The sequence below is a fragment of the Sphingomonas sp. CFBP9019 genome, from assembly GCF_034045155.1.
GTDB lineage: Bacteria > Pseudomonadota > Alphaproteobacteria > Sphingomonadales > Sphingomonadaceae > Sphingomonas > Sphingomonas aerolata.
Genome location: NZ_JAXCWK010000006.1, coordinates 57,672 through 115,130, shown reverse-complemented (window position 1 = coordinate 115,130; position 57,459 = coordinate 57,672). Strand labels below are relative to the sequence as shown.

49 protein-coding genes (2 of these 49 running past the window's edge) are annotated in these 57,459 nt (G+C 68.5%); 28 read left to right on the top strand and 21 right to left on the bottom strand.

Annotation, left to right across the window (positions count from 1 at the left end):
* A protein-coding gene (locus SOM18_RS17785; RefSeq protein ID WP_037532987.1) for a VIT1/CCC1 transporter family protein crosses the window boundary here: on the top strand, positions 1–514 show its 3' portion. The gene continues 179 nt to the left of window position 1, outside the view; only the last 514 of its 693 coding nucleotides appear in the window; the start codon falls outside the window, past its left edge; its stop codon occupies positions 512–514.
* Positions 515–709: 195 nt separating this feature from the next.
* Positions 710–1,708 (top strand): ribosome small subunit-dependent GTPase A, encoded by a 999-nt coding sequence (gene rsgA / locus SOM18_RS17780; protein ID WP_031439192.1) that lies wholly within the window; start codon positions 710–712, stop codon positions 1,706–1,708.
* On the opposite strand, the gene SOM18_RS17775 is transcribed toward rsgA, so the two are convergent.
* Positions 1,705–4,053, bottom strand: a complete 2,349-nt coding sequence (locus tag SOM18_RS17775; protein ID WP_152555358.1) for a GH92 family glycosyl hydrolase — start codon at positions 4,051–4,053, stop codon at positions 1,705–1,707. The two genes, rsgA and SOM18_RS17775, sit on opposite strands and share 4 nt — an antisense overlap.
* Before the next feature lie 409 nt (positions 4,054–4,462).
* Here SOM18_RS17775 and SOM18_RS17770 point away from each other — a divergent pair, with 409 nt between their 5' ends.
* The 5 genes from SOM18_RS17770 to SOM18_RS17750 are packed head-to-tail and all read left to right on the top strand — an operon-like array spanning position 4,463 to position 14,879.
* Positions 4,463–7,546 (top strand): TonB-dependent receptor, encoded by a 3,084-nt coding sequence (locus SOM18_RS17770; RefSeq protein WP_081874071.1) that lies wholly within the window; start codon positions 4,463–4,465, stop codon positions 7,544–7,546.
* 29 nt (positions 7,547–7,575) lie between these two features.
* Entirely contained in the window at positions 7,576–8,718 is a 1,143-nt protein-coding gene (locus SOM18_RS17765; RefSeq protein WP_235188256.1) for a glycoside hydrolase family 43 protein, read from the top strand.
* On the top strand, positions 8,715–11,072 hold the full coding sequence (locus SOM18_RS17760) for a GH92 family glycosyl hydrolase (RefSeq protein ID WP_052380800.1): 2,358 nt from the start codon (positions 8,715–8,717) through the stop codon (positions 11,070–11,072). Before SOM18_RS17765 ends, SOM18_RS17760 begins: the two co-directional genes overlap by 4 nt.
* Positions 11,069–12,514, top strand: coding sequence for a glycoside hydrolase family 125 protein (locus SOM18_RS17755; RefSeq protein ID WP_320482103.1), 1,446 nt, complete (start codon positions 11,069–11,071; stop codon positions 12,512–12,514). The genes SOM18_RS17760 and SOM18_RS17755 overlap by 4 nt, the downstream gene beginning before the upstream one ends.
* Positions 12,515–12,536: 22 nt before the next feature.
* On the top strand, positions 12,537–14,879 hold the full coding sequence (locus SOM18_RS17750; protein ID WP_320482102.1) for a GH92 family glycosyl hydrolase: 2,343 nt from the start codon (positions 12,537–12,539) through the stop codon (positions 14,877–14,879).
* 47 nt (positions 14,880–14,926) lie between these two features.
* On the opposite strand, the gene SOM18_RS17745 is transcribed toward SOM18_RS17750, so the two are convergent.
* Together SOM18_RS17745 and SOM18_RS17740 are read right to left on the bottom strand one after the other, a co-directional pair.
* Positions 14,927–15,718, bottom strand: a complete 792-nt coding sequence (locus SOM18_RS17745) for a DUF2189 domain-containing protein (RefSeq protein ID WP_107934391.1) — start codon at positions 15,716–15,718, stop codon at positions 14,927–14,929.
* A gap of 37 nt (positions 15,719–15,755) precedes the next feature.
* On the bottom strand, positions 15,756–16,250 hold the full coding sequence (locus tag SOM18_RS17740) for a TspO/MBR family protein (RefSeq protein ID WP_031440462.1): 495 nt from the start codon (positions 16,248–16,250) through the stop codon (positions 15,756–15,758).
* Positions 16,251–16,297: 47 nt separating this feature from the next.
* On the opposite strand from SOM18_RS17740, the gene SOM18_RS17735 reads away from it, so the two are divergent.
* Genes SOM18_RS17735 through SOM18_RS17720 form a run of 4 tightly spaced genes read left to right on the top strand, consistent with a single transcriptional unit; the run spans position 16,298 to position 20,050 of the window.
* The gene (locus tag SOM18_RS17735; RefSeq protein ID WP_320482101.1) at positions 16,298–17,263 is read left to right on the top strand and encodes an ATP-binding protein; all 966 of its coding nucleotides are present in this window, start codon (positions 16,298–16,300) and stop codon (positions 17,261–17,263) included.
* A complete protein-coding gene (locus SOM18_RS17730; protein WP_320482100.1) occupies positions 17,260–18,960 on the top strand; it encodes a magnesium chelatase subunit D in 1,701 nt (566 codons plus the stop codon). The genes SOM18_RS17735 and SOM18_RS17730 overlap by 4 nt, the downstream gene beginning before the upstream one ends.
* Positions 18,957–19,856 (top strand): alpha/beta fold hydrolase BchO, encoded by a 900-nt coding sequence (bchO, locus tag SOM18_RS17725; RefSeq protein ID WP_320482099.1) that lies wholly within the window; start codon positions 18,957–18,959, stop codon positions 19,854–19,856. Before SOM18_RS17730 ends, bchO begins: the two co-directional genes overlap by 4 nt.
* Positions 19,853–20,050, top strand: a complete 198-nt coding sequence (locus SOM18_RS17720) for a hypothetical protein (RefSeq protein WP_031440631.1) — start codon at positions 19,853–19,855, stop codon at positions 20,048–20,050. Before bchO ends, SOM18_RS17720 begins: the two co-directional genes overlap by 4 nt.
* Here SOM18_RS17720 and SOM18_RS17715 read toward each other — a convergent pair.
* The gene (locus tag SOM18_RS17715; protein WP_031440630.1) at positions 19,997–20,707 is read right to left on the bottom strand and encodes a hydratase; all 711 of its coding nucleotides are present in this window, start codon (positions 20,705–20,707) and stop codon (positions 19,997–19,999) included. The genes SOM18_RS17720 and SOM18_RS17715 overlap by 54 nt on opposite strands.
* A 122-nt stretch (positions 20,708–20,829) precedes the next feature.
* Positions 20,830–22,404 carry a 1-hydroxycarotenoid 3,4-desaturase CrtD gene (gene crtD, locus SOM18_RS17710; RefSeq protein WP_320482097.1) on the bottom strand — a complete coding sequence of 525 codons (1,575 nt, stop codon included), beginning with the start codon at positions 22,402–22,404 and terminating at the stop codon, positions 20,830–20,832.
* Between the two features lie 51 nt (positions 22,405–22,455).
* Here crtD and SOM18_RS17705 point away from each other — a divergent pair, with 51 nt between their 5' ends.
* The 11 genes from SOM18_RS17705 to SOM18_RS17655 all read left to right on the top strand — a co-directional run bounded on the left by SOM18_RS17705 (position 22,456) and on the right by SOM18_RS17655 (position 33,615).
* Positions 22,456–23,580 carry a methyltransferase gene (locus SOM18_RS17705; protein WP_320482096.1) on the top strand — a complete coding sequence of 375 codons (1,125 nt, stop codon included), beginning with the start codon at positions 22,456–22,458 and terminating at the stop codon, positions 23,578–23,580.
* A gap of 87 nt (positions 23,581–23,667) precedes the next feature.
* Complete coding sequence (gene bchC, locus SOM18_RS17700) at positions 23,668–24,594, top strand: chlorophyll synthesis pathway protein BchC (RefSeq protein WP_031439809.1); 927 nt, start codon at positions 23,668–23,670, stop codon at positions 24,592–24,594.
* Positions 24,591–25,574, top strand: a complete 984-nt coding sequence (locus SOM18_RS17695) for a chlorophyllide a reductase iron protein subunit X (RefSeq protein ID WP_031439810.1) — start codon at positions 24,591–24,593, stop codon at positions 25,572–25,574. The genes bchC and SOM18_RS17695 overlap by 4 nt, the downstream gene beginning before the upstream one ends.
* Positions 25,575–25,683: 109 nt before the next feature.
* Positions 25,684–27,210 (top strand): chlorophyllide a reductase subunit Y, encoded by a 1,527-nt coding sequence (gene bchY, locus SOM18_RS17690; protein ID WP_414712139.1) that lies wholly within the window; start codon positions 25,684–25,686, stop codon positions 27,208–27,210.
* The gene (gene bchZ / locus SOM18_RS17685) at positions 27,207–28,652 is read left to right on the top strand and encodes a chlorophyllide a reductase subunit Z (protein WP_031439812.1); all 1,446 of its coding nucleotides are present in this window, start codon (positions 27,207–27,209) and stop codon (positions 28,650–28,652) included. The genes bchY and bchZ overlap by 4 nt, the downstream gene beginning before the upstream one ends.
* 136 nt (positions 28,653–28,788) lie before the next feature.
* Positions 28,789–28,953, top strand: coding sequence for a light-harvesting antenna LH1, beta subunit (gene pufB / locus SOM18_RS17680; protein WP_081874172.1), 165 nt, complete (start codon positions 28,789–28,791; stop codon positions 28,951–28,953).
* Positions 28,954–28,994: 41 nt separating this feature from the next.
* Positions 28,995–29,165, top strand: coding sequence for a light-harvesting antenna LH1, alpha subunit (gene pufA / locus SOM18_RS17675; protein ID WP_081874173.1), 171 nt, complete (start codon positions 28,995–28,997; stop codon positions 29,163–29,165).
* A gap of 153 nt (positions 29,166–29,318) precedes the next feature.
* Positions 29,319–30,143 carry a photosynthetic reaction center subunit L gene (gene pufL, locus SOM18_RS17670; RefSeq protein WP_031439813.1) on the top strand — a complete coding sequence of 275 codons (825 nt, stop codon included), beginning with the start codon at positions 29,319–29,321 and terminating at the stop codon, positions 30,141–30,143.
* Positions 30,144–30,156: 13 nt separating this feature from the next.
* A complete protein-coding gene (pufM, locus tag SOM18_RS17665) occupies positions 30,157–31,131 on the top strand; it encodes a photosynthetic reaction center subunit M (protein ID WP_031439814.1) in 975 nt (324 codons plus the stop codon).
* Entirely contained in the window at positions 31,128–32,246 is a 1,119-nt protein-coding gene (pufC, locus tag SOM18_RS17660; protein WP_042466651.1) for a photosynthetic reaction center cytochrome PufC, read from the top strand. The genes pufM and pufC overlap by 4 nt, the downstream gene beginning before the upstream one ends.
* Before the next feature lie 58 nt (positions 32,247–32,304).
* A complete protein-coding gene (locus SOM18_RS17655; RefSeq protein WP_042466652.1) occupies positions 32,305–33,615 on the top strand; it encodes a DUF3422 family protein in 1,311 nt (436 codons plus the stop codon).
* Between the two features lie 57 nt (positions 33,616–33,672).
* Here SOM18_RS17655 and hemA read toward each other — a convergent pair whose 3' ends face one another.
* From hemA to bchF, 14 genes are read right to left on the bottom strand one after another with little or no spacing between them, the layout of a single operon-like run.
* Entirely contained in the window at positions 33,673–34,893 is a 1,221-nt protein-coding gene (hemA, locus tag SOM18_RS17650; RefSeq protein WP_031439817.1) for a 5-aminolevulinate synthase, read from the bottom strand.
* Positions 34,883–35,653: a putative photosynthetic complex assembly protein PuhE gene (puhE, locus tag SOM18_RS17645; protein WP_235188303.1), complete on the bottom strand. Its 771-nt coding sequence runs from the start codon at positions 35,651–35,653 to the stop codon at positions 34,883–34,885. The genes hemA and puhE overlap by 11 nt, the downstream gene beginning before the upstream one ends.
* A 29-nt stretch (positions 35,654–35,682) precedes the next feature.
* Complete coding sequence (acsF, locus tag SOM18_RS17640) at positions 35,683–36,786, bottom strand: magnesium-protoporphyrin IX monomethyl ester (oxidative) cyclase (protein ID WP_031439819.1); 1,104 nt, start codon at positions 36,784–36,786, stop codon at positions 35,683–35,685.
* The gene (locus SOM18_RS17635; RefSeq protein ID WP_031439820.1) at positions 36,783–37,079 is read right to left on the bottom strand and encodes a hypothetical protein; all 297 of its coding nucleotides are present in this window, start codon (positions 37,077–37,079) and stop codon (positions 36,783–36,785) included. Before SOM18_RS17635 ends, acsF begins: the two co-directional genes overlap by 4 nt.
* Positions 37,076–37,558, bottom strand: coding sequence for a photosynthetic complex assembly protein PuhC (gene puhC, locus SOM18_RS17630; protein ID WP_031439821.1), 483 nt, complete (start codon positions 37,556–37,558; stop codon positions 37,076–37,078). Before puhC ends, SOM18_RS17635 begins: the two co-directional genes overlap by 4 nt.
* Positions 37,555–38,211 (bottom strand): photosynthetic complex putative assembly protein PuhB, encoded by a 657-nt coding sequence (puhB, locus tag SOM18_RS17625; protein ID WP_320482094.1) that lies wholly within the window; start codon positions 38,209–38,211, stop codon positions 37,555–37,557. Before puhB ends, puhC begins: the two co-directional genes overlap by 4 nt.
* Positions 38,208–38,975 carry a photosynthetic reaction center subunit H gene (puhA, locus tag SOM18_RS17620; RefSeq protein ID WP_031439823.1) on the bottom strand — a complete coding sequence of 256 codons (768 nt, stop codon included), beginning with the start codon at positions 38,973–38,975 and terminating at the stop codon, positions 38,208–38,210. The genes puhB and puhA overlap by 4 nt, the downstream gene beginning before the upstream one ends.
* Positions 38,976–38,985: 10 nt before the next feature.
* Complete coding sequence (locus SOM18_RS17615; RefSeq protein WP_031439824.1) at positions 38,986–40,446, bottom strand: BCD family MFS transporter; 1,461 nt, start codon at positions 40,444–40,446, stop codon at positions 38,986–38,988.
* On the bottom strand, positions 40,443–41,141 hold the full coding sequence (gene bchM, locus SOM18_RS17610) for a magnesium protoporphyrin IX methyltransferase (protein ID WP_320482093.1): 699 nt from the start codon (positions 41,139–41,141) through the stop codon (positions 40,443–40,445). The genes SOM18_RS17615 and bchM overlap by 4 nt, the downstream gene beginning before the upstream one ends.
* Positions 41,141–42,043, bottom strand: a complete 903-nt coding sequence (gene bchL / locus SOM18_RS17605; protein ID WP_031439826.1) for a ferredoxin:protochlorophyllide reductase (ATP-dependent) iron-sulfur ATP-binding protein — start codon at positions 42,041–42,043, stop codon at positions 41,141–41,143. The genes bchM and bchL overlap by 1 nt, the downstream gene beginning before the upstream one ends.
* 10 nt (positions 42,044–42,053) lie before the next feature.
* A complete protein-coding gene (locus SOM18_RS17600; protein WP_320482092.1) occupies positions 42,054–45,602 on the bottom strand; it encodes a magnesium chelatase subunit H in 3,549 nt (1,182 codons plus the stop codon).
* Positions 45,592–47,145 (bottom strand): ferredoxin:protochlorophyllide reductase (ATP-dependent) subunit B, encoded by a 1,554-nt coding sequence (gene bchB, locus SOM18_RS17595; RefSeq protein ID WP_031439828.1) that lies wholly within the window; start codon positions 47,143–47,145, stop codon positions 45,592–45,594. The genes SOM18_RS17600 and bchB overlap by 11 nt, the downstream gene beginning before the upstream one ends.
* Positions 47,145–48,461 (bottom strand): ferredoxin:protochlorophyllide reductase (ATP-dependent) subunit N, encoded by a 1,317-nt coding sequence (locus tag SOM18_RS17590; RefSeq protein ID WP_320482091.1) that lies wholly within the window; start codon positions 48,459–48,461, stop codon positions 47,145–47,147. Before SOM18_RS17590 ends, bchB begins: the two co-directional genes overlap by 1 nt.
* Positions 48,458–48,997, bottom strand: a complete 540-nt coding sequence (gene bchF / locus SOM18_RS17585; protein ID WP_042466658.1) for a 2-vinyl bacteriochlorophyllide hydratase — start codon at positions 48,995–48,997, stop codon at positions 48,458–48,460. The genes SOM18_RS17590 and bchF overlap by 4 nt, the downstream gene beginning before the upstream one ends.
* A 490-nt stretch (positions 48,998–49,487) precedes the next feature.
* On the opposite strand from bchF, the gene SOM18_RS17580 reads away from it, so the two are divergent.
* From SOM18_RS17580 to SOM18_RS17555, 6 genes are all read left to right on the top strand, one after another.
* Positions 49,488–50,126, top strand: coding sequence for a cobalamin B12-binding domain-containing protein (locus tag SOM18_RS17580; protein ID WP_320482090.1), 639 nt, complete (start codon positions 49,488–49,490; stop codon positions 50,124–50,126).
* A gap of 30 nt (positions 50,127–50,156) precedes the next feature.
* A complete protein-coding gene (gene ppsR / locus SOM18_RS17575; protein WP_031439831.1) occupies positions 50,157–51,587 on the top strand; it encodes a transcriptional regulator PpsR in 1,431 nt (476 codons plus the stop codon).
* A gap of 72 nt (positions 51,588–51,659) precedes the next feature.
* Entirely contained in the window at positions 51,660–52,568 is a 909-nt protein-coding gene (gene chlG / locus SOM18_RS17570) for a chlorophyll synthase ChlG (protein ID WP_320482089.1), read from the top strand.
* Entirely contained in the window at positions 52,565–55,111 is a 2,547-nt protein-coding gene (locus SOM18_RS17565) for a geranylgeranyl diphosphate reductase (RefSeq protein ID WP_320482088.1), read from the top strand. The genes chlG and SOM18_RS17565 overlap by 4 nt, the downstream gene beginning before the upstream one ends.
* Before the next feature lie 6 nt (positions 55,112–55,117).
* Complete coding sequence (locus SOM18_RS17560) at positions 55,118–55,600, top strand: TspO/MBR family protein (RefSeq protein ID WP_031439272.1); 483 nt, start codon at positions 55,118–55,120, stop codon at positions 55,598–55,600.
* A gap of 89 nt (positions 55,601–55,689) precedes the next feature.
* Positions 55,690–55,845, top strand: coding sequence for a hypothetical protein (locus tag SOM18_RS17555; RefSeq protein WP_200874006.1), 156 nt, complete (start codon positions 55,690–55,692; stop codon positions 55,843–55,845).
* A gap of 159 nt (positions 55,846–56,004) precedes the next feature.
* On the opposite strand, the gene SOM18_RS17550 is transcribed toward SOM18_RS17555, so the two are convergent.
* Entirely contained in the window at positions 56,005–56,565 is a 561-nt protein-coding gene (locus SOM18_RS17550; RefSeq protein WP_320482087.1) for a cytochrome c family protein, read from the bottom strand.
* 245 nt (positions 56,566–56,810) lie between these two features.
* A protein-coding gene (locus SOM18_RS17545) for an MFS transporter (RefSeq protein ID WP_160172593.1) crosses the window boundary here: on the bottom strand, positions 56,811–57,459 show its 3' end. The gene runs 701 nt beyond the window's last position; only the last 649 of its 1,350 coding nucleotides appear in the window; its start codon lies beyond the right edge, outside the window; it ends in the stop codon at positions 56,811–56,813.

The following is a 57,459-nucleotide window of genomic DNA, read 5'->3' as shown; positions in this document are numbered from 1 at the left end:
GTCGATGGCCGCGGGCGAATATGTGTCGGTCAGTTCGCAGGCTGACAGCGAGGCTGCCGATCTGGCGCGCGAGCATGGCGAACTCGCCAGCGACTGGGCGCATGAGCATTACGAGCTCGCGCAGATCTACGTGGCGCGCGGTCTCGATGCGACGATCGCGAGCGAGGTCGCGCGGCAATTGATGGCGCATGATGCGCTCGGCGCGCATGCCCGTGACGAACTTGGCATCTCCGAAATCGTCATGGCCCGCCCGCTCCAGGCGGCATTCGCGTCCGCTGTCAGCTTCGTCGTCGGCGCGATACCGCCGCTGCTGGTGGCCATCCTGACGCCTGCGCCACACCGGCTGCTAGCGGTGACGGCAGCGACTCTGGTCTTCCTCGCGCTGCTGGGCATCGTCGGGGCGCGAACAGGCGGCGCAAGCCCGTGGCGCCCGGCGCTTCGCGTCCTGTTCTGGGGTGCGGCGGCGATGGCCGCGACGGCCGCGATCGGGCATCTCGTGGGTCGCGCGGTTTGATACCTGGCCCCAATCCGGGTGCGGATTTCCGCGGCTCGCGTGAAAGTGCGCGCGGCGGCTTTGACGAAAGGGCGCCAATAGCGGCGTTTTTGATCGTGGGTGCGACTGGTAACCGCCTCCTATCGGCGTATACGACCGGATCGTAGACGGAAGGGCCGGCGATCGGCCCGCAAGGAAAGATGCTGCTGCACCCTTATGGATTCTGCTGATCAGACCCTGGAACAGCTTGGCTGGGACGCACATTTCGAGAGCCAGATCTCGGCCGCCGAAGCCGCCTATTGTCATCCCGCCAGGGTCATGGCCGTCCACCGCGGCCAGATCGCCGTGACAGGGGCGGGCTGGGCCGGCGACCTGTCGCCCTATATCGCCGGTGCCACGCCGTCGGACGATCACCCGACCGTGGGCGACTGGCTGCTGACCAGCGCGGACAGGGCGCAGGCGCTGCGTGTGCTCGGTCGAAAGAACCTGTTCAAGCGCCGTGCGCCGGGTGATCCGCGCGGTGAGCAGATGATCGCCGCGAATGTCGACACGGTCTTCCTCGTCGCGTCGTGCAACCAGGATTTCAGCGTCGCGCGGCTGGAGCGCTATCTGGTGCTGGCACGCGAGGTCGGGGTCGATGCGGTCGTGATCCTCACCAAGATCGACCTGACGGACACGCCGGAGACCTATGTGGACGCGGTTCGCGCGATCGAGCCCGGGCTGATCGTCGAGACCGTCGACGGCCGCGAACCTGACGCTGTGGCGCGGCTCGCCGCCTGGTGCGGTATCGGCAAGACCGTCGCCTTTCTGGGGTCGTCGGGCGTCGGCAAGTCCACGCTCGTCAATACGTTGCGCGGATCCGCCAGTATCGCCACCCAGGCGATCCGCGAACATGACGGGACGGGGCGGCATACGACCACGGTGCGCCAGATGCACCGGCTCGACCAGGGCGGCTGGCTGCTCGATTTGCCGGGCATGCGCGAATTACAATTGTCCGACGCGGCCGCGGGCATCGCTGAAGTGTTCGACGACTTTACCCTCGCCGCGCAGGATTGCCGGTTTTCGAACTGCGCGCATGGCGGAGAGCCGGGCTGTGCGGTGCGCGCGGCGATCGACGCAGGCATTTTGACGCCCGAACGCTTTGCGCGCTGGCGTGCGCTGGAAGCGGGCGAGACCGCCGCCACCGCACGCACGTCCCGACGGCGCCCCCGCTAGCGCCGCGTCGGGGGGCTCGAAGCCGCGGTCGAGGTCGAGAACGGGCGTGACGATGCGCTCTTCCCCCATTGCCGGTTCGGCCGGGCGCTCATCACGAACCGCAAGTCGCCGCCCTGCCGGATCTCGTCGTCGCGAAGATAAGTGCGGGTGAGGGGCCGGCCGTTCAGGGTGACGGACTGGACGTAGCGATTGGCGGTCGAGAGGTTGTCCGTGCTGATCACGAACTGCTTGCCGCCGGGCAACATCAGTGTCGCCTTTGGCAGGAAGGGGCGGCCGATGACATACTCGTTCGCGCCCGGTGCGACCGGGTAGAAGCCTAGCGCGGTGAACACGAGCCAGGCGGACATCTGTCCGAGATCGTCGTTGCCGCTCAATCCCGCCGGCGTGTCGGCATATTGGCTGGCGACGATCTGCCCCAGCCGCTCCTGCGTCCGCCAGGGCGCCCCGGCATAGCTGTAGAGATAGGCGACGTGATGGCTCGGCTCGTTGCCGTGGATATACTGGCCGATCAGCCCGGCAATATCCTCGGCGTGGCTGTAGTCGATCTTCGACAGGTCGAAATCGAACATCGCGTCGAGCTTCCGGATCGTCCTGGCGTCACCGCCCAGTAGCCGGAAGAGCCCCGCCTGATCCTGCGGTACGAACCAGCTATATTGCCACGCATTGCCCTCCGTATAGTCGGAGCCGTAGTTGATCGCGGTCGGGTCGAAGGGGGTGCGGAACTGGCCGTCGGTCTTGCGCGCGCGGAGCCAGCCCGACGACGCGTCGAAGCTGTTGCGCCAGTTGCCTGCCCGCTTTTCGAAGCGCGCGGCGATGTCCGACCGGCCGAGTTTCCGCGCCATCCGCGCGATGGTCCAGTCGTCATAGGCATATTCGACGGTCTTGGAGGCGGCTTCGGGTTCCTTGTCGATCGGCACATAGCCCCGCGCGATATACTCGCCGAGCCCCCCGTAGCTGGCATGGTCGGCGCTCGCGACCATCGCGTCCAGCGCCGCATTGGCATCGAAGCCGCCAATGCCCTTCATATAGGCATCGGCGATGACGGGAACGGCGTGATAGCCGATCATCGTCCACGTCTCGCGCCCGGCGAACTGCCAGACCGGGAGGATGCCGTCGGGGCTGTGCGACTGGCTGGCGAGCAGCGAGCGGACGATGTCGGTGTTCGTCCTCTCCGGCTGGATCAGCGTGAGCAGCGGGTGTTCCGCGCGGAACGTGTCCCAGAGCGAGAAGGTCGATCGGACCGTGAAATCGGTCGCCTGGTGGATCTGGTCGTCGGGCCCGCGATAGCGGCCGTCGCGGTCGCTCCAGATGCTGGGCGCGAGCAGGCTGTGGTAGAGGGCGGTGGCGAAGATGCGGCGCATCGGTGCCTCGGCCTCGAACGTGACGGCGCCGAGCGCGGTGTCCCAGGCAGCCTGCGTCTGCGCACGGATATCGTCGAAGCCGCCCGCTTCACCGTCGAGATTGGCGAGCGCGCCGGCTTCGTCGACGCCTGAGATCCCGACCTTCACCTCGAGCGGTTTCGTCAGGACGCCGAAATCGAGACGCGCCTCGAGCGCCTGGCCGAGCTTTTCCGCGAGCGCATCGCTGTCGCGGCCCGGCCCCTGGAAACCCTTATAGGGAATGGCGGTCTCGCGGTTGACGAGTGCGTGGCCCGTCAGGGGGGCGGAGAAGCGCATCGCGAAAAAGAGTTTGCGCCCGGGTGCCCATCCGCGGGTTTCGCGAAAGCCGGTCAGGACGCCGTCGTCGCGCAGGTGCAGCCCCGACCACAGGATCTTGCCGGGATAATTGTAGAGTGACGATCGGAGGTCGAGAACGAGATGCGCGGCCTTGCCCGCGGGAAAGCTGTAGCGGTGCACGCCGACCCTGGTGCCGGCCGTCATTTCGGCGCGGATGCCGCGATCGGCGAGCGTGACGGCGTAATAGCCGGGCTTCGCGGTTTCGGTGGCGTGCGAGAAGCGCGAGCGATAGCCGGGGGCGGCGGGGGTTCCCGGGTCCATCGGCACGTCGTCGCCGGCGACCGGCATCACCAGCACGTCGCCGAGATCCGAATGGCCGGCGCCGGAGAAATGGGTGTGGCTGAAGCCGACGATCGTCGGGTCGTCGTAGCGATAGCCCGCGGCGTGCGGATAGCAGTCGCGGAGGACGCAGGAGGTGTCGGTGTCCGGCGAGAGCTGCACCATGCCGAACGGCGCGACGGCGCCGGGGAAGGTATGCCCCTCGCCACCGGTGCCGATCAGCGGATCGACCGAGTCGCTCGGTCGCGGCGCGGTCTGGGCGAGGGCGGGGGCGGGGCACACGGCGAGCAGGGCGAGCGCCGATCCGGCGAGGCAGAGACGCTTGAGCATTGGCATGGCGGTCACCCGGTCTGGGAGGGGAAGGGGCTCCGGAGTCTGGGGCCGGAGCGGCAAGGCCGGGTGCTGATACCGGCCGAGTTGAAGACGACAGCATTCAGTTTGCGGCGCGATTTGGCAAGACGGCGCGCCGCCGACGAACCGCCCGGCAGGATTAGTGCCGGTTCGGCCAAGTTCCGAGCCGCGGCGAATGTTGCGAATGTTGAGACCGAAACGGCATAAATCTGCTCCGCATAATCCATTTGACAATTTACTTTTATAATTGGCAAATAGGCAAGCAAAGACGACGTACCGTGACGATCCGATGAACCGGACGTCCCACCCGAATACGGGGGCAGGCACGCGATCGGCAGGGAGACGTGAGGGGGCAAGGACGTCCCGCACGCCGAAAAGGGGAAGTCTGATGAGCGCAACCAAGACAATATATGCCGTTCCGTCGCATCGCCGCCGCGCGCTGCGGTTTCTGCTCGCGGGCGCAAGCCTGAGCGCGGCACTGGCCGGGACGGCGCGTGCGCAGGAGGCGGCGCCGCCATTGCCCGCAGCCGCCACGACACCGCAGACCGGCGACACGACCGGAACGCCCGACGCGGCAACGCCCGCATCGACGGCGACCGCGCCCTCGGGCCAGACGGCGGACACCGCGTCGGCCGTTGCGGGTGAGCAGGATATCGTCGTCACCGGCTATCGCCGCTCGATCGAGAAGAGCCTGAACCAGAAGCGCGAAGCCAACGCGTTCGTCGACGTCATCACCGCCGAGGATATCGGCAAGTTCCCCGACAAGAACGTCGCCGACGCGCTGCAGCGCGTGCCGGGCGTGGTCATCACGCGCGACGGCGGCGAAGGCGCGCGGGTCAGCATCCGCGGGCTCCAGTCCGACCTGACGCTGACGCTGCTCAACGGCAACTTCCTGGCCGGCGCGGACAGCGGCGATCCACAGCGGTCGTTCAACTATGTCCTGCTGCCATCGAGCTTCATCGCCAGCACCGAGGTCTACAAGTCGCCCGAGGCACGGCTGGAAGAAGGCGGTGTCGGCGGCACGATCATCCTCAACACGCGCAAGCCGTTCGACGTCCCGGCCTGGTCGGGCTTCGTCTCGACCGAGGGCACCTATTCGGACACCACCGAGAAGTTCGAGCCGCAGCTCGGCGGCCAGCTGTCGTGGAAGAACGAGGACGAGACGTTCGGCCTGCTCGTCGGCGGCGTGTGGCAGAAGCGGACCAACCGCGAACTGCGCAGCAGCTCGGAAAGCTGGCTGTGGTGGAGCGACCGAGACGCGCAGGGCAATGTCCTGACGCCCGCGACCGACGTCAACGGCAAGCCCTTCGCCAATGACGACGCGATCTCCTATTGGCCGGGGCAGGGCACGACCGCGCGCGACGGCACGCATTATTCGGGCTATTGGGCGCCGCAGTCGGTCAATGCGCAGGTGTTCGACCAGGAACGCGAACGCTATGGCATCCAGGCGACCGCGCAGTTCCGTCCGTTCGAGAACGTCACGGTCACCTCGAACTATTTCCGCTTCGGCTATAGCAGCGACTATACTGCCAATAATTTGAAGATCCCCGAATGGGGCTATAACGACTTCTTCACCGGCGCGACGCTCGACAAGAGCGGGACGATCTTCCAGTCGGCCAATTTCGCGGTCCCGGCAGCGGGGACGGGCTGTCTCGCGCGAGCGACCCCGTGCACGATGGAGACGCCGCAGATCGGCGGCACGTACAGCCGCGAAAAGCAGGTCTCGAACACGTTCGAAACCGAAGTGAAGTACAGCCAGGACCGGTTCGACGCGGTGCTGAAACTCGGGAAGACCAAGTCGAGCGGCGGCCCGTCGGCGCGGTTCAGCGTCGCTTCGAAGCCGCGGCTGACGATCCCCGGCCAGGAGCAGAACGGCAATCTGGTCAGCAACTGGGACATTTCGAACGGCATCGCCGATTTCACCTTCTCGCCCGAATTGCAGCAGAACATCCGCAACGGCATCGCGCAGATCGACGTCGGATCGACCAATTCGAGCTTCACGAACAGCGATCTGGCGCAGCGGTATCTCCAGCTCGACCTGACGCGCCGGTTCGACGGGTTCCTGAAGTCGGTGCAGATCGGCGGCAAATGGCGTGACCTGAGCATCCACCGCGAGACCGGACGCAATGAATGGTATGCCGATGCGGCCAACGAGATCCGCTATCAGGATACCGCGGCCGGCGCGGTCGCGCGGCCCGAATTCTTCTATGAAAATCCGATCGGCAACATCAACGGCGGGTTCAACGCCAACGTCGTGCCGGGGATCAATTTCGACAAGTATCTCAGCTATCTGAACGCGACCTATGGCGACGCGGTCCGCGTCAACGAGCGCGACTTCGTCTATGATTTGGGTGAGCGCGTGTTCGCGGGGTATGCGCAGGCGAACTTTGGCACCGGCGGTCTGCGCGGCAATATCGGTGTGCGCATGGCCAATACGCGTCAATCGGGCAACACGTCCGACCGGCTCCAGTATCTGAACGACTATTGCGTCAACGGGCCGAACGGGTCGTTCGATCCGAACCGCCCGCTGGGCGCGGACGGCAATTGCCAGGTCCTGCCGCTGAGTGTCCGCGAGACGATCGTCAACACGCGGGCCGACCAGACCAAGACCTACACGGACTGGCTGCCGAGCTTCAACATCTCGTACGAGATCACCCCGGACCTGCTCGTCCGCGGTGCGGTCGCCAAGGTGATTTCACGGCCGTCCTTCGCCAATCTCGGGTCCGAACGGTCGCTGACCTATCGCTCGCCGCAATATGCGTTCGACCGCGGTCAGTTCGGCGAATTCGAGGGCTGGTCGGGCAGCGGCGGCAATTCGGAACTCAACCCGTTCTCGGCATGGCAGTATGACGCCGGCATCGAATGGTATTTCCATCGCGGCTCGGTGCTGGGCGCGACGCTGTTCCGCAAGGACGTGTCCGATTTCGTCGTGCCGCTGGTGCTGAACGTCACGCGCGAGGTGGCGGGCGAGCAGGTGCTGATCCAGCCCTATTCGACGGTCGCGAACGGATCGAACGCGCGGTCGCAGGGTGTCGAGCTCTATGCGCAGCACACTTTGTCCTTCGGGCTGGGTGCGCAGGTCAACTTCACCTATAACGACACGTCGGTCGCCGACGTGACGCTCGACGGCCAGTCGGTCGGCTCGTCCGCGCTGGTCGGGAGCGCGAAGACGCAGATGAACGCCTCGGTCTTCTACGAACATGGCAAGGTGCTGGTCCGCGCATCGTACAACCGCCGCGGCGAGGTCGTCGGCGGGCTTCAGTCGGGGCTGAACGTCTATACCAGCCCGTATGAACAGGTCGATCTCAACGCCGCCTATGCGCTGACCGACCGGCTCAACATCACCGCCTCGATCATCAACCTGACCAAGTCGGAAGAGAGCCAGCATCTCGGCAACGATACCAAGGATCGCTTCGTCTATCGGAATTACTTCGGGCGCCGCGCCTATGTCGGCGTGTCGTTCAACTTCTGATGGCGGGGCCAAAACCTTCCTCTCCCCTGGTGGCTCCTTCGCGGAGCCACCGCTTTTTTGATAGATATCCCCGCGTCCTGCGCCGGGCGCTGACGCTGGCGGGCCTGCTCGCGTGCGGAGCGGCGACCGCGTCCAACCCGATCGTGCCGGGCTGGTATGCCGATCCCGAGATCCGCGTATTCGCGGGGCAATACTGGATCTACCCGACCTATTCCGACCATGCCGGAAAGCCGGTCGCGCCGAGCCGCTTCACGCCCGCGCAAAAGGCGGCCCGACTGCGCAAGACGGTCCGCCCGTCCTATGGCATGCAGACCTTTTTCGACGCGTTTTCGTCACCGGACCTGGTGCACTGGACAAAGCATCGCCGCGTGTTCGACGTGCAGGACGCGGGCTGGGCCGCCTATGCGATCTGGGCGCCGTCGGTGCTCCAGGCGAACGGGCGCTATTACATGTTCTTCAGCGCGAACGACATCCAGAGCGATGCCGAGCTCGGCGGGATCGGGCTCGCGGTCAGCACAACGCCGGGCGGTCCGTTCAGGGATGCGCTGGGCAAGCCGCTGGTCGGCGCGTTCCATAACGGCGCGCAGCCGATAGACCCGTTCGCGTTCCGCGATCGCGACGGGCAGGTCTATCTCTTCTATGGCGGGTGGAAGCATTGCAACGTCGTCCGGCTGAGCCCGGACCTGAAGCGCGTCCTGCCGTTTCCCGACGGGACGATGTTCAAGGAGATCACGCCGCCCGGCTATGTCGAGGGGTCGTTCATGATCGAGCGTCGCGGCGTCTATTATCTGATGTGGTCGGAGGGCGGGTGGACCGGGCCGGACTATAGCGTCGCCTATGCGACTGCGCCGAGCCCGACCGGGCCGTTCACGCCGAAGGGCAAGATCCTGTCGCAGGACCTGCGCATCGCGCGCGGCGCGGGGCATCATTCGGTCGTCAACGTGCCCGGCACCGACGACTGGTACATCGCCTATCACCGGCGGCCGCTCGACACCGATCGCGGCGAACACCGGCAGATCGCGGTCGACCGCATGGTCTTTGCCGCCGACGGTACGATCGAGCCCGTCGTCATGACCGATACCGGCGTCGCGCCGCGGCCGATCCGTGCCGGGTCAACCGCCGGGCCAACCGCTTCAGGGCGCGACCAACATTCATCTGGGAGAGCGATGTGAGACACAGGGTAATCGCCGCATTGCGCGGCACGGTGGCGGCGGTCGCGTCGATCGCGCTCGTCGCACCGGTGCCGCTGTCGGCACAGGCTGCGGCCAGCGCCGAGGCGCAGCCGTCGGTCGACCTCGTCAACCCGCTGATGGGCACCGATTCCGACTATACGCTGTCCTACGGCAACACCTATCCCGCGGTCGCGGTACCGTGGGGGATGAACTTCTGGACGCCGGTGACGGGCAAGCCCGGCAGCGGCTGGGGCTACACCTATGACGGCAACAAGATCAACGGCATCAAGCAGACGCACCAGCCCAGCCCGTGGATGAACGATTATGCCGCGTTCGCGCTGATGGCGACGACCGGCGCGCTGAAGGTCAAGGCGGACGAACGCGCCTCGTGGTACAGCCACAAGGCGGAGGAGAGCCGGCCCTATAGCTACAAGGTCTATCTCGCCGATTACGACGTGACCGCGGAGGTCGCGCCGACCAACCGCGCCGCGCAGTTCCGCTTCACCTTCCCCGAAAGCGACGACGCGCACATCATCCTCGACGGCTATGCGGGCGGATCGATGGTGTCGATCGACCCGGTCAAGCGCCGGATCACGGGCTATGTCCGTAACAATCACGGCGGCGTGCCGGGCAATTTCCACAATTACTTCGTCGCCGAATTCGACCACGCCTTCACCGTCAGCCGAACCTGGGACGATAACGGCCAGATCGCCGCGACGCCGGTGCGCGAGGGCGATCATGTCGGCGCGGTCGTCAGCTTCAAGACGCGCAAGGGCGAGCAGGTCGGCGTCAAGGTCGCGTCGTCGTTCATCAGCCTCGACCAGGCCGAGCGCAATTTGCGCGGCGAGATCGGCGGCGATGGCTTCGAGCAGACCAAGGCCAAGGCGAAGGCGGTCTGGCAACGCGAGTTCGACCGGATCGAGGTGAGCGATCCCGACATCGACAACCGGCGCACCTTCTATTCCGCGCTGTACCGCATGCTGCAGTTCCCGCGCATGTTCCACGAGGTCGATGCCAAGGGCCAAACGGTCCATTACAGCCCCTATGACGGCAAGGTGCATCCGGGCTTTCTCTATACCGACAACGGCTTCTGGGACACGTGGCGCGCGGTCTTCCCGTTCTTCGCGCTGATGTATCCCGAGCGCGACAGCGAGATCATACAGGGGCTGGTCAACACCTACAAGGAGTCCGGCTGGCTGCCCGAATGGGCAAGTCCCGGCCACCGCGACGTGATGATCGGGTCGAACTCGACGAACCTGATCGCCGACGCGTATCTGAACGGCGTGCGCGGGTTCGACGTCGAGACGCTGTACGAGGCGATGGTCAAGAACGCGACCACGTCGCAGGGGCGCCCGGTCGACAAGAAGGGCAATGTGGTCGGCGCGGTCGGGCGTGAGGGCGTCGAATATTACAACCGGCTGGGTTATGTGCCCTATGACGTCGGCATCAACGAGAATGCCGCGCGCAGCCTCGAATATGCGACCGCCGACTTCTCGATCTCGCGGCTGGCGAGTGCGCTCGGCAAGACCGAGGATGCCAAGCTCTATGCCGCGCGGGCGCAGAATTACCGCAAGCTCTACGACGCGCAGAGCGGGTGGATGCGCGGTCGCAACCAGGACGGCAGCTGGTCGACCCCCTTCAACCCGTATAAATGGGGCGACGCGTTCACCGAGGGCAATGCGCTCCATTACAGCTGGTCGGTGATGCAGGACGTGCAGGGGCTCGCCGACCTGATGGGGGGCAAGGACGCGTTCGTGAAGCGGCTCGATTCGGTCTTCACCACACCGCCGATCTTCGACGACAGCTATTACGGGCAAACGATCCACGAGATCCGCGAGATGCAGATCGTCGACATGGGCCAATATGCGCATGGCAACCAGCCGATCCAGCACATGCCCTATCTCTATGACTGGGCGGGGGCGCCGTGGAAGACGCAATATCATGTCCGCGACGTGATGAAGAAGCTCTACGCGCCCACGCCTGACGGCTATCCGGGCGATGAGGATAATGGCCAGACCTCTGCTTGGTATGTGTTCTCCGCGCTTGGTTTCTATCCGGTCACGCCCGCGGTCGGCCAATATGCGATCGGCAGCCCGCTGTTCCGCACCGTCAGACTGACGATGCCGGGGGGCAAGAGGCTGACGATCGAGGCGGCGAACAACGGGCCGGGCAATGTCTATATCCAGTCGGCGAGCTTCAACGGGACGCCGCACGACAAGCCGTGGCTGACGCGCGAGGCGCTGCAGAAGGGCGGTACGCTGCGCTTCGTGATGGGAGCGACGCCGAACCTGAAATGGGGGGCGGCGAGCAGTGCTGCGCCCTTCTCGATGAGCGCACCGGTGGCCAAGCCATGAGCGGCGCGCGCTTCACCCCCCGCCGCCGCGACGTGATGACCGGCGCGGCGGCGCTCGCACTGACGGCGGCGCTGCCCGGTGGGGCGGTCGCCGCGCCGCTGGCAAGCAAGCGCCCGCCGCGTGGCGAGCGTCGCTTCGTCAGCGCCGCGGTCGAGGCCGAGATCGCGCGCGTGAAGGCGAAGATTGCCGACCCCGAACTCGCCTGGCTGTTCGAGAATTGCTACCCCAACACGCTCGACACCACGGTCCGGCTGGGCATGGTCGACGGCAAGCCCGACGCGTTCGTCATCACCGGCGATATCGAGGCGCTGTGGCTGCGCGACAGCTCGGCGCAGATGCAGACCTATGTCCATCTCGCGCCCAAGGACGCGGGCCTGCGCCGGGTTTTTGTCGGGCTGATCGCTCGGCAGGCGCGCTGCATCCTGATCGACCCGTACGCCAACGCGTTCATGGACGACCCGACCGCGAAATCGAACCTGGGCGCGCGGACCGACCAGACCGAGATGAAACCCGGCGTCGCCGAGCGGAAATGGGAGATCGACTCGCTCTGCTACCCGATGCGGCTCGCGCACGGCTACTGGGCAGCGACGCGCGACAAGACGCCGTTCGACGACCTGTGGGCGCAGGCGATGGTCCGCGCGGTCGCGACCTTCCGCGAACAGCAGCGCAAGGACGGCAAGGGCCCGTATCATTTCCAGCGGCTGAACGTCTCGCCGACCGAGACGCTGATGTTCGAAGGCTATGGCGCCCCGACGCGCAAGGTCGGGCTGATCCATTCGATGTTCCGCCCGTCGGACGATGCGTGCCTCTACCCCTTCCTGATCCCGTCCAACCTGTTCGCGGTGTCGGCGCTGCGCATGCTGGCGACGGTCCAGCGCGAGGCGCGCGGCGATACCGCGGGGGCGGCGGACAGCGAGGCGCTGGCGACCGAAGTCGAGGCGGCGCTGCGCGCGCATGGCCGGATGCCGGACGGGCAGGGGGGCGAGGTCTGGGCCTATGAGGTCGACGGCTTCGGCAATGCGATCTTCATGGACGACGCCAACGTGCCGAGCCTGTCGGGCCTGCCGCTGCTTGGCGCGGCGGACCGCGCCGACCCGCTGTTCCGCCGCACCGCCGCGCTCGCCTGGAGCGATCGCAACCCCTATTTCTTTGCGGGCAAGGCCGCGCAGGGAATCGGCGGGCCGCATATCGGCCTCGACATGATCTGGCCGATGTCGATCGTCACGCATGCGATGAACAGCGATGACGACGCCGTGATCCGCCAGTGCCTGACATGGCTGAAGACGACGCATGGCGGCACGGGCTTCATGCACGAATCCTTCCACAAGGATGATCCAACGAAATTCACGCGCAGCTGGTTCGCCTGGGCCAACGGGCTGTTCGGCGAGCTGATACTCGACCTCGAGCGCCGCAAGCCCGGCTTGCTCGCCGCGCGCTACTGACATGGACCCACGGGAGAGACACATGACCACCGCCAACCGCCGCCAGGTGCTCGCCACCACCGGGCTTGCCGGCCTTGCGGGCGTGCTGCCCGCCGCCGCTGCCACCGCGCAGGGCCAGCGCCCGACCGCGGGCAAGCCCGATCTGTTCATCGGCACGGGCGGGCACGGCCACACCTATCCCGGGCCGTCGCTGCCGTTCGGGATGGTCCAGCTCGGCCCCGACACCGACAACAGCCGCTGGGACGCGTGCTCGGGCTATCACCAGGATGACGGCTCGATCATGGGGTTCAGCCACACGCATCTGTCGGGGACGGGAATCGGCGACATGCTCGACGTCCTCGTCGTCCCGACGCGCGGGCCGCTGAAGCTCAAACCCGGTGCGCTCGACAAGCCGCAGGACGGCTATCGCCAGCGCTTCTCCGATGAGCTGGCCGAGCCCGGCTATTACCGCGTGAAGCTCGAATCGGGCGTGCTCGCCGAGCTGACCGTGACCGAGCGGACGGGGCATCACCGCTATACCTTCCCGCAGGGCGCGGGGCACATTCTGATCGACTTCGCGCACATGATCCTCGACGTCTGGGACAAGGGCGTGCTGATCGACGAGGCGTCGCTGGCGCTGTCGCCCGACGGCATGCTGACCGGCAGCCGCCGCGTCCACCGCTGGGCGAAGGGACGGCGGATCCATTTCGCGATGCAGCTGTCGCGCCGCCCCGACCGCGTCGAGTTCTTCGGCGACGACGACAAACCGGCACCGGCGGGCGCGAAGGCGATCACCGGCAACCGGCTGAAGGTCGCGCTGTTCTTCGACCAGGCGGGCGGCGAACCGATCCTGATCAAGACGGGCATCTCCGCGGTCGACGTCGCGGGCGCCAAGGCCGCGCTGGCGGGCGAGGCCCCGGGCTGGCAGTTCGACAGCGTGCGCCGGTCGGCGGCGCGGACCTGGCAGACGCAGCTCGACTGTATCCGTGTCGAGGGCGGCACGCCCGATCAGCGCACGATCATGGCGAGCGCGCTGTATCATACGTTCCTGTCGCCCACGCTCTTCACCGACCGCGACGGCCGTTATGTCGGGCTCGACCGCAAGGTGCACACAGCGGCGCCGGGTGATCCCGCGTACAGCACCTATTCGCTGTGGGACACGTACCGCGCGCTGCACCCGCTGCTCAATCTGGTCCAGCCCGACAAGGCCGCGCAGTTCACGCGCGATCTGGTCCGCCAGACGACCCAGAGCCCGGCGGGCTCGCCGGTCTGGCCGCTCCAGGGTGTCGAGACCGCGTGCATGATCGGCTGGCATTCCGTGTCGGTGCTCGCCGAGGCGTGCGTGAAGGGTGTGAAGGCGGACTATGCCGCCGCCTGGCCGCAGATCCGCCGCCGCGCGTTCGACCGCAGCTTCCGCGATCTGGAGAGCACGCTCGGCCGTGGCTATTATTACGACCTCGGCTTCATCCCCGCCGACAAGGTCTGGGAATCGGTCAGCCGGACGCAGGAATATGCGTATGACGACTGGGCGATGGCGGTGCTCGCGGACGCGGCGGGCGCCTCCGCCGACGCGCAGGCGTTGCGCAAGCGCAGCCTCAACTATCGCAACGTCATCGATCCGAAGATCGGCTTTGCACGGCCGCGCTTCGCCGACGGGACCTGGTGGGCGGACTATGATCCGATCCAGCTTGGCCACAACCCCGACAAGCACCGCGATTACACCGAGGCGAATGGCTGGCAGGCGACGTTCCTCAACCAGCACGATATCTACGGGCTGATCGACCTGTTCGGCGGGGATGCCGGGTTCGTGAAGAAGCTCGACGCGCTGTTCGTCGCGCCCTCGACGCTCCCCAAGAATGCGCCGCCCGACATTTCGGGGCTGGTCGGCCAATATGCGCATGGCAACGAACCCGACCAGCATGCCGCGTACATGTATGCCTATGCCGGTGCGCCGTGGAAGACGCAGGCGATGGTTCGGCGGCTGTGCACCGAGATGTACAAGGCGGATCCCGACGGCGTGATCGGCAACGACGATTGCGGGCAGACGAGCGCGTGGTTCATCTTCTCCGCGCTCGGCCTCTATCCGGTCGATCCGGTCAGCGCGGTCTATGTCTTCGGCTCGCCGCTGTTCGATGCCGCGGAGGTCGCGCTGGGCGGCGGCAAGACGCTCAGGATCACCGCGTCGGGCAACGGTCCGCAGGCACCCTATGTTCAGTCGGTGCGGTGGAACGGCAAGCCCTGGACGAAGAACTGGATCGGGCACGCGGACCTCGCCCAGGGTGGCGAGCTCGCCTTCGTGATGGGGGACAAGCCGTCGCGGTTCGGCACGGCGAAGGCGGATCGTCCGCCATCGTACCACCCCGGACCGCGCCTGACCCGGGCTTGAAGGCGACCGCGCCGCGCCGGGTAACCCGGGCGCGGCGCGGGGGTGCGTCAGCGGACGACCAGACGCGTATAGAGGTGCCAGGTCGCATAGCCGAGCCAGGGCAGCACCACCGCCAGCCCGATCGCGAGCGGGATCAGCCCGAGGACGAGGAGCCCGGCGACTCGCGCCCCCCAGCCGAACACCGCGCGCGGGTTGCGCCGCGCCGCTGCGAGCGAGGTGCGCAGCGCGAGGCCTGCATCGACCGGCTGATCGACCACCATCGGGAACGCGACCAGCGCGAAGACCAGCGTGGCGATCGCGAACGGCGCGCCCGCCAGATTGCCGAGCAGGATCAGCGTCCACCCCTCCTGCGTCGTGAACAGCCGGCCCGCGACGTCGCCGATCCGCAGCGGCGCGGTCGCACCGAAGGTCAGGTCATAGACCGCATAGGCCGTCGCCAGCCATCCGACCATAAGCGCGGCGAGCCCGGCGGTGAGGATCGCGAGCGGCAGGCGGCTGCGTCCGTTGAGCGGATCGAGGAAATGCCACCAGCTCGAGTCGCGCCCCTCTTCGCGGCGGCGCGCGAGTTCGTAGAAGCCCGAGGCGGCGGCGGGGCCGAGGATCGAGAGCCCGGCGACCAGCGGGAAGAACAGCGGCAGCAGCGGCGCGTTGTACGTCACGACCGCGGCGACGAGGCAGACGATCGGGTAGAGCAGGCCGATCACGATCAGGTCGCCGCGCTTGGCGAGAAAATCCTTCCACCCCTCGGCAAGGGCCCAGCGCAGGTCGGCGGTGCCGATCTCGCGGATCTCGGGGATGGCGGGTGCTGGCGCGATGAAGCTGTGCGGATGGGTGGCCATGATCTGCTCTCCGTTCAGGGGGTGGCGTATATCCTCGTCATGCGGGGTATCGTTGGGCGGCGTGACCGAACGGCCGGTTCAGCCGCACGATCGCCCAGTTGAGCCAGGCCGCAAAGCTGACCCACAAGAGATAGGGCGCGATCAACAGGCTCGCGAAGCGGTCGATGGGCCACAGCCCGACGACCAGCGCGACGAGCGACGCCCAGAGAAACACGACCTCGATCAGCGCCCAGTCGGGGCGCCGGGCGCGGAAGAAGAGAGGGCTCCACAGCAGATGGAAGACCGCGTTGACCGCAAACAGCGTCACCACCTCCGCGCGCGTCGCGGCGTCGGGCGCGGCGGTCCAGGCGATCGACGCGGACCAGGCGGCCAGGCCGAGGATGATCGTCCAGGCGGGACCGAACAGCCAGTTTGGCGGCTGCAACCGCGGCTTGCGCAGCGTGCGGTACCAGGAGCCGATCGGCGTCATCAAGCCGCCGACGACGCAGAGCGCGATGGCGGCACTGCCGCTCACGACAATCGGGTTAAGCATTACATTGTCCATCTTGCCGAGTGTCCAATGCGTGTTACACCTTTGGCATGCGCGTGTCTTTCCCCTTTTCGGCGATCGTCGGTCAGGACGAGATGAAACGCGCGCTGCTGATCGCTGCGGTCGATGCGCGGATCGGCGGGGTGATGGTGTTCGGCGATCGCGGCACGGGCAAGTCGACCGCGGTGCGCGCGCTCGCCGCGCTGCTGCCGCCGGTGCGCGCCGACCAGGCGGGGTATCAGGACGGGACGCCGCGCAGCGGGCAGGTGCCGGTGCCGTTCGTCGACCTGCCGCTCGGCGCGACGGAGGACCGGGTGGTCGGCGCGCTCGATCTCGAACGCGCGCTGGGCGCGGGGATCAAGGCGTTCGAGCCGGGGCTGCTCGCGCGCGCCAATGGCGGTTTTCTCTATATCGACGAGGTCAATCTGCTCGAGGATCATATCGTCGACCTGCTGCTCGACGTCGCCGCGTCGGGCGAGAATGTCGTCGAGCGCGAGGGGCTGAGCGTCCGTCATCCGGCGCGGTTCGTGCTGGTCGGGAGCGGCAATCCCGAAGAGGGCGAATTGCGGCCGCAGCTGCTCGACCGGTTCGGGCTGTCGGTCGAGGTTCGCACCCCGCAGGATCTGGACCAGCGCGTCGAGATCCTCCGGCGCTGCGACGCGTTCGAGCGGTCGCCGGCGGCGTTCGTCGGGCACTGGGCGGCGGACGAGCGCGCGACGCTGGCGGCGATCGCGCGGGGGCGGGCGGGGTTGCCGATGGTCGCGCTGCCCGACGCGGTGCTCGCCTTCGCGTCGCGGCTGTGTATCGCGGTGGGGGCTGACGGGTTGCGCGGCGAACTGACGCTGATGCGGGCGGCACGCGCGCTCGCGGCGCTCGAGGCGGTGTCGGAGGTGACGCAGGCGCATGTCGCGACGATCGCGCCAATGGCGCTGCGCCACCGGCTGCGGCGCAACGTGCTCGACGAGACCGGGTCGACCGCGCGGATCCTGCGCGCGCTGGAGGAGGTGGCGGGGTGACCGGGCCGGCGGCGGGGGCGCCGGATCCGCTGGCCGATGCGCTGATCGCGGCGCGGCTCTGTGCTGCCGATCCCGGGCTTGGCGGCATCGCGCTGCGCGGCGGCGGCGCGCTGCGCGATGCGGTGATCGCGGCGCTGCGGTCGCATCTGCCGGCCGATGCGCCGCTGCGGCGGGTGCCGGTCCATGTCGACGACGACCGGCTGTTCGGCGGGCTGGATCTGGTCGCGACGCTGGCCCAGGGGCGGGCGGTGCAGCGCGCGGGGCTGCTCGTCGAGGCGGCGGGCGGGGTGCTGGTGCTGGCGATGGCGGATCGGCTGTCCGATGCGGTGGCGGGGCGGATCGTCGCGGCGATGGACGGCGGCGGCGACGGACGATGCCTGGTCGTGGCGCTCGACGACGGGGACGGTCCCGACGAGTGCCCGCCGGCGGCGGTGCTCGAACGGCTCGCGTTTCGCATCGACCTGCACGACGCGAAGCCCGTGGCGGCGATGCAGGACGGGGAAGATTTCGGGGATGCGGGGACGCCGCCGACGTCCGAGGCTGTCCTTGCGACGCTGGTCGCGACCGCGGCGGCGCTGGGCATCGAGACCGCGCGTGCGCCGCTGTTCGCGTTGCGTGCGGCGCGGGCTGCGGCGCGGTGTGCGGGGCGCGACGCGATCGGCGATGGGGATCTGATGCTCGCCGCCCGGCTGGTGCTCGCGCCGCGCGCGACTCGTCTGCCGGCCGAGCAACCCGACGACGCGCCGCCGCCGCCCGAGGCGCAGCCGCCTGACGCGCCGCCGCCGGACGCGGGGGATCGCGACCAGCCGGAAGGCGAACCCCGGCCGCTCGACGACGTCGTGCTGCAGGCCGCACTCGCGGCGCTGCCGAAGGATGTGCTGGCGCAGATCGCGGCGGGGGGCGTCCGGCGCGGCAGGACGCGCGCGTCGCGCGGTGCGGGCGAGCGGCGTCGATCGCCGGCGCGCGGTCGGCCCGTCGGGGTGCGCCCGGGGGTGCCGGGCGGGGGGCAGCGCCTGAGCCTGATCGACACGCTGCGCGCGGCGGCGCCGTGGCAGCGGCTGCGGCGCACGGCGGACAGCGCGTCGCGGGTGCTGGTCCGCCGCGACGACCTGCGGATCCGCCGGTTCGAGACGCGCGCGGAATCGGTCACGATCTTCGTCGTCGACGCGTCGGGATCGGCGGCGCTGTCACGACTCGCGGAGGCGAAGGGCGCGGTCGAGCTGCTGCTCGCCGATTCCTACGTGCAGCGCGCGCAGGTCGCACTCATCGCGTTCCGGGGCAGCGGCGCGACTGTGCTGCTTCCGCCGACCCGGTCGCTGGCACGCGCGCGGCGGTCGCTTGCCGAGCTGCCGGGCGGGGGTGGCACGCCGCTCGCGGCCGGGCTGCGCGCTGCGATCGACGTCGCCGATGCGGCGCGCGCGCGCGGGCAGACGCCGTTCGTGGTCCTGCTGACCGACGGGCGCGCGAACATCGCCGCGGATGGCCGGGCGGTGCGCAGCGTCGCCGCCGCGGATGCGAGCGCCGCCGCGGCCGCGCTCGGCCGTGCAGGGATTGCCGCGGCATTCCTCGACATCTCCGCGCGGCCGGGACCCGAGGGCGCGGCGCTCGCCGCGGCGATGCAGGCGCGCTATCTGCCGCTGCCGCGCGCGGATGCTGCGCGGATGCACGCGGCGGTCCGCGCGGTGCAGCCCGCATGAGCGCGCCGCGCTGGAGCGTGGAGGGACGCGACTGGCCCAATCGCGCCGCCAGCCGCTTCGTCACGGCCGGTGGCCTGCGCTGGCATGTCCAGACCTTTGCGCCCGAGGCGCCAGTAGTCCAGGACCCGCCCGCGACGATCCTCCTGCTCCACGGTACCGGGGCGGCGACGCATAGCTGGCGGACGCTCGCACCGTTACTCGGCCAGCACTACCACGTCGTCGCGGTTGACCTGCCCGGGCATGGCTTCACCACCGGCCGCCCGGTCGGCGGTCTGTCGATCGCGGGCATGGCGGGCGCGGTCGCGACGTTGCTCGGTGCGCTGCAGGTCACGCCGCAGGTGATCATCGGCCATTCGGCGGGCGCGGCGATCGCGGCACGGCTGGCGATCGACGGCACGGCGTCCCCGGCGGCGATCATCGGGTTGAGTGCGGCGCTGCTGCCCTTTCCGGGGCTGGCCGCGACATTGTTCCCGACGATGGCGCGCGCGCTGTTCGTCAATCCGATCGCGCCGCATCTCTTCGCGCGGATCGCCCGCACCCCGGGCGAGACGGGTCGGTTCCTGTACCGGTCGACCGGATCGCGGATCGATGACGCGGGCGTGGCCTGTTATGCAGCGTTGCTCGGCACGTCGGCGCAGTGCGCGGGCGCGATCGGCATGATGGCGGCCTGGGATCTGGTCGGGTTGCGGCGGGATCTGGCGCGCCTGAAGACGCCGGTGCTGCTCGTGCACGGCGACGCCGACCGGGCGATCCCGTTGTCGAATGCGCGCGAGGCGGCGGCGGCGGTCGGTGACGGGCGGCTCGAGACGCTGCACGGGCTCGGCCATCTCGCGCATGAGGAACGCCCCGAAGAGGTCGCGGCGATCGTCCGGCAGTTCATGGAGGCCCGTATATGACCGGCATTCTCGGCCTGCTCGACCTGATGATCGCGGGCGCGCCGGTCATCATCTTCTGCGTGTGGCAGCTCGTCTCGGTCAATCGGGCGATCGCGAAGGGCCGGAACGCGAAGGACCCGCCGCCGCCGCCGGACGTCGCGTCACCAGAAGGCGCGGGGCATCCGGTAGGGGAGCATCGACTGGACGATCGGTGACCGGAAGCGGCCGAGCGCGAGGCTTTCATGCACCGCGCGCACCTCCTCGCCGAACAGCCGCGTGGCCAGCGCGGAGCGGGCATAGAAGGGGGCATCGATCCACGTCTTCACCACACGCGGGCGATGTCCCGCATCGGCCCGCGTCGCGCGCTTGATGAGCCAGCCGGTCCGCGGCAGGGCCGCCGGGGCGGGCTGGATGACGTCGTGCCACCGGCCCTGCGCATCGAATTTCAGCGCGAGGTCGAACGGCGTGCCGTCGCGGCGTCGCCCCTCGTACAGCACTGCGACGTCGCTTTTCAAATGCGCGCGTGACCAGTGCCAGTCGTCGAACCCCGCCTCGAGCGGTTCGTCGCCGAAGTTCGAGTCGAAATAGCCGGGGCCCGACCAGCGGACGCCGGGATGCGTCATCGCGACCTCGACCTGTGCGCGGGGTGCGACCGGATGCCAGCGATGCCGCCCGCCCGGATCGAGCGCGAAGGCGGTGGTGCCGATCATCGCGGGGATGACGCGGATCGTGCCGCGCACAGGGTAGGGCAGCGGCGCGGATCGTTCGCGGATCTCGATCACCAGCGTGTCGCCGTCCCAGCTGAGGCTGCTCGGGCCGACGACGAAATGATCGGTGCCCCGGTCGACGCGGTGCGCGGGACGTTCGGTCATCGCCCAGGCGCTGCCGCGCGGGCCGGTCAGCGCGACGTTGATCGCGCAGTGGTTTTCGGGGGTCTTCCGGCCGCTAAGCTTGTAATAGGGCGAGAAGACGCTGCCGATGAAGGCGATGATCGTCAGCCCGTGGGCGCCGTCCGCGCTGGTCGCGTCGACATACCACCAGGCATAGCCCTGGGCATCGACACGAACGTCGAAGCGTGGTCCCTGAGCAGGCAGTCGACGGCTAGCCGGCCGGAAAGCGCCGCCATCGGGACGCCCGCGCCGGGGTGGGTGCTCCCGCCCGCGCAATAGAGCCCAGGGATCCGAGTCCGGCTGCCCTGCCGGCGGAAGGACGCCGCCCACCCGTGCGAGGCCCGTCCATAAAGGGCTCCACCCGTCGAGGGACACAGTGCCTCGAACGCGTGCGGCGTCGTCATGACGGTCGAGGGCGCCAGATCGAGCGAAAGTCCCGCCTGCGAAACGCCCTCGAGCATGCGCCTCGTCCATGTCGCGATCTCCTCCTGGCTGGTGTCCGGTCCGTCGCCGGTGGGCGGCGCGTTGACGATGATCTGCACGCGTTCGGGGCGGGCCGGGGCGGGCGCGCCGCGGCGGTCGTCGTCGCCGCTGTCGCTGCGATCCTGCGCGCAGACATAGACGCTCGGCCGGGCGGCGGCGCGACCGGCCGACAGCGCGGCGAATTCGGCCGGATAGTCGTCCGAGAAGAAGACGGTGTGGCGGGCGAGCGGAAAGCCCGCGGCCTGCGCGTGTCCGGTCCACACCATCGCGCTGAGCGATCGGTGCGCGGCGGGAACGGGGGCGACCGCGTGACGGACCGCGGCGCCGAACCGGCCGACGGCGATCGCGGCGGGATCGGCGTTGCAGATCACCGCCGACGCGGCGATGCGCTCGCCGTCCTCGAACATGACCCCGGCGGCGCGGCCGCGCTCGATGAGGATCGCGCGGACCGGTGCGTCGTACCGGAAGCGGACGCCGTTCTGCCGGCCAAGCGCCTCCAATGCGAGTGCGAGCCGATACATGCCGCCGTCGATCAGCCACACGCCGCTCGCCTCGACATGCGCGATCAGCATCAGCGTCGCCGGGCACTGCATCGGCGACGCCCCGCAATAGGTCGCATAGCGCGCGAACAATTGGCGCAGGCGCGGGTCGGTGAAATAGCCGCCGAGCGCGTGCCACAGCGACGTATAGGGGCGCAGCGTGCAATAATCGCCAAGGCCGCGCAGACCCATCCGCCAGCCCAGCGTCAGAGGCCCCGGGCGTGTCGCGTGGAGAAAAGGCCGGTTGAGCGCGGTAAAGAGCCGTTTCGCCTCGGCCCGGAACGCGCGATAGCCGCGGGCATCGGCCGCGCCGGCAAAGGCGCCGATCGCGTCCTCGCTCGCGGCGGGATCGGCGAACAGGTCGAGGCGGGCGGGACCCCAGGCATGGCGGGCGAGCAGCGCGGCGGGGCGCATCGTCACGTGCCGGTCGAGCGTGTCGCCGCATGCCGCAAAGACATCCTCCATGACCGATCGCAGCGTGAACACCGTCGGCCCCGCGTCGATCGCGTCGCCATCGACCGCGATCGTGCGCAGCTTGCCACCCGGCCCGGGCTGCGCCTCGACGACCGTCACGGTGCGGCCCTGCGCGGCGAGCAGCGCGGCGCTGACCAGCCCGCCGACTCCCGCCCCGATCACCACCACGCCCGCATCCGACACCGGCATCCTCCAATTGACGCGATGCTAACACCTGTCCACAAATATGGACACATGAAAACGTATCATCATCTTTTCGCCCGGGTGCGGGAGCGGTGGCTGGATTGTCGCAACCGCCTGCTCGCCGATCCGCGTGTTCAGCACGCGGCGCAGCGCTTTCCGCTCAGCCGGCCGATCGCGCGCCGCCGGGCGGGCGCCCTGTTCGATCTGGTCGCAGGGTTCACTTACTCGCAGATCCTTGCGGCCTGTGTCGAAACCGGGCTGCTCGCGCTGCTGGCCCGCGGCCCGGCGGACGCGCGGACGATCGCGGCGCAGCTCGACCTGCCGGTGGCAGGCGCCGAACGGCTGTTGCGCGGGGCGGCGGCGCTGCGGCTCGTCGAGCCGTGCGGGGCGGACTGGGCGCTTGGCAGCGACGGCGCGGCGCTGCTCGGCAATCCCGGCATCACCGCGATGATCGCGCATCACCGTCTGCTCTATGCCGATCTCGCCGATCCCGTGGCGATGCTGCGCCGCGGGGGCGGGGGCGGGGCGGTGTCGGATCACTGGCATTATGCCGAGTCGGCGGGGCAGGGCGATGCCGCCGCAGTCTCTGCCTATTCGACGCTGATGGCGGCGTCGCAACCGATGGTCGCGGGCCAGACACTCGCCGCCTATCGGTTCGACCGTCATCGCCGCGTGCTCGACGTCGGCGGCGGCGAGGGCGCGTTTCTCTGCGCGCTCGGGACCCGGTTCGCGACGCCCCGTCTCGGGCTGTTCGACCTGCCCGCGGTCACCGAGCGCGCGCGTGGGCGGTTCGACTCGGCGGGGCTGGGGACGCGCGCGACGCTGCACGGCGGCGATTTTCTCGCGGATCCGCTCCCCGAGGGCTATGATCTGATCACGCTGGTGCGCGTCCTGCATGATCATGACGACGCGGTGGCGCTGACGTTGCTGCGTCGTATCCATGCCGCGCTGCCCCCCGGCGGGACTTTGCTGATCGCCGAACCGATGGCGCAGACGCCCGGTGCGGAGCGGTCCGGCGATGCGTATTTCGGCTTCTACCTGCTCGCCATGGGCACCGGGCGACCGCGCAGTGTCGCGGAGATCCGCGCGATGCTGCACGCCGCGGGCTTCGGCCAGGTCCGCACCCGGCGCACCGCGCTGCCGCTCATCGCCTGTGTGATCACCGCGACACGATAATGTGTCCAATCAAGTTGACAACCTTATCTGTCTAGAGCAGATTACGGCCATGATCTGATGGAGGACGGAGCGGTGGGCAACGGACGTATGGACGCACTGGCGGTCATACTGGAAGCGCCGGAAAGGCTTGCGCTCCGCACGCTGTCGCTCACGCCGATGGGCGATGCCGATCTGTGCGTCGAGATCGACTGGAGCGGGATCAGCACCGGCACCGAACGGCTGCTGTGGAGCGGTCGGATGCCCGAATTTCCCGGTATGGGCTATCCGCTGGTCCCGGGATATGAATCGGTCGGGCGGATCGTCGATGCCGGTGTCGATGCGCGCGCGCGGATCGGCGAATATGTCTTCGTCCCCGGCGCCAATTGCTATCGCCAGGCGCGCGGCTTGTTCGGAGGGGCAGCCCGGCGCGTGATCCTGCCCGGTGCGCGCGCGGTGCCGATCGACGCGACTCTCGGGCGCAACGGCGTGCTGCTCGCACTCGCCGCCACCGCGCACCACGCGATCGCGGTCGGCGGCGCGCCCGACCTGATCGTCGGTCACGGCATATTAGGACAGCTGATCGCGCGGATCGCGGTCGCCTCGGGGGCGGGTGCGCCGACGGTGTGGGAGGTCCAGCCGGCGCGTCGGATCGGGTCCGGCTACCGCGTGATCGACCCGGCCGACGACGAGCGCTGCGACTATCGCACGATCTGCGACGCGAGCGGGACCGCCGATATCCTCGACCTCGCCTTCGCGCGGCTCGGCAAGGGCGGCGAGGTGGTGCTGGCCGGCTTCTACGATCGGCTGTACTTCGCCTTCCCGCCGGCATTCCTGCGCGAGGCGCGGATGCGGGTCGCGGCCGAATTCACCCCTGCGGACATCGCCGCGGTGCTCGCGCTGATCGAGACCGGGCTGCTCGAGCTCGACGGCCTGATCAGCCACACCAGACCGGCCGGCGAGGCGATGGACGCCTATCCGCAGGCCTTCACCGACCCCGATTGCGTCAAGATGGTCCTCGACTGGAGAGCGCTATGAGCATGTTCGATCCCGGACCCCTGCGCGGCGAGGCCGAACAGGAGCCGGATCCGGTCCCGACCGGCCCGGTCACCAAGGACACGCAGATCATCGCGATCTACGGCAAGGGCGGCAGCGGCAAGTCGTTCGCGCTGGCGAACCTCAGCTACATGATGGCGCAGCAGGGCAAGCGCGTGCTGCTGATCGGCTGCGATCCCAAGAGCGATACCACCTCACTGCTGTTCGGCGGCAAGTCGACCCCGACGATCATCGAGACCAGCTCGCGCAAGAAGCTCGCGGGCGAGGAGATCGGGATCGAGGACGTCTGCTTCCAGCGCGACGGGGTGTTCGCGATGGAACTGGGCGGCCCGGAGGTCGGGCGCGGCTGCGGCGGGCGCGGGATCATCCACGGGTTCGAGACGCTCGAGAAACTCGGGTTCCACGAATGGGGCTTCGACTATGTCCTGCTCGACTTCCTGGGCGACGTGGTGTGCGGCGGCTTCGGCCTGCCGATCGCGCGCGACATGTGCCAGAAGGTGATCGTCGTCGCGTCGAACGACCTGCAGTCGCTCTATGTCGCGAACAACGTCTGCAAGGCGGTCGAATATTTCCGCAAGATGGGCGGCAATGTCGGCGTCGCGGGGATGATCCTCAACAAGGACGACGGCACGGGCGAGGCGCAGGCGTTCGCCGCCGCGGTCGGCATCCCGGTGCTGACTGCGATCCCCGCGAACGAGGACATCCGCAAGAAGAGCGCGAACTACCAGATCATCGGCAAGCCCGGCGGGCAATGGGCGAGCCTGTTCGAGGAGCTTGCGGTCAATGTCGCCGAAGCCCCGCCGCTGCGTCCGACACCGCTCGACCAGGACGGGTTGCTCGGGCTGTTCTCGGCGGATGTGACGGGCGCGGATTATGCGCTGAAGCCTGCGAGCCAGGCGGACATGCGCGGGGTGGCCTATGTGGCCAAGCCGACGCTCGAGGTCGTGTACGATGCCGTCTGAGCTGGGACTTCCTTCTTCTGCTTCGAAGCCCCTCCCCTTCAGGAGTGAGGCGGCAGCCCTGTCCCCCGGACAGGGCCAAGAACCGCCTCACTGGGTTGGGGGTGGGGCCGTGCCTGCTTCCGGCGGCGTGTCTGCTGAACTGCCCCACCCCAACCCCTCCCTTGAAGGGGAGGGGCTCAAGTGCAGTAGCGCGCCAACCCTCCGCGAAGCCGCGGAACTGGCCGGAAAATCCGACATCCTCGCGCGCTACGACGCCGACTACCCAAAAGGCCCGCACGACCAGCCGCAATCCATGTGCCCAGCCTTCGGATCGCTCCGCGTTGGCCTTCGCATGCGCCGCACCGCGACCGTCCTCTCGGGTTCGGCGTGCTGCGTCTACGGCCTGACCTTCACCTCGCATTTCTACGGTGCGAAACGCAGCGTCGGCTATGTGCCCTTCTCGTCCGAGACGCTGGTGACCGGCAAATTGTTCGAGGACATCCGCGACGCGGTCCACCAGCTCGCCGATCCGGCTTTGTACGACACGATCATCGTGACCAATCTCTGCGTGCCGACCGCGTCGGGCGTGCCGCTGCAATTGCTCCCCGACCAGATCAATGGCGTGCGGATCATCGGGATCGACGTTCCCGGTTTCGGCGTGCCGACGCATGCCGAGGCGAAGGACGTGCTGGCGGGGGCGATGCTCGCCTATGCGCGCAAGGAGGCCGAGAGCGGCCCCGTCGCCGCGCCAAAGCAACGACCGGACCGGCCGAGCGTGACTCTCCTTGGCGAGATGTTCCCCGCTGACCCGCCAGGAATCGGGCTATTGCTCGAACCGCTGGGGCTTGCGGCCGGCCCGGTCGTCCCGATCCGCGAATGGCGCGAGCTCTATGCGGCGCTCGATTGCGCGGTGGTGGCCGCAATACACCCCTTCTACACCGCCAGCGTGCGCGAATTTGAGGCAGCGGGGCGGACGGTGGTCGGCTCGGCGCCGGTCGGCGCGGACGGCACCGCGGCGTGGCTCGACGCGATCGGCGCGGCGTGCGGGATCGCGCAGGACAAGGTCGATGCCGCGAAGAACCGCTTCCTCCCCGCGATCCAGGGCGCACTCGCCGCGCGGCCGATCGCCGGGCGGATCACCGTGTCGGGCTATGAAGGCTCCGAACTGCTCGTCGCGCGGCTGCTGATCGAAAGCGGCGCGGACGTGCCCTATGTCGGCACCGCCTGCCCGCGCACGCCCTGGTCCGAACCCGATCGCGACTGGCTGGTGAGCCGCGGCGTGCAGGTCCAGTATCGCGCCAGCCTCGAACAGGATCTTGCCGCGGTCGACGCGTTCGGCCCCGATCTCGCGATCGGCACCACGCCGGTGGTGCAGCACGCCAAGCAGAAGGCGATCCCGGCGCTGTATTTCACCAACCTTATCTCGGCGCGGCCGCTGATGGGGCCGGCGGGGGCGGGGAGCCTTGCGCTGGTCGTCAACGCGGCGCTTGCCAACCAGGCGCGGTTCGACCGGATGACCGCGTTCTTCGACGGTGTCGGCACGGGCGCGACCGCAGGTGTGTGGGAAGACACGCCGGTCGACCGGCCCGAATTCAAGGCGAAATACGCCGCCAAACGCATCGCTGCGGCGAAGGCCGAAGAAAGCGTCGGGGTATGACCCTCATCCTCGATCATGACCGCGCGGGCGGCTATTGGGGGGCGGTCTATGCCTTCACCGCGATCAAGGGATTGCAGGTGATCATCGACGGGCCGGTGGGGTGCGAGAATCTCCCGGTCACCTCGGTGCTCCATTATACAGACGCGCTGCCGCCGCACGAACTGCCGATCGTCGTCACGGGCCTTGGCGAACAGGAGCTCGGGCGCGACGGCACCGAAGGCGCGATGAAGCGCGCCTGGGCGACGCTCGACCCGGACCTGCCCGCGGTGGTGGTGACAGGGTCGATCGCCGAGATGATCGGCGGCGGCGTCACGCCCGAGGGCACCAACATCCAGCGCTTCCTGCCGCGCACGATTGACGAGGATCAGTGGCAGTCGGGCGACCGCGCGCTGACCTGGCTGTGGACGCAGTTCGGCCCGAAGAAAGTCCCCGCGCCGCGTCCGCCCAAGCCCGGCGAGCGCCCCAGGGTCAACATCATCGGGCCGATGTACGGCAGCTTCAACATGCCCTCCGATCTCGCCGAGATCCGCCGCCTGATCGAGGGGATCGGCGCGACTGTGGGCATGGTCTTCCCGCTCGGCAGCCATCTCGCCGATGTCCGCAAGCTCGCCGACGCGCAGGTCAATGTCTGCCTGTACCGCGAGTTCGGACGCGGACTGTGCGAGGTGCTCGAACGGCCCTATCTGCAGGCGCCGATCGGGCTGGAGAGCACGACGCTGTTCCTGCGCAAACTCGGCGAGCTGCTCGGGCTCGATCCCGAACCGTTCATCGCGCGCGAGAAGCACACGACGATCAAGCCGCTCTGGGATCTCTGGCGCTCGGTCACGCAGGATTTCTTCGGCACCGCGAGCTTCGGCATCGTCGCGACCGAAACCTACGCACGGGGTATTCGCAACTTCCTAGAAACCGACATGGGACTGCCTTGTCACTTCGCGTTCGCGCGCTCGGCGGGGGTGAAGCCCGACAACCAGGCGGTGATCGAGGCGATCCGGAGCAATCCGCCGCTGATCGTCTTCGGCAGCTTCAACGAGCGGATGTACATGGCCGAGGCCGGCGCGCGGGGTGTCTACATCCCGGCGAGCTTCCCCGGCGCGGTGATCCGCCGGCACACCGGTACGCCGTTCATGGGCTATGCCGGCGCGACCTATCTGATCCAGGAAGTGTGCAACGCGCTGTTCGACGCGCTTTTCCACATCCTTCCGCTCGCGGGGCAGCTCGATCAGGTCGAGGCGACGCCGGCGCGGATCGAGCGCGACGTGGCCTGGGACGACGATGCCAAGGCCGCGCTCGACGCGGTGATCGAGCGCGAACCGGTGCTGGTGCGGATCTCCGCCGCCAAGCGCATCCGCGACGCGGCCGAACGCGGCGCGCGCCGCGCGGGCGAAGCGTCGATCAGCACGGACCGCCTCGCGCACGCGATCACCGAAAGCCGCGGGCGATGACCCCGGCACTGCCTTTCCCGTCCGGCCCGAGCGGTGCCGATGCGGGTGACTCCTTCCTCGCGGGCATCCGGTCCGCCTGGATCCAGGGAGCGCGTTTCACGCTCCCCTTCTCCTCGGGAACAACGGAGACGTCATCATGAGCGACCTGAGAGACAAGGACGAGAGGATGGGGCTTGGCACCTACCTCACGCCCGAAGAGGCCAAGGAATTTCACAAGCTGTTCATCACCAGCTTCCTGATCTTCACCGTCGTCGCGGTCATCGCGCATTTCCTGGTCTGGAACTGGCGCCCCTGGTTTTGAGCCGCACGCCCTAATCGCAAACCAATGAGAGGAACCACGTCATGTGGAGAATCTGGCTGATCTTCGATCCGCGGCGTTCGCTCGTCGCTCTGTTCACGTTCCTACTGGTGCTGGCATTGCTGATCCACTTCATCCTGCTCAGCACCGATCGCTTCAACTGGCTCGATGGCCCGCACAAAGCGCCCGCCGTCACCGCGCCCGCGGGCAGTTGATGCGACGATCGGCGGTTGCGGAGGACGGGGGCAGACCGAACCCGTCCTCCCATACCCCCTGGCTCCACCGCAGTCCCGACCCCGGCCGATCGGCACGGGTGATGGGACGGCGTGACGGGATGCCGTGACGAAACGGGGAAACGGAGACGTGCCATGGCGCTGTTGAGCTTCGAGCGAAAATACCGGGTGCGCGGCGGGACGCTGCTTGGCGGCGACCTGTTCGACTTCTGGGTCGGGCCCTTTTACGTCGGCTTCTTCGGCGTCACGACCGCGATCTCCGCGTTGCTCGGCACGTTGCTGATCTTCTACGCCGCCTCGCTCGGGCCGAGCTGGAATCCCTGGCTGATCAGCATCGCGCCGCCCGACATCGCCTATGGCCTGGGGCTGGCGCCGCTGCGCGAGGGCGGGTTCTGGCAGGTCATCACGATCTGCGCGATCGTGGCCTTCGTGTCCTGGGCGCTGCGCGAGGTCGAGATCTGCAACAAGCTCGGCATGGGCTATCACGTGCCCTTTGCCTATGGCTTCGCGATCTTCGCCTATGTCTCGCTGGTCGTCGTCCGACCATGGCTGCTCGGCGCATGGGGCTTCGGCTTTCCGTACGGGATCTTCAGCCATCTCGATTGGGTGTCGAACACCGGCTACCAATATCTCCACTTCCACTACAATCCCGCGCACATGCTCGCGGTGAGCTTCTTCTTCACGACCGGGGGCGCGCTGGCGTTCCACGGCGCGCTCGTGCTGTCCGCGGTCAACCCGGCGGAGGGCGAACCGGTCAAGTCGCCGGAATATGAGGACGCGTTCTTCCGCGACACGATCGGTTATTCGATCGGGACGCTCGGCATCCACCGGCTGGGCCTGTTCCTTGCGCTGTCAGCGGGGTTCTGGAGCGCGATCTGCATCATCATCTCGGGGCCGCTCTGGACGCGCGGCTGGCCCGAATGGTGGACGTGGTGGCTCAACCTGCCGATCTGGTCCTGAAGGGGGTATGGCGATGGCGCGCTATCAGAACATGTTCACCCAGGTGCAGCTGCGCGGTCCGCTCGAGGCGGGACCGCGACTTCCCCCGGGCAGCTTCCCACGGGTCGGCACGGGGACCTATAATTACTGGATGGGCAAGCTCGGTGCGGCCCAGATCGGTCCGATCTATCTCGGCAGGCTGGGCCTCGCCTCGCTGATCTGTGCGTTCCTGTCGTTCGAGATCATCGGGCTGAACATGGCCGCCAGCGTCAACTGGGATCCGGTCCAGTTCGCGCGCCAGCTGCCCTGGCTCGCGCTCGAGCCGCCCGGCCCGCAATGGGGGTTCAAGCTGCTGATGCCGCTTGCCGAAGGCGGCTGGTGGCAGATGGCGGGCTTCTTCATGAGCGCGTCGCTGATCCTGTGGTTCGTGCGGACGTACCTACGCGCGCGCGCGCTCGGCATGGGGACGCATGTCGCCTGGGCGTTCGCGGCGGGGATCCTGCTGATCCTGACACTCGGCTTCATCCGGCCGATGCTGATGGGCAGCTGGGCGGAGGCGGTGCCGTTCGGCATCTTCCCGCATCTCGATTGGACCGCCGCCTTTTCGATCCGTTACGGCAATCTGTTCTACAACCCGTTCCACTGCCTCTCGATCGCGTTCCTCTATGGCTCGACGATGCTGTTCGCGATGCACGGCGCGACGGTGCTGGCGATCGGCCGCTATGGCGGCGAACGCGAGATCGAGCAGATCACCGACCGCGGCACCGCGTTCGAGCGCGGCGCGCTGTTCTGGCGCTGGACGATGGGGTTCAACGCAACCGCCGAGTCGATTCATCGCTGGGCTTGGTGGTTCGCGGTGCTCACCCCGCTGACGGGCGCGATCGGGATCCTGCTGACCGGGACCGTGGTCGACAACTGGTATCTCTGGGCGGTGCTGCACGGCTATGCGCCGGGTTATCCGGACACCGGCGTCGTCGATCCCGCCTTGCTCCCGGGAGGTGTACGATGACCGCATTACCCACCAAGACGCCCACCAAGGCGCCCACCAAGACAATGGTACTCGGCGTGGCGCTCGTCCTGCTCGGGGGGTGCGAGATCGGCCCCAAGACAGCCACGCAGACGGGCTATCGCGGCGCCGGACTGAACCAGATCATCAACCCCAAGCTGATCGCGGCGGCCAGTGCGATACCCGAAGCGCCCTATCCGTTGCCGCCCGAGGGCGGTCCCACGGCGGGCGAGAGCTATGAGAATGTGAAGGTGCTCGCCGGGCTGGGCCGCGAACGGTTCGACCATCTGATGGCCGAGATGACCCAGTGGGTCGCGCCGCCCGAACAGGGGTGCAATTACTGCCACAATCCGGAAAACATGGCGTCGGACGAGAAATACACCAAGATCGTCGCGCGCCGGATGCTGCAGATGACTCAGGCGATCAACGGTCGCTGGGCGAGCCATGTCAAGCAGACCGGGGTGACCTGTTACACCTGCCATCGCGGCAATGCGGTGCCCGCGTATAAATGGGCGATCGCCGAGGGGACGCCCGAGCCCGGCAAGGTGCTGGGCAACCGGCATGGCCAGAACGCGCCGAACCCGAATGTCGGCTATGCGTCGCTGCCCTATGATCCGTTTGCCGAATATCTCGGCGGCCGGGCGCAGATCCGGGTCGCCAGCAGCAGCGCGTTCCCGAACGCCAACCACATCGTCTCGATCAAGGCGGCGGAGAAATCCTATGGGCTGATGATGCATGTCAGCGGCGCGCTGGGGGTCAATTGCACCTATTGCCACAACAGCCAGTCGTTCCGTTCGTGGAACCTCAGCAGTGCGCAGCGGGGCACGGCCTATTACGGTATCCGCATGGTCCGCGACATCAACCAGACCTACATCACACCGCTGCAACCGATCTTCCCGGCCAGTCGCAAGGGGCCGCATGGCGATCCCTACAAGGTGAACTGCACCACCTGTCACCAGGGCATCAACAAGCCGCTGGGCGGGGTCAGCATGATCGACCAGGCGCCGATCCTGAGGGGCGCGTCGATCGCCCGCGCGGTGCCCGAGGGTGGACCGGGCGCCGGCGTCGCGGTGCCAGCCGCCTTTGCCCGGCCGGCGGCGATGACGGACGCAAAGTGATGCGGTCCGCGCCGCCGGGGGCGCGGATCTCACCGCTATCGGCCGGGCGGGCCTGACGATGCACAATCACCCGTTGCGCGCGGCGCTAGCCGAGGAGATGCACCTTCGGCGACTGCCGCGCTTTGCCGCGCCGTGCCGGCTGGTGCAGATCGTGACCGTGATCGAGGAGGCTGCAGCGGACGCAGCCCGCGCGCATATCGCGGCGCTGGCCGAGCAGGGCCGCGAGATCGTCCCCGTGGCGGGGAAATATGGCGTGCTGGGGCTGGGGCCGGTGACACTGGTGTGGGAGCGCCATACGGAATTCGCGACCTATACGCTGTTGCGCGGCGGTGCGGGCGAGACTGAGGCTGGGGCAGAAGCCAGGGCCGGGGCCGCCGCCGGCACGCCGTCGCGATACGCGCCGTCGCTGTTCGATCCCGGCCCGTTCGAGCCCGCGCTGTCGGCCATATTCAAGGACCTGCCCGGTGCGATCATCCGGGCAACGCAGATCGCGCTGGTGCCGCGCGCGGCGGGCGATCCGACACCTGACGATCTCGAACGCTGGTTTGCATCGGAAGCGACGATCCTGTGCGATGTCGCGGACGGGGCAGCGCGGATCGTGTCGGATTTCCGGCTCAACCCCGACGGCTATGGCCGGCTGCTCGTGCTCGACCGAGGCCTCGAGCGGGACGAACCGGCGCAGCTCGTCATGCGGCTTCAGGAACTGGGCAATTACCGGAACATGGCGCTGCTCGGCCTGCCGCTGGCGCAGCGGCTGACGCCGAGCGTCACGGATCTGGAATCGCGTCTGGCGCATCTGACCCAGGCGGTCTCCGAACGGACATCCGAAGACGACCGGCTGCTCGACGAGCTGACCTACCTGTCCGCCCGGCTCGCCCGGCTCGTCGCCGAGACACGCTATCGGATGAGCGCGACGCGCGCCTATGCGCAGTTGAGCACCGACCGTCTTGCCAGCCTGCGGATCGGCGGGGTGCGCGGCTATCAGACACTGGGCGATTTTACCGAACGGCGGCTGGTGCCGGCGGTCCGGACCTGCGATTCCTTCTCGGCCCGGCTCGAGGATCTGTCGCAGCGCGCGGCCTGGACGAGCGAGCTGCTGCGGACGCGGATCGACATCGCGCTCAGCAAGCAGAATCGCGACCTCCTCTTGTCGATGGACCGTCGCGCGACGGTGCAGCTGCGGCTGCAACAGACGGTCGAGGGCCTCTCCGTCGTCGCGATCAGCTATTATCTGGTGTCGCTCATCGGCTATCTGCTGACGGCCATTCCAGGCGTCCATCATGACGTCGCCACGGCGGCGGCGGTGCCCGTGGTGATCGCGCTTGTCGCGCTTGGGCGCTGGCGGATGCACAAACACCTGGCGGCGTGACGCCCGGCGGCGGCGGTCCAGAGCCGTCGGCGCCTTTTAGACGCCGACGGCACCCGGTCAGGCCGCCATCGCCCGCCGCGCCAGCGCGCATTGCGACCATATCTCGCTGAGCGCGGTCACCAGCGTGTCGATATCGGCATCGCTATGCACCGGCGACGGCGTCAGCCTGAGCCGTTCCGTGCCGACGGGGACGGTCGGGTAATTGATCGGCTGGACATAGATGCCGTGATGTTCGAGCAGCCAGTCGCTGATCCGTTTGCACTTGTGCGCATCGCCGACCATTACCGGGATGATATGGCTTCGATTGTCGACCGTGGGAATCCCGGCGGCGTCGAGCCGGCGGCGGACGGTCGCGACGCGATCGCGGTGCCGCGCACGCTCGACCTGGCTCACCTTGAGGTGGCGGATGCTCGCGGTCGCGCCCGCGGCGAGCGCGGGGGGGAGGGCGGTGGTGAAGATGAAGCCACTGGCGAAGCTGCGGACGAAATCGCACAGCGCCGCCGACGCGGCGATATAGCCGCCCATCACGCCAAAGGCCTTGCCGAGCGTCCCCTCGATCACCGTGACCCGGTCCATCAGCCCCTCGCGCTCGGCAACGCCGCCGCCGCGCGGACCATAGAGACCGACCCCGTGCACCTCGTCGAGATAGGACAATGCGCCATGCGCCTCGCAGACGTCGAGCAGTTCGGCGATCGGCGCGATGTCGCCATCCATCGAATAGACGCTTTCAAAGGCAACGATCTTGGGCCGCGACGGATCGATTTGCGACAGCCGGCGATCGAGATCCGCAGGGTCGTTGTGCGTGAAGACCTGCACCTCGGCGCGGCTGTGGCGGATGCCCTCGATCATCGACGCATGGTTGAGCGCGTCGGACAGGATCACGCAGCCGGGCAGCCGCGCGCCGAGCGTGCCGAGCGCAGCCCAGTTCGAGACATAGCCCGAGGTGAAGAGCAACGCCGCCTCTTTCCCGTGGAGATCGGCCAGTTCGGCCTCGAGCAGCACATGGCTGTGGGTCGTCCCCGAGATGTTGCGCGTCCCGCCCGCGCCCGCGCCGCACCGGTCGATCGTCGCATGCATCGCCTCGAGCACCGCGGGGTGCTGGCCCATGCCGAGATAATCGTTCGAGCACCACACCGTCACCGGTCGCCGGGTCCGGCGGATGACCTGTTCGGCGGCGGGAAAGGCGCCGGCAGTGCGCTCGAGCTCGGCAAACACCCGGTAGCGCCCATCGTCGCGGAGCGCCGCGAGTTCGCCTTCGAAAAATGCCTCATAGTCCATGCGATCGTCCCCGTCCGTCGGTGATGGCGGCCTGTGCCGCTCGTGTGGAGGAAGCGGCCCAGCGCCAGAGGCGCGCATCGCGCATCGGCAGGACCAGAAACAGATGCTCGACGAGCCCGAGAACCGCCAGCCCCGCGAGCAGCGCACCCGCGGCCGCAGCGCCGCTGCCGGCGGGGGCGGCTTCCGCAACCGTCCAGGCCCAGGCGGCGGTTGCGCCACTGGCCAGGATCGAGACCGGGAACAGCGCGTTCAGCCGGCGCTTGCGGAAATAGCTTTTGAGATAAGCCAGATGCGCGGGAAACACCTCGTCGCTGAGATTGGGCACGCCCAGGTACAGGTTGAACTTGGCCGACAGCCGCAACACGAACAGCAGCAGGAAGGTGAGCGGCGCGGCCTGGTTCGGCCCGCCCCAGCTGACCGCGAAGAGCAGGATCGCGGTCGCGGCGATCGCGAGCTCGTGATGGATCACGGTGGCGGTCGCGGCGCGGAAGCGGGGCCAGCCGGTCGCGTCGGGCGGACATTCGGTGCGACGCGGACCCGCGACCGCCCCCATGAGAAAGCTCATTTCGTGCCAGCCCCAGATCAGGATCGCCGCCGCGAACCCGGTATAGGCGGCGCCGGCGCTCGCATCGTCGGCGATCGACCCGACCAGCGCGACCGCGGCGATCGCGACCAGCCCGGCCAGCGTCAGGCTGGTGCGGAACGTCGCCGCGGGGCGGCTGTCGAGCCAGACCACCGCGGCAGTCCCGATAAACCACATCAGCAGCGCGAAAAGTAGCGGGGGAACGCTCACCACGCCGGGACCAGCCGCACCGTCGCGGGCGCGGTGTTGCGCTTGACCGGCGTGAGATACAGCCAGACGAAGCTGACAGCGGCGGCGGCAGTCAGGCCGAGCCGCTGGATCTGCCCGACCACGCCGCCGCGCGCCTTGGCCGCGTCGATCGCCCCCGCGATCCGCCGCATCCGCTCGAGCCCGGCGCGGAAGCGCGGGCTGTCGGTGTCGAGTACGACCGGGAACACCTGCCGCGTGATCGCCGAACAGATCGAAAAGACGCGCATGTCATAGTCGGTCGGGTCGATCCCCAGCGCCTTGTGGAAGGCGGGCCGGTTGTGATCGCGCACGTACATCGTCGCATAGACCGCGACGAGGAAGAAGCGGATCCACCATTGGTTGACGCCGCGCAGCAGCTTCGGATCGGTGCGCATCAGGATCGCAAAGGCATCGCCGTGGCGGAACTCGTCATTGCACCAAAGTTCGAACCAGTCGAAGATCGGGTGGAAGCGCAGCTCGGGATGCCGGGCGAGGTGCCGGTAGATGGTGATGTAGCGCGAATAGCCGATCTTCTCGCTGAGATAGGTCGCGTAGAAGATAAATTTCGGCCGGAAATAGGTGTATTTCTTCGTCCGCGTGAGGAAGCCGAGATCGACGCCGATGCCTGCATCCTTGAGCGTGTCGTTGATGAAGCCGGCATGGCGGCTCTCGTCGCGGCTCATCAACTTGAACAGCTGTTTGACGTCGGGGTTGGTCACACGCTTGGCGATCTCGGCATAGAGGATGCAGCCGGAGAATTCGGCGGTCAGCGAACTGACGAGGAAATCGGTGAATTCTTCGCGGAGGCCGTCGGGGAGGCTTTCGATCACGCCGTCGAATGCGGCGGTGCGCTTGAAGTGGAGGCGGTTGGGATCGCTCGCCATCTCGCCGATCAGCGCATCCCATTCGCCGCGCACCGCCGAGACGTCGATCCGGTCCATCGCCGCGAAATCGGTGGTATAGAAGCGGGGCGACAGGACGGTGTCTGCGCGGGCGATCGCGAGTGTATCGAGCAAGGGCGCAGGCGACGCGGCGGGGGCGGCGGCGAGCGGCGCGGGGGCGAGGGTGGTGATCCTGTTCATGCTATCGTCCGATCCGAAAAGCTGACCTCGTATAATTCCGTCATCGCGAAATGGCCGGCGAACTGCGTCCAGAGCCGCCCGGCCAGACCCGCGCGTTCGACCGTCGCGATCCGATCGACCACGCAGCGCTCGCCGAAACCGACCCGGATCGGTGCGCCGTGCACCCGGACCCGGTCGCCGGGCCCGATCGCGACATCGCCCGCGAGCACGACATGCGCGCAGAGGAACGCGTCGCTATGCTCGATCTCGACGCGGCAGGGCGTGTCGAACCGGGTGGACCGCAATAGCGTCATGTCCCGGGCGCCTGTGCGGGGAGCAGCGCGGCAAAGGTCGCGCGGTTGGTCGGGCCGAAGGCGCTGAGCTCGATCGTCCGGCCCGTCGCGGTGTCGGTCAGCGACAATTCGCCGTCGCGCCAGAGCGTCAGCGTGAAGGGGGGGCGGTTGTCGATTCCGCGCGCGCGCCGGTCGCGCGCCAGCCCGCGCATCACGCCGCGGACGAATCCCGTCTTCTGCCCCGCCGCGATCACCGCCACGGTCCCGCCGCGCGCATTGCCAATCACCACCGAGCCATCGGCGCGGTCGACGAAGCGCAGGTCGCGCGACGCGACGGGGGCGATCTTGGCCTGTTCGCGCATCAGGACGGGCGAGGCCGCCGGGGCAATGTTCGCGATCCGGACGATGCTGGTCGCCGCGAGCGTGAAGGCGAGCAACGCGCCGGCGCCGATGAGCGTGGTGCGCGGGACGAGGTCCGGATGGCGGTGCGTGCCGCTCATGCCGCCTGCGCCTTGGCGAAGACGCTGTCGACAGGAGCATTTTGGGTTGTCTCGGAAGCCGCCAACTGCCCTGCCGGGTGCACCGTCAGGCAGGTCCGGGCGATCAGCGCGGCGACGGTCGCCGCCTCGGGCACGGCGCGGAGCATCGGCCGGGGCGTGACGATCCGCCAGGGCCGGGCGTGCGGCCACAAGGCGAGATAGCCGAGCTTGTAGCGGCCGGTGACCGTCAGCGGCATGTCGCCGGTCCCGTCGGCGCGCTCCGCGAGATCGACCGCGCCGATCAGCGCGAGCGGCAGGTTGATGCATTTGGGCAGCGCCATGCCGATCCGCAGCACCACGCGGCGCGTGGTCAGCGTATAGAGCGTCGTCCGCGCCGCGCCCCAGGCGAGCAGGTGGAGCAGCGCGACCCCCAGCAGCCCGACGATCGCGGTCATCGCCGCTCCGACGAGGTCCCGCGGACCGTCGATCCCCTGCCGTCCGGCCTCCGCCAACGCCCACAGGGTCAGCGCCGCGAAATAGGCCGCGACCAGCCGGGTGTGGAAGGCGGTGCGCGCGAGCGCCCGCCAGTCGGGTGATCCCTGCCACAGGATCCGCTCACCCGGCGGTGGCACCCCGGGAAGGCCGGGGATCGGTTCGACGTCATGCTCGGTCACAGCAGCGGCTCCTGACGTGCGGGCGTGGCATAGAGATAGCCGCCGCCGAAATAGGCCTGGACGCGCTCCTCCTCGTACAGCGTGATCCGGTCGGCGGCCTCGATCGGCGGGACGTCGGCGAATTGGCTGGCGAGCAGCGCGTCGATGACGACGCGGCGGCGGCGACGATCGACCTTGGCCATCATCATCGGTGCGAGCACCGCGCGGCCACCGACCGATACCTGCATGTAGCGGATCAGCCGGTCGGCGCGGTCGATCCACAGATCGTCGATCGTCCCCGCGACCACGCCATCCGCGCCCAACATCGGCCAGCCGAGCAGGTCGGGATCGCCGACCGCGACCGCATAGTCCGACGCCACGCTAAGCGGGACGATCCGCGGATGCCCCTCCATGTCGAGATCGGGATGCCGCGCGCGCTCGGCCCAGGCGGCGGGGCCGATGCCGTCGACGAGCGGGTTGCCGGTCGGCGCATAGGGCGCGCCCGCAAACCGGTCGGTGCGCCGCGCGGCGATGTCGACGGGCTCGCGCCCCTGGGTCGGCGCGGTGACGCGGCCGCGACCGAAGGGCAGCAGGAACGACTTGGTCGAGGCGGTATGCAGCGGGCCACCGACCGTATCGAGCCGGCCGGTCAGTTCGTCCTCGAGCGGATAGCCCTCGCGACGGTCCTCGCGGCGCAGGTAGAAGACGAGCACGAGGAAGAACAAGGCGAACGCCCAGAGGACCAGGAGCGCGACGTCGATGCCGGATGTCAGATGCGGGTTCATGATCGTCCCTTCAGACCGGAAATTCGCTGAGACCGAAACGCGGCACCGGCCGCTCGCCGACCGCGTCGACGGTGGCGCCCCGACCGCGCACGAGCGGGCCGAGCGCGACGAGCGTGCCGAGCAACAGGAGGATTTCGACGCCGTAGACCGCGGCATAGCCGGTGACCCGGGTTGCCAGCGTCGGGCCGTACGCCCCCGCCATCGCTGACGCCGAGACGAGGTCGCGCAGGACTGCGCCGAGTGCGATCGCGACGCCGGCGCTGCTTGCCTGCACCGCGCCCCAGGCCCCCAGCGCGAGCCCGGTGCGTCCGTCGAGTGGCCCCGCGTCGGCGATCGCCATGGCGGCAGTCAGCGTACCCACCGAGAACAGTCCGCCGCCAAAGCCGATCAGCGCCGCGCCGGTGCCGAGCAACGCGACCGACGACAGCGCGCCGGCGAAGATCACGCACAGGAACGCGGTGACGCCGAGCACGCCGCCAAAGCCCGCCAGCTGATGCGGATCGTCGCCCTCACCAAGCCGTCTGGCGGCGAGCGCGAACCCGCCCAGCATGCCGAGCGCCCAGAGCGCGGTCAGCGCGGTGGTCGCACCGACCGTCATGCCGAGCACCTGTCCGCCATAGGGTTCGAGCAGCACGTCCTGCATGCTGAACGCCGCGGCGCCCAGCCCGACCGCGACGAGCAGCCGCAGCGTGCGCGGGCGGGCGATGAAGATCGCCCAGATCGCGCCGAAGTTCGGGCGATCGGGCCGGGGCACGACCGGGCGAGGCCCCCGCGCTTCCTGTTTCCACATCGCGACCAGATTGAGGACGACGGTCAGCACCGCTGCGCCCTGGATCAGCTGGACCAGCTTGGTCGGGGTAAAATCGGCAAGCAGCCGGCCGATCACGATCGCGCTGACCATCATACCGAGGACCAGCATGACGTAGAGCAGCGCAACGACACGCGGCCGCGCATCGTCGGGGGCGAGATCGGTTGCGAGCGCCAGCCCCGCGGTCTGCGTGGTGTGCATCCCCGCGCCGACCATCAGGAAGCCGAGCGCCGCGCCGATCTGCCCGAAGATCGCGGGGCCCGTGCCGCCGCCGGTCATGACCAGCAGCGCGAAGGGCAGGATCGCCAGGCCGCCGAACTGCAAGAGCGTGCCGAACCACAGATAGGGCACGCGCTTCCACCCGAGCAGCGAGGCATGGTGATCCGAGCGGAACCCGATCAGCGCGCGCAACGGCGCGAACAGCAGCGGGAGCGAGACCATCGCCGCGACGAGGCTGGTCGACATGCCGAGCTCGACGATCATGACCCGGTTGAGCGTGCCCGTCAGCAGCACCGCGGTCATCCCGACCGACAGCTGGAACAGCGACAGCCGCAGCAGACGGCCGAGCGGCAGGTCGTCGGTCGCCGCGTCTGCGAACGGCAGGAACCGGGTGCCGAGCCGCGCCCAGAATGCGCCGGTCTTTAAGGCGACCAGCCGGTTCATGCGGCGACCATCTCCAGCGCGTGGCTGGTGTAGAAACCGCTGGCGACGCGCGCGTCGCGACCGATCCGCGCATGACCGACGCTCGCGTGCAGCTGCCCGCGCAGGACGCGTTCGCGGACGGGCTCGATCGCCGGCGCACGGTCGGCGCGGGGAAAGAGCGTGCCGATCGCGTGCATTACGACCAGCGGCCGGGTCGACGGCGCGAAGGTGAACAGCATCGAACCGCGCGTGCGTCGGGTCAGCGTCTCCACCAGCTCGACGAGGTCGGTGCTGCGGTAATGGATCAGCGAATCCATCGCGACGACATGATCGAACATGCCGAGCGCAGCGTCGCGCATGTCGCCGACACGCCAGTCGATCGCGAGCCCGGCCGGCGACCGGTCGCGCGCTACCTCGACCAAGCTGGCGGCGAGATCGATCGCGACCACCGAAGCACCGCGCCGCGCCGCCTCGACCGCCAGCGCGCCCGTGCCGCAGCCCGCATCGAGCAGCCGCAGTCCGGTCATGTCCGCGGGCAGCCAGGACAGCAATGTCTTGCGCATCCGGTTGCGGCCGGCGCGGACCGTGGCGCGAATGCCGCTGACGGGCGCATCGGACGTCAGCCGCGCCCAGGTCTGCGATGCGGTGCGGTCGAAATAGGTTTCGAGCCGGTTGCGCCGCGCGGCATAGCCGGTGGAGGGAACCAGGCTGGCCATCATTCGAACCCCAGAAATTCGAAGATGTCGCGATCCTTCATCGGCATCGCGTCGAGCGCATCGCAGCCCGACCAGAGCAACGCAGCGAGGCGCTTATATTCATCGCACGCGGCGGCGACCTCGGGCGTCTGCTCCATTTCGAACAGCGTGCATTTCTTGAGGCGGCTGCGCCGGATCGCATCGAGATCGGGAAAATGCGCGAGGCGCTTCAGCCCGGTGGCGGCATTGTAGCGATCAATCTCGTCGGTCGCGGCGGACCGGTTGGCGATGACGCCCGCCATCCGCACCTCGTAATTCTTCGCCTTGGCCTGGATTGCGGCGGCGATGCGGTTCATCGCGAAGATGCTGTCGAAATCATTCGACGCGACCACCACCGCGCGCTCGGCATGCTGCAGCGGGGCGGCGAACCCGCCGCACACGACATCGCCGAGCACGTCGAACAGCACGACATCGGTCTCCTCGAGCAGATGATGCTGTTTGAGCAGCTTGACGGTCTGGCCGACGACATAGCCGCCGCATCCGGTGCCCGCGGGCGGCCCCCCTGCCTCGACGCACATCACGCCGTTATAGCCTTCGAACATGTAATCCTCGGGCCGGAGTTCCTCGGCGTGGAACTCGACGGTCTCGAGCACGTCGATCACCGTCGGCATGAGCTTCTTGGTCAGCGTGAAGGTGCTGTCGTGCTTGGGATCGCAGCCGATCTGCAGCACGCGTTTGCCGAGCAGCGAAAATGCCGCGGACAGGTTGGACGAGGTCGTCGACTTGCCGATCCCGCCCTTGCCATAGATCGCGAACACCTTCGCGGAGCCGATCCGGTCGGCGGGATCGAGCCGGACCTGGACGCTGCCCGCGCCATCGGGTCGGGATGCAACGGGGCGGGTAGGGGGATCGAGCAGGGCCATGATATCGTCCTTATGCCGCGACCGCGGTGATACCCTCGAGGCGATCCTCGAGGTCGTCGCTCGCCGCATGGAGTGCGGCCAGCGTTGCTGCGTCGGGTGACCAGAAATGCCGGTCGCTCGCTTCGATCAGGCGGTTGGCGACACGCGCCGACGCCTTCGGGTTCAGCGTCGCCAGCCGTTCGCGCATCGCGTCGTCGAGCACATAGGTCTCGCTGATCCGCTGATAGACCCAGGGGCTGACGTCCCCGGTCGTCGCCGACCAGCCGAGCGTGTTGGTGACGTGCGCCTCGATATTGCGGACGCCTTCGAAGCCGTGCTTGAGCATCGCTTCGTACCAGAGCGGATTGAGCATCCGGGTGCGCGTCTCGAGTTCGACCTGTTCGGACAGCGTCCGGACCTTGGTCGCGCCCTGCGTCGCATCGACGATATAGACCGGGGCCGCGCTGCCACGTGCGCGCGTGATCGAGCGGCTGATCCCGCCGAGCGCATCGACATAATGGTCGATATCGGTGACGCCGAGCTCGACCGAGTCGAGATTCTGATAGGCGAGGTCGACCCCGGCGAGCGCGGCCTTGAACAGATCGGCCTGGCGCGCGGGGGTGCCGGTGCGGCCATAGGCATAGCCCTTTTGCCGTTCGAACACCTCGGCAATCTCGTCGGGATCGCTCCACGCGCCATCGTCGATCAGCAGGTTGACGTTCGCGCCATAGGCGCCCTCGGCATTGGAAAAGACGCGCAGCGCCGCGGTTTCGAGATCGCAGCCGGTCCGCTCAGCGTAGGCCAGCGCGTGACGGCGCACCGCGTTGCGGTCGAGCGGTTCGTCCGCGGTCGCGGCGAGCCATGCGGCCTCCGCGATCATCCGCGTCTGGAGCGGCAGCAGGTCGCGGAAGATGCCCGACAGCGTGACGATCACGTCGATCCGCGGGCGACCGAGATCGTCGAGCGCGATCAATTCGGCACCCGCGAGCCGGCCATAGCCGTCGAACCGCGGGTGTGCACCGATCAGCGCCAGCACCTGCGCGATCTGTGTCCCCTCCGATTTGAGATTGTCCGTCCCCCAGAGCACCATAGCCAGCGTCTCGGGGAAGGCCGCGCCGCTCGCGGTGTGGCGTGCGATCACCTCGTCGGCCTGTGCGAGGCCCTGCGCCATCGCGAAGCTCCCGGGGATCCGGAACGGATCGAAGCCGTGGATATTGCGCCCGGTCGGCAAGGCCTTGGGGTTGCGCAGTACGTCGTCGCCCGGCGCCGGGCGGACGAACCCCGCATCGAGCGCATGGATCAGCGCGCCGAGTTCGGGATTGTCGGACGACAGCGACGGATCGGCGCCCGTGGCGATCATCTGCGCGCGCATCGCCTCGGGCAGCGGCTGGCCGAGCACATGCAGCCCGTAGGGAATGAGCTCGCGTTCGACTTCGTAGAGATTGGCCGACAGGGCATCGAGGTTGCGCGCGTCGAGATCGAGCGCAGCCGCCGACGCGACGATCATCGGATCGAGCAGGTCGCGCTCCGCGTCCGACGGCGACGAGCGCCACCGCTCGAGCAGCGCCTTCAGCTCGGTCATCCCCTTGTAAAGCCCCGCTTCCGCGAGCGGCGGCGTCAGATAGCTGATCAGCGTCGCGCCCGAGCGGCGCTTGGCGATCAGCCCTTCGGACGGATTGTTCGCGGCATAGAGATAGAGGTTGGGCAGATCGCCGATCAGCCGTTCGGGCCAGCAGTCGCCGCTCAACCCCGCCTGCTTGCCCGGCATGAATTCGAGCGCGCCGTGCGTGCCGAAATGCAGGACCGCATCGGCGGCGAAATCCTCGCGCAGCCAGCGGTAGAAGGCGCTGAACGCGTGGGTGGGGGTGAAGCGATCCTCGAACAGCAGCCGCATCGGGTCGCCCTCATAGCCGAAGGCGGGCTGGATCCCGACGAACACCTGCCCGAACTGCGCGCCCAGGACGTGGATCGACGCGCCGTCGCTCTGCTGCCGGCCGGGGGCGGGGCCCCATTGCGCCTCGATCGCGGCCAGATGCGGCTCGCGGCGGACATGATCGTCGGCGGGGATGCGGGCATGGACATTGGCATCGGCACCGTAGCGCGCGGCGTTGCCGTGGAGCACCGCCTCGCGCAGCGCGTCGACGTCGGCGGGGACGTCCACCGCATAGCCCGCGGCCGCGAGCGCCGTGAGCGTGGCGTGGAGCGATTCCCAGACGGCGAGATGCGCCGCGGTACCCGTCGCGCCGGCATTGGGCGGGAAGTTGAAGAGCACGACCGCGAGCCTGCGCGCGCGTCGTTCGGACCGGCGCAGGTCGACCAGCCGCGCGACCTTGCCCGCCAGCGCCTCGGCGCGGTCGGGACAGGAGCGCATCTCGCGCGTCAGCCCGAATTCGGTGAAGGTGCAGCGGCGTGCGCACCCGCTGCACGCGCCCGATCCGTCCGCGCGACCGCCGAACACGCTCGGGACGACCGCGCCGTCGAGTTCGGGGATCGCGACCATCATCGTCGCCTCGAGCGGCAACAGCCCCTGGCGGCCCGCGCCCCATTGCTGGAGCGACTGGAATTCGAGCGGATGCGCCGCGACATAGGGCACGTCGAGCGTGGCGAGGATCGCTTCCGCCGCCTCGGCATCGTTATAGGCGGGGCCGCCGACCAGGCTGAACCCGGTGAGCGAGACGACCGCATCGACGATCGGCACGCCGTCGCGCATGAAGAAGCGCTCGATCGCGGGGCGCGAGTCGAGCCCGCTGGCAAAGGCGGGAATTACGCGCAGCCCGCGCGCTTCGAATGCGGCGATCGCGCCGTCATAATGACCAGTGTCGCGGCCGAGCAGATAGGAGCGCAGCATCAGCACCCCGACCGTGCCGCGCGAGCCCCCCACCCCGGGCAGCGCGTCCGCCCGGTCGGCGATCCGGCCCGGGATCGCGGGGTGATAGACGCCGACCTCGGGATAATCGTGCGGCGCCGCGGCGCGGACCGCGTGGCCTGCATAGCGGCCGGCGAGCGCCTGGATCATGCCGACGACATTGTCGTCGCTGCCCGCCAGCCAATATTGCAGCGTCAGGAAATAGGCGCGGACGTCCTGCGCGGTGCCGGGGATGAACCGCAGGATCTTGGGCAGCCGGCGCAGCATCCGCATCTGTCCCGCGCCCGACGACGCGCCGGGCTTGGCCGATCCGCGCAGCCGCTTGAGCAGCGCGAGCGGACCGCTGGCCGGCTTGTCCATGCGATAGTCGCCGAGCTTGGTCAGCCGGACGATCTCGCTGCCCGACATCAGCCCGACCATCGCGGCACAGGCCTCGCGGCGCGCGGTCAGCGCGGGGAGCACCGCGCGGATATGGTCGTCGAGGAACAGCATCGTCGCGATGACGATGTCGGCGCGGCCGATATCGGCGATGCAGCGATCGAGCGACCCGGTGCCGCGATCCCAGTCGGCCGCGGCGTGGAAGCCGATCGTGATCCCGCTATCGTCCGCGGCGAACCGTGCGGCGGCGCGTTCGGCGGCGCCCGACAGATGGTTGTCGAGCGTGACGATCACGACATGCAGCGGGACCGGGCGGCGGATGGCGCTATCGGGCATAATGGGCCTTCGCATCATAGAGCGTGTCGATCGTGATCGTCGCGACGTCGCGCTCGGCGGCGAATCGCTCGGTGTTGCGACGCGCCTTCCCGCGGACGAAGAAGGGGATCTTGAGCAGCTCGCTCTCGGCATCGGCGGACCAGACGCGCGGGGCGCTGGCGTCAGGGACGGGGCGGGGCGCGACCTCGGGCGATACCGCCTGCAGCGCGGGCTCGGGCGCCACCGGGAGGGGCGCGAGATGGCTCGCGCCGGCTATGTCGCTGAACTCGAAATCGTCGCGGAACATCGTCAGCAGATGCTCCTCCAGCCCCATCACGAGCGGATGGACCCAGGTGTCGAACAGCACGTTTGCCCCCTCGAACCCCATTTGCGGCGAATAGCGTGCGGGGAAATCCTGGACATGGACGGGCGCAGAGATCACTGCGCACGGTATTCGGAGCCGCTTGGCGATATGCCGTTCCATCTGCGTGCCGAGCACCAGTTCGGGCTGCAGCGCCTGGATCGCCTCCTCGACGACCAGATAATCGTCGGTGATCAGCGGCGTGACGCCGTAGAGCGCCGCGGCGGTGCGCAGGTTGCGCGCGAATTCGCGGTTGTAGCAGCCGAGCCCGACGACCTCGAACCCCAGTTCGTCGCGCGCGACGCGGGCGGCGGCGATCGCGTGGGTGGCGTCGCCGAAGATGAAGACGCGCTTGCCCGTCAGATAGGTCGAGTCGACCGAGCGGCTCCACCAGGGCAGGTGGCCAAGGTCGCATGCATCCGTCGGATCGATCCCGGTCAGCGCCGCCAGTTCGGCGATGAAATCGCGCGTCGCGCCGTGGCCGATCGGCACGGTGGTGACGACGGGCTGGCCGTGTTCGCGCGCGAGCCAGCGGCAAGCGGTGTCGGCGATCTCGGGATAGAGGCAGATGTTGAAATCGGCCTCGGGCAACCGGGCGATGTCCGCGGTGGTCGCGCCGAGCGGCGCCACGACGTTCACGGCGATTCCCAGCGCATCGAGGATGCGGCGGACTTCGATCACATCGTCGCGGTGCCGGAAGCCGAGCGCGGTCGGGCCGAGGATGTTGGCGGTCGGGCGCGCGTTTGCCCGGTTGGGCGCGGGGCTGGGCGCGAGGGTCCGGACGAGCTGGTAGAAGGTCTCCGCCGCGCCCCAATTCTCCTTGCGCTGATAGCTGGGGAGTTCGAGCGCCACGACCGGGCAGGGCAGGTCCATCGCCGCGACCAGCCCGGCGGGATCGTCCTGGATCAGTTCGGCGGTGCACGAGGCGCCGACCAGCATCGCGCCCGGCGTGAAGCGCGCATAGGCATCGCGCGCCGCGGTCTGGAACAAGGCCGCGGTATCCTTGCCGAGGTCGCGCGCCTGGAAGGTCGTGTAGGTGACCGGCGGGCGCTTGCCGCGCCGCTCGATCATCGTGAACAGCAGGTCGGCATAGGTGTCGCCCTGCGGCGCGTGGAGGACATAATGCACGTCCTCCATCGCGGTCGCGATCCGCATCGCGCCGACATGGGGTGGTCCCTCATAGGTCCAGACGGTCAGCTGCATCACACCCTCAGCAGGTCGCGCCGCCGCAGCGGTCGCGCGAAGAGGTCGGCGAGGTCGCCTGCCTGGTCGAAGCCGTGGACGGGCGAGAAGACGAGCTCGATCGCCCATTTCGTCGTCAGCCCCTCGGCCTCGAGCGGATTGGCAAGACCGAGGCCGCAGACGGTGAGGTCGGGGCGGTCCGCACGCAGGCGGTCGAGCTGACGATCGACATCCTGCCCCTCGCTGAGCCGCGTCGCGGCGGGGAGCAGTGCGAGTTCGCGCGCGAGGTGGCGGCGGTGAAGATAGGGCGTGCCGACCTCGACCGGGATCATGCCGAGCTCGGTCGCGAGAAAGCGCGCGAGCGGGATTTCGAGCTGGGAATCGGGGAGGAAGCTGATCCGCCGTCCCTCGAGCAGCGGACGTGCATGCGCGAGCGCGCGCTTGGCGCGTTCGCGGCCAGGCGCGATCGTGCGCCGGAACTGCATCGCGTCGACGTCGAACGCCTGGGCGGCGGCGTGCAGCCAGTCGGTCGTGCCCTCGGCGCCGAACGGGAACAGCGCGTCGAGTCGGGTCGCGCCGCGATCCTCGAGTGCGCGCGCCGTCTCGCCGAGAAACGGCTGGGCAAGCAGGAAGCGCGTATTGGGCCCGACCGGCGGCATCGCCCCCGCGCGCCGTGCGGGCAGGCTGTGAACCGGGCCGATGCCGAGCGCGTCGAACAGCCGGAGGAACTGGTCCTCGACGACATCGGGCAGCGCGCCGACGATCATCAGGCTCGGCGCGGGGGATGCGTCGGCGGCGAGGCCGGGGACCAGTGCCGCGAGGCAGGCATCCTCCCCCTCGGTGAAGGTCGTCTCGATCCCGCTGCCCGAATAATTGAGGATCCGGGTCGTCCCGCCATGCTTGACCGACAGCCGGGCCGCGGCGCGCGACAGGTCGAGCTTGATCACCTCCGACGGGCAGGAGCCGACGAGGAACAGCAGCTTTATGTCGGGCCGGCGCAGCAGCATCTGGTCGACGATGCGGTCGAGCTCGTCGTTGCAGTCCGCCATCCCCGCGAGGTCGCGCTCCTCGATGATCGCGGTGGCGAAACGCGGCTCGGCAAACACCATCACACCCGCCGCCGATTGCAGCAGATGCGCGCAGGTCCGCGAGCCGACGACGAGGAAGAACGCGTCCTGAATCTTGCGGTGCAGCCAGATAATCCCGGTGAGTCCGCAGAACACCTCGCGCTGGCCGCGCTCGCGCAGTACCGGCGCGGCGTCACACCCGGTCCGGCCGAGATGCTGCGCGGTTGGCAGGGGGGCGGTGGGCAGGGGGGTGGAAAGCGGGGCGGTCATGACGCGGCCATGCCCGCGGGTGCACGCTGCAACCGCGCGGCCCGCAGCTTGATCAGGAACTGCGCGGCATTGACGACGTAGCTCGCATAGGCCGCGAGCGCGAGCCACATGCGTCCCGCCTCGCTGCCGAAGTCGCGGGCGAGCGCGACGAGATAGGCGGTGTGCAGCGCGAGCACGAGCATGCTCACCACGTCCTCCCAGAAGAAGGCGGGGGCGAACAGCCATTGGCCGAACACTTGCTTCTCCCAGATCGCGCCGGTGATCATGATCGCGTAGAGCGCGCCCGTCTTGACCATGATCGATATCGTGGCGGCGACCACGCCGTCGCCCGTCGCGAGATAGCGCAGCACCAGCGTCAGGCTGACGAGGAAGATCAGGAACTGGATCGGGGCGAGCACCCCCTGGACCAGTGTCCAGGCCGACGAGTCGCGGCGCTCGCGCTGGTCCGGCGTGTAGAGCGGGGCGGCTGCCCGGCCGGAGCCCGGGACGGCCGCGCCGCCCTGCCGATCTGCCGGAGAAAGGTCGTTCGCTTGCATCGCGCCCCGCCTGCCCAAGTTCCGATCGGACCTTACGCCCGCCCCTCAAAAAGTGTCAAGTTATTTGGACGTCCATAATTCGGAACAGGTTGTGCGGTGCAGCAAAACCGTCCGGTTGTCAGTCAATTGCAAGTGGGATATGCTGCGAGTCGCCGCTAATCTGCCAAATGCAGGTCCCGGTCTGTAGTTGTTGGCGTGTCGACCAGGCTGGGGAGAGCCGGTAATGGCAGCGGTTACTCACTATTCGCGCGGTTTCCGGTGGAGCACCGGGTCGTTTGCACGTCGGGACTGGAGCGATGGCCGCCGAGATCTTGGTCCGGGGCCGCGTCGCGATGACGGGGACTATGATCGCCCTTTGTCGGCGCTGATCGAATGCGAGATCATTCCGCGGCTGATGGCGGCACATGCCAGTGCGGCGATGCCCTCTGCCGAGATCGGGACGGATGGCCCGATCGACAGCGTCGAGGTGGGCATCTTCGCGCCGCTGGTGATGCAGGTCGATGCCGACCGCCTGCTTGCGCACATCGAGACGATCCTCGACCGCGGTGTTTCGGTCGAGACGGTCATGGTCGATCTGCTCGCACCCGCCGCGCGCCTGCTCGGTGAATATTGGGATGATGATCGCTGCGATTTCGTCGATGTCACGATGGGGTTGTGGCGGCTGCAGGAAGTCGTGCACGAGATTGCCGGCCGCATGCCCAGCATTCGGACAGATCCGGGCGATCGACATCGGGCATTATTCGCGTCGTTACAGGGCGATCATCACAGCTTCGGGACGATCGTCCTCGACGAGGTCTTTCGGCATGGCGGCTGGCTGACGGACCGGATCAACGACGCGGAAACGCCCGTGTTGCTGGATGCCGCGACGGCGGACTGGTTCGATATCATCGGATTGACGATCAGTTGCGACTGCCATATCGCCGGACTTGCATCGATCATTGCTGCGTTGCGAGGGGTTTCGCGAAATCCTCGTGTCTGCATCATGGTCGGCGGTGCGATTTTAAATGCAGACCCGGATCTCGCCACCAAAGTCGGCGCCGATGGTACCGCGTCCGATGCGAAACTCGCGCTGAAACTGGCCGGCGATCTTCTCCGCGAAAGCGCATGGGGGACCACGGCGTGTAATTGATTGCTGCAGATTGGAGCGCGACGCTCGTCGATGGACAAGACTATCGCCTCTTCCCCGCATCTGGCCTTCGCCCGCCCCGACGCCGCGCCCGGGGCCTTGAGCGCGCGCGTGGCCGCGTCGCTGCTCGCGGCCGTCGGCGACGTCGCCTTCATCCTTGCCGCCGATGGGCGGATCCTCGACGTGGCGGTGTCGCAGGGTGATCTTGCCAATCACGGCTTTGCCGGCTGGGTCGGCGAACGCTGGATGGACACGATGACGGTCGAAAGCCGTCCCAAGGCGGCCGAGATGCTCGCGGCGGCGGGCAGTCCCGAACCCGCGCGCTGGCGACAGGTGACGCATCCCGCGGCGGGTGGCGACGTGCCGGTCCGCTATCTGGTGATGTCGCTGGGAACACCCGATCGACTCGTCGCGATCGGTCGCGACCTGCGCGGCGCGGCGGCGACGCAGCAGCGGCTGCTGCAGACTCAACAGGCGCTGGAGCGCGACTATATCCGCCTGCGCCAGGCCGAGACGCGGTACCGGATGCTGTTCGACATGGCGTCCGATGCGATCCTGGTCGTCGATGCCGGCTCGCGCCGTATCCGCGAGGCGAATCCGGCGGCGCTGCGGCTGCTCGATGCCGCCGCCGATACGCTGGTCGGTGCACCGGTCAGCACGATCGTCGATCCGCATGATCGCGACGACCTGGTCGCGCATCTCGGTGCGGCGGAGGCGGCGGACGATGTCGCACCGGTCGCGCTGCGGCTGAACGATCGCGCGGTCGACGTGCGGATCGATGCGAAGCTGTTCCGTCAGGCGCGCAGCCCGTCGCTGATCGTCCGGATCGAGGCGGTCGAGCCGGTCGTCGGTGCGCGGCGGCACGAGGCGACACTCGGCGACGTGGTCGAGCGCATGCCCGATTCGTTCGTGCTGGTCGATCGCGACTTGGTGGTGCTGACCGCGAATGCCGCCTTTGTCGAACTGACTGAAATGCCGTCGATCGAGCGGCTGATCGGCGCGCGGCTGGGCGCGTGGCTGGGCCGGCCGGGCATCGATCTCGAGCTGATCGTCGCGCAGCTGCGTGAACATGGCTCGGTCCGCAACGTCGCGACGATCCTGCGCGGCGCGGCGGGTGCGCAGGCCGAGATCGAGGTGTCCGGCGTGGTCGCGCCGATGGGTGGCAGCGAGTGTTTCGGCTTCACGATCCGCCATGTCGGACGTCGCCTGCGCCAGGTGCCGCTGGTCGCGCACGACACGCCGCGATCGGTCGAGCAACTGACCGAGCTGGTGGGGCGCATGTCGCTGAAAGAGATCGTGCGCGAGAGCACCGATCTGATCGAGCGGCTCTGCATCGAGGCGGCGCTGGCCTATACGTCGGACAATCGCGCATCCGCGGCGGAGGTGCTCGGCGTGAGTCGGCAAAGCCTCTATTCGAAGCTTCATCGCCACGGCCTCGGCAATCTCGTGTCGGGTGACGGCTGAGCGCGCGAGGGTCATCGGCATTGGTGTCAACATATGTTGACAGATAAGGGTGTCTGATCCTAGCTTCGCGACATGGATCGCCTGTCCGCTTCCCGTGTCGCGATGCCGCCGCCCGCGGCTCGCGACGTGCTGGAACTGCTCAAGCCGGTCACCTGGTTTCCACCGATCTGGGCGTTCCTGTGCGGGGTCGTGTCGTCGGGCGTTCCGCTGGGCGATCGCTGGCCGTTTCTTGTCGGGGGTATCCTGCTGACGGGGCCGCTGGTCTGCGGAACGAGCCAGGCGGCCAATGACTGGTTCGACCGCCATGTCGATGCGATCAACGAGCCGCTGCGGCCGATCCCGTCGGGGCGGATCGCCGGCAGTTGGGGCTTGTGGATCGCGATCGCGGGCAGCCTGATCTCGGCAGCGGTTGGGGCGGCGATGGGGCCGCTGGTGTTCGCGGCGACCGGCGTCGCGCTGGCCTGCGCCTGGGCCTATAGCGCGCCGCCATTCCGGTTCAAGGCGAGCGGGATCTGGGGGCCCGCAGTGGTCGCGCTGACCTATGAGGGGCTGACCTGGTTTACCGGCGCGGCGGCGATGACCGGCGACTGGCCCGATGCTGCGGTGCTGGTCATACTTGGCCTCTACACCGCCGGCGCGCACGGCATCATGACGCTCAACGATTTCAAGGCGGTCGAGGGCGACCGGATGATGGGGTTGCGCTCGCTGCCGGTCGTGCTGGGGGTGGATCGCGCCGCCCGGCTGGCCTGTATCGTCATGGCGGTCCCGCAGGTCGCGGTGATCGGCCTGCTGGCATTGTGGGGGCACGGGCTGATCGCGCTGTTGGTCGCGGCGTTGCTGGCGGGGCAATTGGCGCTGATGGTGCGGCTGCTGCGCGATCCGCTCAAGAACACGCCGTGGTATAATGCGACCGGCACGACACTCTATGTGCTCGGGATGCTGGCGTCGGCGTTCGGGCTCGGCGGGGTGGCGGGGTTGTGAGCGCGGTGCCGCTCGGCTGGCTCGGTATCGTGCGGCTCGGGCTGGTGCAGAGCGCGATCGGCGCGATCGTGATGCTGGCGACCTCGCTGCTCAACCGCGTGATGGTGGTCGAATATGCTCTGCCCGCGGCGCTTCCCGCCGGTCTGGTCGCCTGGCATTATGCGGTCCAGCTGTCGCGACCGGTCTGGGGGCATGGTTCGGATCGCGGCGCGCGGCGGACACCCTGGATCATAGGGGGCATGGCGGTGCTCGCGCTCGGCGCCTTGCTCGCGGTCGGCGCGCTGCCGCTGCTCGCCGCACGCGCGCCCGGGGGGCTGGCGCTCGCGATTGCCGCGTTTGCGATGATCGGCATGGGCGTGGGCGCGGCGGGCACCTCGCTGCTGGCATTGCTCGCGACCCGAGTCGCGCCCGAGCGGCGCGCGGCGGCGGCGGCGATCACCTGGATCATGATGGTCGCGGGGATCGCGGTGACGGCGGGGATAGCCGGTGCGCTGCTCGAACCGTTTTCCGCAGCGCGGTTGACCCGGGTCGCGACCGGCGTCGCGGGGTGCGCGTTCGCGCTGGCGGTGGTGGCGCTTCTCGGCGTCGAGGGGGCTGCACCGTCCAGGGCGCTCGCCACGCCGGTCGACGCGTCCCGGCGGGGGGGGAAGCGATCGGCTAACCTGACGACGGCGTTGCGGACGATCTGGGACGATGGCGAGGCGCGCCGCTTCACGCTCTTCGTCTTCGTCTCGATGCTCGCCTATGCGATGCAGGACCTGATCCTTGAGCCGTTCGCCGGGCTGGTGTTCGGGCTCGCGCCGGGGGCCTCGACGCAGCTGTCCGGGGTGCAGCACGGGGGTGTGCTCGTCGGGATGATCGTCGCGGGGGTCGGCGGCGGGGCGTTTGGCGGCGGGCGGGGTGAAGGCGGCGAGACACGCGGGCTGCGCTGGTGGATCGGTGGCGGGTGTCTCGGGTCGGCGGCGGCGCTGGCGGGGCTCGCACTGGCGGCGCGGATCGGGCCGGGCTGGCCGCTGACCGCCAATGTCGCGCTGCTCGGGCTGGCCAATGGCGTCTTCGCGGTCGCGGCGATTGGCGCGATGATCGCGCTGGCGGGACGCGGGCAGGCAGAGGGGCGGGAGCAGGCGGGACTCCGCATGGGCGTGTGGGGTGCGGCGCAGGCGATCGCCTTCGGGCTTGGCGGGCTGCTCGGCGCGACGGGCGTCGATCTCGGGCGGAGCCGGATCGACTCTCCCGCCACCGTCTTCACCCTGGTCTTCCTGGTCGAGGCGCTGGTCTTCGTCGTCGCCGCAGCGCTGGCGATGCGCAGGCCGGGTCGCCGGCAGGACATGACGCCAGTCGCGCGCGCGCGCGGCGGCATGACGACCTATGACTGCGTTGTCGTCGGCGGCGGCCCGGCCGGGGCAACCGCCGCTGCCGAGCTCGCGCAGGCGGGGCGATCGGTGCTGCTGCTCGATCGCGCGGGCCGGATCAAGCCGTGCGGCGGCGCCATCCCGCCGCGGCTGATCCGTGATTTCGCAATTCCCGATCATCTGATCGTCGGGCGGGCGCGAACCGCGCGGATGATCGCGCCGTCGCGGCGTGCGGTCGACATGCCGGTCGATCCGAGCGGCGCGGGCGGCTATGTCGGCATGGTCGACCGCGACACGTTCGACGAGTGGCTGCGCGACCGCGCTGCCAAAAATGGCGCGGAGCGGCGCACCGGGCGGTTCGAGGCGATCGTCCGCGACGGCGATGGTGGCGCGCAGGTCCGCTATACCGATGGCGAGGGCGATCATCGCGTCCGCGCGCGGTGCGTGATCGGCGCGGACGGCGCCCGGTCGCGCGTCGCCGAGGCGGTGTTCGACGATGCAGTGCGCAACCCGTGCGTCTTCGCCTATCACGAGGTAATCCGTACGCCGCAACCCGGCACCGCGGCGTTCGATCGCACCCGGTGCGACGTCTTCTATCAAGCCGAATTTTCGCCCGATTTCTATGGCTGGCTGTTCCCGCACGGCGACACCGCGAGCATCGGCGTCGGCAGCGCGCACAAGGGGCATGGTTTGCGTGACGCGACCAGCCGGTTGCGCGTGCGGCTCGGACTCGAATCGTGTGTGACGCTGCGTCGCGAGGGTGCGCCGATCCCGCTCCGCCCGTTGAGGCGATGGGATAATGGCCGCGACGTGCTGGTGATCGGCGATGCCGCGGGGGCGGTCGCGCCGGCCTCGGGCGAGGGGCTTTATTACGCGATGCTGTCCGCGCGGTTCGCTGCCGAGGCAGTCGATACCTTCCTCGCTAGCGGAGACCCCAAGGCGCTCGGCGCGGCGCGGCGGCGGTTCATGCGCGCGCATGGGCTGGTGTTCCGCATCCTCGCGATCATGCAGCATTTCTGGTACCGCGACGATCGCCGCCGCGAACGCTTCGTGGCGATGTGCGCCGACCGCGACGTCCAGCATCTGACCTGGCACGCCTATATGAACAAGCGGCTGATCTATGCGCGGCCGCTCGCCTATGCACGGATCTTCGCCAAGGACATGCGGCATCTGCTGCAGACTGCGAGCTGATGCGCGATGGATAGGGTCTGGATCTTTCCGGTGTGCATCGCGGCGTTGCTCGCGACATTGGTGGCACTGGTGGGCGCGACAATCATCGACACCGGATCCTGGTATGCCAGTCTGCTCAAGCCGCATTGGGCACCGCCCGACGCCGCCTATGGGCTGGCCTGGACCGCGATCTACAGCTGTACGGCCCTGGCGGGCGTCACGGGATGGCGGGCGATTGCGGGGTGGCGCGAGCGCGAATGGCTGCTCGGCCTGTTCGCGGGCAATGGGTTTCTCAACATCCTGTGGAGCCTGGTTTTCTTCCGCCTGCAGCGGCCCGACTGGGCGGTCGCGGAGATGGTCGTGCTCTGGCTGTCGATCCTGGTGCTGATCGTCATCCTGGCCCGGCATTCGCGGCCTGCGGCAGCGCTGTTGCTGCCCTATCTGCTGTGGGTGGCGTTCGCGGGTTACCTCAATCTGTCGATCGTCCAGCTCAACGGACCATTTTCCTGACCTGGCTATTCGCTAGCGGGCACGCGGTCGATATCGTGCTGTGGGTAATCGCCCTCGAACTTCTCTGGCTGCGACGGCAGGGGTGGAGCATGGCGACTGCGGCACTCCGGCTGGCGCCGGGCATGCTGATGCTGGTCGCGCTGCGCGCCGCGCTGACCGGGCTCGACTGGCCTTGGGTCGCGGTGCCGCTCATCGTCTCGCTTCCGGTCCATCTCGCCGATCTGGCAAGGACGGCGCGAGGCTGAATGTCGGTCATTCCAGAGTGTAGGACCGGGCTTGGCGTTTCACACCCTGCTCTGCGGCGACCGGGCCATGGTCACGCGGTCAAGCGAAACTGCGACCGATCCCGCCCGGTCCCGCAACAGGCAGGAGCGGGACCGGTGGGGCAGGGGCGGCGGTTCTGCTCAGCCGCCGGCTTGCAGATAGGCGATCACGTCGGCGCGTTTCTGCGGATCGGGGATGCCCGGGAACGCCATCTTGGTACCCGGGACGACGCGTTGCGGCTTTTCGAGATACTGGAACAGCTTTTCGGGGGTCCAGGTGATCCCGCTATTCTTGTTGGCGGCGGAATAGGTGTAGCCGGCAACCGTTCCCGCGGCCCGGCCGACCACCTCATGCAGCGAGGGGCCGATCTTGTTCACGCCGGCCTCGACCGCGTGACAGGTCTGGCAGGTGATGAACGCGGTCTTCCCCTTGGCGGCATCGCCCGTATAGCCGGCAAATTTGACGCCGCTGAGCGTATCGACATTGTCGGGAGCCGGTGCGGCGGCGGATGCGGTCGCCGCCGGCGCGGCAGCCTCAGTCGGAGCCGCTGCGTTCGCGGTCGCGGCCTCCGGCGCGGCGGTAGCGGTTTCGCCCGCGGCGGGCTCCTCGGCCGCCTTTTTCGAGCAGGCGGAGAGCGCCGTCGCCGAGAGCGCGACGCAAAGTGCCAGATGTCCAAACCGAATCGTGGATGCTGATTTCATAATCCTGCTCCTCTCGACCAAGCGCCGGGTCCGCATGCCAGGCTGTACACTGTCTATTATTCTTCACAGTATCTGTCGTCCAACACTTTGTTTCAGCAACTGTAAGGAGCGGCCCCGGAAAGGCGTCGGAGAGCGCGGGGATTCGCCGGAAATAGCGACCGCGAAATGCGCAGCATGGTTCGATATCGCGACGTGCCGGGCGATGTACGACAACGCGGCTGGCCGCTATCCGGCGCGGGATCTGCTCACGCTCTTGGGCAGGCTGCCCGCTGCAAGGATGATGGAACGTCCCGCACCGGTGCGGATCTGCAACACAAGATCGCGATGCCGATGACCGCCCCCGCCACCGGCATCGCCCACGCCATGGCCAGCAGTTGTCCGCCGCCGGTCTCGCCGAGCGGGGCGGTGCCGGTCCAGCCGGCCAGGGCGAGGCCCTGACCGAACAGCGCACCGCCGATCCCGCCACCCAGCTTCAGCGTGAGGAGCAGCAATGCGACCGGCACCGCCTCGAGCCGGACCCCGGTCCGGCGCTCGCCGTGATCGATCGCGTCGGCGAGCAACGCCCAGATCATCATCTGCACGCCGGCATTGCCCGCACCGAACAGCGCGATCCCCGCCATCATGCCGCGCGGTCCCGTCGCGAACACCGCCGATCCGACCGCGACGAGGATCAGCGCGACCGCCAGCATGCCATGCTGGCTGGCACGCCGGCTCGCTCCGACCCAGACCGGCAGCATGACGAGTTGCGACAGCGCGAGCGTCGTGAGCGCCCGCGCGGTCCAGTCTGGGTCGTGGATCACCCCCTTGCCGATATAGGCGAAGGATCGCGCAAAGACCGGCAGCGTCAGCGCCTGTGCGAAACCGAACACCAGCAGCGTGCAGAACGGACGATTG

Excerpts from the sequence above, each read along its gene's own strand:
- pufM (WP_031439814.1), top strand. The coding sequence starts at position 30,157 with ATGGCGCGCTATCAGAACATGTTCACCCAGGTGCAGCTGCGCGGTCCG.
- pufB (WP_081874172.1), top strand. The coding sequence starts at position 28,789 with ATGAGCGACCTGAGAGACAAGGACGAGAGGATGGGGCTTGGCACCTAC.
- SOM18_RS17775 (WP_152555358.1), bottom strand. The coding sequence starts at position 4,053 with ATGCTCAAGCGTCTCTGCCTCGCCGGATCGGCGCTCGCCCTGCTCGCC.
- pufL (WP_031439813.1), top strand. The coding sequence starts at position 29,319 with ATGGCGCTGTTGAGCTTCGAGCGAAAATACCGGGTGCGCGGCGGGACG.
- SOM18_RS17555 (WP_200874006.1), top strand. The coding sequence starts at position 55,690 with ATGGCGACTGCGGCACTCCGGCTGGCGCCGGGCATGCTGATGCTGGTC.
- bchB (WP_031439828.1), bottom strand. The coding sequence starts at position 47,145 with ATGCAGCTGACCGTCTGGACCTATGAGGGACCACCCCATGTCGGCGCG.
- puhA (WP_031439823.1), bottom strand. The coding sequence starts at position 38,975 with ATGAACCCGCATCTGACATCCGGCATCGACGTCGCGCTCCTGGTCCTC.
- SOM18_RS17740 (WP_031440462.1), bottom strand. The coding sequence starts at position 16,250 with ATGCTTAACCCGATTGTCGTGAGCGGCAGTGCCGCCATCGCGCTCTGC.
- SOM18_RS17735 (WP_320482101.1), top strand. The coding sequence starts at position 16,298 with ATGCGCGTGTCTTTCCCCTTTTCGGCGATCGTCGGTCAGGACGAGATG.
- bchZ (WP_031439812.1), top strand. The coding sequence starts at position 27,207 with ATGACCCTCATCCTCGATCATGACCGCGCGGGCGGCTATTGGGGGGCG.
- bchO (WP_320482099.1), top strand. The coding sequence starts at position 18,957 with ATGAGCGCGCCGCGCTGGAGCGTGGAGGGACGCGACTGGCCCAATCGC.
- acsF (WP_031439819.1), bottom strand. The coding sequence starts at position 36,786 with ATGAACAGGATCACCACCCTCGCCCCCGCGCCGCTCGCCGCCGCCCCC.
- SOM18_RS17635 (WP_031439820.1), bottom strand. The coding sequence starts at position 37,079 with ATGACGCTATTGCGGTCCACCCGGTTCGACACGCCCTGCCGCGTCGAG.
- SOM18_RS17560 (WP_031439272.1), top strand. The coding sequence starts at position 55,118 with ATGGATAGGGTCTGGATCTTTCCGGTGTGCATCGCGGCGTTGCTCGCG.
- SOM18_RS17590 (WP_320482091.1), bottom strand. The coding sequence starts at position 48,461 with ATGACCGCCCCGCTTTCCACCCCCCTGCCCACCGCCCCCCTGCCAACC.
- ppsR (WP_031439831.1), top strand. The coding sequence starts at position 50,157 with ATGGACAAGACTATCGCCTCTTCCCCGCATCTGGCCTTCGCCCGCCCC.
- SOM18_RS17615 (WP_031439824.1), bottom strand. The coding sequence starts at position 40,446 with ATGAACCGGCTGGTCGCCTTAAAGACCGGCGCATTCTGGGCGCGGCTC.
- bchL (WP_031439826.1), bottom strand. The coding sequence starts at position 42,043 with ATGGCCCTGCTCGATCCCCCTACCCGCCCCGTTGCATCCCGACCCGAT.
- SOM18_RS17745 (WP_107934391.1), bottom strand. The coding sequence starts at position 15,718 with ATGGCCACCCATCCGCACAGCTTCATCGCGCCAGCACCCGCCATCCCC.
- SOM18_RS17715 (WP_031440630.1), bottom strand. The coding sequence starts at position 20,707 with ATGACCGAACGTCCCGCGCACCGCGTCGACCGGGGCACCGATCATTTC.
- puhC (WP_031439821.1), bottom strand. The coding sequence starts at position 37,558 with ATGAGCGGCACGCACCGCCATCCGGACCTCGTCCCGCGCACCACGCTC.
- chlG (WP_320482089.1), top strand. The coding sequence starts at position 51,660 with ATGGATCGCCTGTCCGCTTCCCGTGTCGCGATGCCGCCGCCCGCGGCT.
- puhE (WP_235188303.1), bottom strand. The coding sequence starts at position 35,653 with ATGTGGTTTATCGGGACTGCCGCGGTGGTCTGGCTCGACAGCCGCCCC.
- SOM18_RS17720 (WP_031440631.1), top strand. The coding sequence starts at position 19,853 with ATGACCGGCATTCTCGGCCTGCTCGACCTGATGATCGCGGGCGCGCCG.
- bchM (WP_320482093.1), bottom strand. The coding sequence starts at position 41,141 with ATGGCCAGCCTGGTTCCCTCCACCGGCTATGCCGCGCGGCGCAACCGG.
- SOM18_RS17750 (WP_320482102.1), top strand. The coding sequence starts at position 12,537 with ATGACCACCGCCAACCGCCGCCAGGTGCTCGCCACCACCGGGCTTGCC.
- SOM18_RS17705 (WP_320482096.1), top strand. The coding sequence starts at position 22,456 with ATGAAAACGTATCATCATCTTTTCGCCCGGGTGCGGGAGCGGTGGCTG.
- hemA (WP_031439817.1), bottom strand. The coding sequence starts at position 34,893 with ATGGACTATGAGGCATTTTTCGAAGGCGAACTCGCGGCGCTCCGCGAC.
- SOM18_RS17550 (WP_320482087.1), bottom strand. The coding sequence starts at position 56,565 with ATGAAATCAGCATCCACGATTCGGTTTGGACATCTGGCACTTTGCGTC.
- SOM18_RS17655 (WP_042466652.1), top strand. The coding sequence starts at position 32,305 with ATGCACAATCACCCGTTGCGCGCGGCGCTAGCCGAGGAGATGCACCTT.
- bchF (WP_042466658.1), bottom strand. The coding sequence starts at position 48,997 with ATGCAAGCGAACGACCTTTCTCCGGCAGATCGGCAGGGCGGCGCGGCC.
- SOM18_RS17695 (WP_031439810.1), top strand. The coding sequence starts at position 24,591 with ATGAGCATGTTCGATCCCGGACCCCTGCGCGGCGAGGCCGAACAGGAG.
- rsgA (WP_031439192.1), top strand. The coding sequence starts at position 710 with ATGGATTCTGCTGATCAGACCCTGGAACAGCTTGGCTGGGACGCACAT.
- pufA (WP_081874173.1), top strand. The coding sequence starts at position 28,995 with ATGTGGAGAATCTGGCTGATCTTCGATCCGCGGCGTTCGCTCGTCGCT.
- bchC (WP_031439809.1), top strand. The coding sequence starts at position 23,668 with ATGGACGCACTGGCGGTCATACTGGAAGCGCCGGAAAGGCTTGCGCTC.
- SOM18_RS17580 (WP_320482090.1), top strand. The coding sequence starts at position 49,488 with ATGCAGGTCGATGCCGACCGCCTGCTTGCGCACATCGAGACGATCCTC.
- SOM18_RS17770 (WP_081874071.1), top strand. The coding sequence starts at position 4,463 with ATGAGCGCAACCAAGACAATATATGCCGTTCCGTCGCATCGCCGCCGC.
- SOM18_RS17600 (WP_320482092.1), bottom strand. The coding sequence starts at position 45,602 with ATGCCCGATAGCGCCATCCGCCGCCCGGTCCCGCTGCATGTCGTGATC.
- SOM18_RS17755 (WP_320482103.1), top strand. The coding sequence starts at position 11,069 with ATGAGCGGCGCGCGCTTCACCCCCCGCCGCCGCGACGTGATGACCGGC.
- pufC (WP_042466651.1), top strand. The coding sequence starts at position 31,128 with ATGACCGCATTACCCACCAAGACGCCCACCAAGGCGCCCACCAAGACA.